Here is a 55,464-nt window from a genome sequence, read left to right as displayed (position 1 = left end):
GGATAGTTTTTCTCCACTCCCCTCATGAACTTCTCAAGCTCGCTTATCTCCTCCGAAACTGCCGAGATGTTGCCTGGATAGGTCGTCCTGAGGTCGTCAAGCCTCTTTCTGGCCTTCTCGTAGTCCATCCTCGTCTCAAAGACCTTTTCGAGGAACTTGGCAACTACCAGTTTCATCTGGCCCTCGTCGAGCGGGCCGAGGTCTATAACGTTCACCTTGCCTGGCTCTATGAGGGCAACTATGTCTTCGCTCGAGAGCAGATGGCCGTAGTTCCTCAGGAAGCGGGAGACCTTCATGGTAAGCCTCATTATCGTCTCCTTCTCCGCCGATTTTATCTCTCCGAGGTCTCTATACTGGCCGGCATGTGGATCCCAGTAGGTTCCGAATCCATCGCTTGCCCACTTTTGGAGTAAATCGTGGACGAGCTTGACCGCTTCCTTTCCGCCAATTCCCGGGTTCTCGTGAAGAACCGTGTCCCAGGCCCTAAGCAGGTAGGAGCGCTGTATGCTCGCGTTGCTCTGGATCTCCATCAAATCTGCCAGCTCCTCGCCGTCCATTGTTTCCGGCCTTATTTTGGCATCTATCCTCTTTACGTACTCCCTTCCCGTCCCAGGCAGGCTGAGCTTCGTGTAGTCACCGTGGGGGTCGAGGACTATCACTGTTCCGCCGAGCTCCTCAACGAGCTTCCAGAGCATTACCGAAACTGTGTTGCTCTTTCCTGCACCCGTCACAGCTAAAATTGCGAAGTGCCTTGACACAAGCTCGTTCACGTTGAGATAAACCGGGACGTCTTCCCTGATTATCAGTCTTCCAAGCTCTATGTAGCCGTTTCCGCCGTAGTATATTGCCCTCAGAAGGTCCGAGCTGGCTAAATAAACCCTGTTCCCGTTTGGGACGGGAACTCTGGTCGGGACTACTTCAGCCTTCTCGCCGTTGAGCTGAACCTTTCCGAGGACGTGGACGGTAACTATCAGCGCCTCATTCTCGCCTATGCTCTCTCCGTACTCCCTTATGTCGAGCTCAAGGGAGCTGTATGTGCTCTTACCCTCGCTCAGGAGCCAGTTTATGTTCTTAAGCCCTCTTATTGTGCCGATAACCCACTCAACGCCCTCTCCATTTTCTCCCCAGCGGCAGTTCCGATCTTTAGCTTCTTTGCAGAGCCTCGCAACCACGAAGTCTCCGAACTTCAGGTCCGTGTCGGGATGAGCGTAGAACTGGAACGAGCTAACCGTTGCCTCCCCAGTCACGATTCCAACGGGCTTGTTAATATCCTCGGCTATCCTCATAACTCCCACCTATCGAGTAACTTCCAGTTTCAGAGTTTTAAACTTTGCTGCTTGCCTATTCTTACCACAAAAGGAGAAAAATCAGCCAGGAATCCGGTCATCATCCTGCCCGTCAGGTTCGAGAGTGCTCATCACCTTGGGTGGCCACCCATCAAGGGCTCTCCTCAATCCTTTTAAGGCTTTGGAGGGAGTTTGTAATATGAGCACATCAGCTAGAGAGGTCAGCAGAAGGATTCCCCTCGCGATGGTCGTGATAAGGCCGGCGAAGCTCTTCGACATCCCTGAGGTTATGAGGATAGAGCGCGAATCTTTCCGCGAGGCCTACCCGAGAGGGATTTTCTTAATGTTTCTCGAGAACAATCCCGAAACCTTTCTCGTGGCGGAGTACAACGGGAAGGTTATTGGCTACGTGATGGGCTATCTTCGCCCGGACCTTGAAGGACACATAATGAGCATAGCCGTTGATAAAGAGTACCGCGGCAACGGAATAGGTTCTGCCCTCCTATCTGAAGCCATTGAAAGACTCATAAAGAGGGGCGCCCGCTACATCGGCCTGGAGGTCAGGGTGAGCAACGAAAAGGCGATAAGGCTCTACGAACGCTTCGGCTTCAGGAAGGTTAAGAGGATTATAGGCTACTACTCCGACGGCGAGGATGCCTACTACATGCTACTCCCAGCGGAGGAATGGAGGGGAAGCTGATGATAATCTTCTACCTGAGCGGCGACAGGGTCTTCTCAACCGATCAGAACGCGATAAACGGGCTCTACAACAAGCGATACTTTGGAAAGGTCGTTGAGGGTAAGCTGTTTCTATCTCTTCTAGAAGCGGCCTATCTAGTGGAGCGCGGCAAGATTGAGGTCAGGGACGGCAAGAGGAAGCTCTCGCTTGAGGAGATAATGAACCTCGGCAGGGCCAGGGATGAGCTCTTTGATGCAAAATATCTCGTCTACAAGGACCTGAGAGATAGGGGCTACACTGTGAAGTCCGGCCTGAAGTTCGGCTCCCACTTCAGGGTCTACCGGAGGGGAATGGAGGAGCACTCCGAGTGGCTCGTCTGGGTTGTCCCCGAGAACTCCAGGTTAAGTCCAAACGACATAACCGCTCGCGTCAGGGTGGCTCACGGCGTGAGGAAGAACATGATAATGGCGATAGTTGACGAAGACGCCGACGTGACCTACTACAAGGTCGAGTGGGTGAAGTTCTAATCTTCAGCTTTTTATCTCCCTGAGTTCTTTTACAACGTTTTGAACCCACCTTGGGAGTTCGTCGTAGGTGGCTCTCTGGGGGGTGGTGTTTTCTGCCTGACTTTTAATTAAATATTCTTCCCGTTAGGGGGAGAAAAACTAAAGGATTTTGCCTTTTTAGGGGCTACTTCCCAGGAGAAAGTCCAGATGACAAGATAGTACCACAGGACGAGGAACAGAGTCACCACGAGATAGCTCTTCGCCAGGGAAACAAATGGGGACAGGAGCATACCTATCACGCTCAGGGCCCACCCGTAGCGGTAGGGGGAAGGCTTGTCGCCCTTGGCATTCCTGACCACTGGGACTATGATTACCACGTTAAGATCTTAATAATCACAGGCAAGAAAAGAGTAAACGAAAAAGAAATCGAATGGTCTCATATGATCATCCCGCGCGCTTCAGGATTAACACTAGGATGAACTCTATAATGAGGCCAATGAGAGCAAAGTATTCTCTTTTTATATTGACAATAAAAGCTAGACCAAGCCAGAGGATCGTGAAGAGGCCTATTGCTGTGATTTCCATCTTTGAAACGCGTCTTTCAAGGTATCCACCCAGTATGACCATGAACACAATCCCGCCGACCTCAATCCATGTTAAGGGCCGGCTAACTTTCCTTGGAATATTAAGCAGTGCCAGCAGGAAAAGGAAGAGAAAGTAAAGGGTGGGAAGTACAAGGCTCCAACGTTTCATAGTTTCACCTCATGGGTCTGGTATGTGGTAATCATTTTTAAGGGTGCGGGGGCCAATCCTAAGATACTTGAGGACGGGCCCGTAGACGTACATGGGTGGTGTCCACTGCCAGTGCCATTCATTCTTCCAAGCCACCCACACCCAGAGGCAACTGTACTCATCAACAAATGAGGACATCCTTATAAGCTTTTCTCATCAAATAAGTAAAAATTCTTTATTTCTTTTTAAGTTTAAATTTAATTAATAGCTGCGTTTTGCTCTTAGAACCGATAAAAAGAAGCCTGAGTAAAAGAGTTGCATGGAGATACAATGGAACTTACTGAAAGCTAAGCCGAATTTTTATCCCTTTTCAAGACTTCAGAAGATAATAAAGAAAAGGGAACTTCACTTCAGGAACCCGGTCTTCTTTCCGAGGTCTTCGAAGGCATCTATGACGTACTGCAGGTCTTCCTTGCTGTGGGCGGCTGAGGGTTCGAGCCTAATCCTCGCAGTTCCGAGCGGAACTGTCGGATAGACGATCGCCTGCGCGAAGATGTTGTACTCGTCGTACAGCCTTCTCGAGAACTCCTGGGCGAGCTTCTCATCGTAGAGCATAACTGGGGTTATCGGGTGCTTGGTGTTGCCGAGGTCGTAGCCGAGGTCTCTGAGGCCCTTCTGGAGGAAGTTGGTGTTGTCCCAGAGCTTCCTAACGAGCTCGTCACTCCTCTGGAGTATCTCAACGGCCGCTATAGCCGCTGCAACATCAGGTGGGTTCGGGGCGCTCGAGAAGAGGAACGGCCTCGCCCTCTGGCGGAGGTATTCGATAGCCTCCTCCGGACCCGCTACGTAGCCTCCAATGACACCGAAGGCCTTGCTGAGGGTACCCATTTCGAAGTCAACCTTGTCGTGGAGCTTGAAGTGGTCAACGATACCCCTTCCGCTGTCACCGAGGACACCCTCACCGTGGGCGTCGTCGATGTAGAGTATGGCATCGTACTGTTCAGCCAGCTCGGCCATCTCCGGGAGCGGTGCTAAATCGCCGTCCATCGAGAAGACGCCGTCGCTGACGATGATTTTCTTCTTCTTGTCCTTGTTCTCTTCGAGGCGCTTCTTTAAGTCCTCCATATCTATGTGCTTGTAGATGACCTTAGGCGCACCGCTGAGGCGCATTCCATCTATGATGCTCGCGTGGTTGAGTTCTTCGCTGATGAACACACCGTCCTCGCCCTTCTTAAGGAGCGCGCTTATAGCTCCGAGGTTGGCGTTGTAACCGCTCTGGAAGAGTATGGCCGCTTCCCTCTTCTTGAACTTGGCCAGTTTCTCCTCAAGCTCCACGTGGAGCTCCATGGTTCCGGCGATAGTTCTAACAGCTCCAGCACCAACACCGTAGTCAAGGATAGCCCTTATGGCCGCGTATCTTATCTCCGGGTGGGCGGCTAGGCCGAGATAGTTGTTGGAGCACATGTTGAGAACCTTCTTCCCGTCAACTACAACCCACGGGCCCTGGGCGCTCTCAAGCTTTCTGATGGTTACATACAATCCCTTATCCTTGAGCTCCTGGAGCTCCTCCCTAATCCAGTCAAGCTTTCCCATGAGAATCACCGATGGTTCTTGGTCATTGAAGTATAAAAGTTTTGCAGTGGGCAGGTCAGTGCAGTTCCACGAGAAGACAATGGTTGGTTGGGTACAGCGTCCCAGTGAGACGGCAAAAGCCTTAAACTCTGGGGGCTCATAAAGGTTTAGGTGAAAATCCATGTCCGAGGAAGTGAAGGAAGTTAAAATTCTCGAAAAGCCGTGGGTCGAGAAGTACAGACCCCAGAGGCTCGAGGACATAGTAGGTCAGGATCACATAGTCAAGAGGCTGAAGCACTACGTTAAAACCGGCTCGATGCCGCACCTTCTATTCGCAGGGCCACCCGGCGTCGGGAAGTGCCTCACTGGGGATGCTAAGGTCATAGCCAACGGCAGGCTCTTTGAGCTGGGAGAACTCGTTGAAAAAGTTTCCAAGGGTAGGTTCGGCCCCACACCAGTTGAAGGTCTCAAAGTCCTTGGAATAGATGAGGACGGAAAGCTGAGGGAGTTCGAGGTTCAGTACGTCTACAAGGACAGGGCCGAGAGGCTGATAAAGGTAAGGACTCGCCTCGGTAGGGAGCTCAAGGTCACTCCCTATCACCCGCTACTCGTGAACAGGAAAAACGGGGAGATCATGTGGGTAAAGGCTGAGGAACTCAGACCAGGCGACAGGCTTGCCGTGCCGCGCTTCCTTCCGGCCATAGCTGAGGAAGACCCCCTGGCTGAGTGGCTTGGCTATTTTATTGGGGACGGCCACGCCGACTCGAAGAATAAAGTAATCACCTTTACAAACACAGACCCATCTTTAAGGCAGCGCTTTATGGAGCTGACCGAGAGGCTCTTCCCAGATGCGAAGATCAGGGAAAGAATCCACAAAAACAGGGCACCGGACGTTTACGTGAACTCACGGAGGGCCTGGGAGCTTGTAAGTTCGCTTGGTTTGGCCGGGAGAAAAGCGGATAAGGTTTACATACCTGAGAAAGGCTGGGAGGGGATTCGCTCCTTCCTCAGGGCATACTTTGACTGCGATGCTGGAGTTGATAAGAACGCCGTAGTACTGGCAACTGCCAGCAGGGAAATGGCGGAGCAGGTGACCTATGCCTTAGCTGGTTTTGGAATAACCTCAAAGATAAGGGAGAAAAAAGTCAGGGGTAAGACATACTACCATGTCACAATCTCAGGTTCAGAGAACTTGGAGAGGTTTCTGAGCGAGATCGGCTTCTCCCACAGGGAAAAATTGGAAAGAACCCTAAAGCTCGTCAAGAAGCCCAACCCGAACCTCGACAGCTTGAATGTCAACTATGAACTTATCTCCTACGTTAGGGACAGGCTTAAGCTAAACTTCTCCGACGATAAGAGGAGCTGGAGCCACAGAAAGGCTAGAAAGATCTCGTGGGAGCTGATGAAGGAAATTTACTACCGCCTCGATGAGCTTGAGAGACTGAAAGAATCCCTCTCAAGGAGCATCCTCATAGACTGGAACGAGATGGCGGAGCGGAGAAAGGAGATAGCGGAAAAGACGGGGATTAGGGCCGACAGACTCCTCGAGTACATTAAGGGCAAGAGGAAGCCGAGCCTGAGGAACTACATCAAGATAGCGAAGGCCCTTGGGATCGACCTTGAACCTACGATTAATGCCATGAGGGTCTTTGCAAGGAAGTACTCAAGCTATGCCGAAATCGGAAGGAAACTCGGCACCTGGAACTCCAGCGTGAGAATAATTCTTGAGAGCAACACGGAGAAGATCAAGGAACTTGAGGAAATAAGGAAAATCGAGCTCGAACTAATAGGGGAAATCCTCTCCGACGAGAAGCTTAAGGAAGGGGTAGCATACCTGATATTCCTCTCCCAGAATGAGCTCTACTGGGACGAGATAACCGAAGTGAAGGAGCTTAAGGGCGACTTCGTCATCTACGACCTCCACGTTCCAGGATACCACAACTTCATCGCCGGAAACATGCCGACGGTTGTTCACAACACAACCGCTGCACTGGCTTTAGCTAGAGAACTCTTCGGTGAGAACTGGAGGCACAACTTCCTAGAGCTGAACGCGAGCGATGAGAGGGGTATAAACGTCATCCGTGAAAAGGTAAAGGAGTTCGCGAGGACGAAGCCGATAGGCGGTGCGAGCTTTAAGATAATCTTCCTTGATGAGGCAGATGCCCTCACACAGGACGCTCAGCAGGCCCTCAGAAGGACGATGGAGATGTTCTCGAACAACGTCCGCTTTATCCTGAGCTGTAACTACTCCTCAAAGATCATCGAACCCATACAGTCGAGGTGTGCCATCTTCCGCTTCAGACCGCTCCGCGATGAGGACATAGCGAAGCGCATCAGGTACATAGCCGAAAATGAGGGTCTCGAGCTCACCGAGGAAGGCCTGCAGGCGATACTCTACGTCGCTGAGGGCGATCTCAGGAGGGCAATCAACGTCCTTCAGGCGGCAGCAGCCCTCGACACGAAGATAACCGACGAGAACGTCTTCCTCGTGGCCAGCAGGGCGAGGCCTGAAGACGTACGTGAAATGATGACCCTTGCTCTGGAAGGCAACTTCCTGAAGGCCAGAGAGAAGCTGAGGGATATCCTGTTAAGGCAGGGCCTCAGCGGTGAAGATGTCCTCATCCAGATGCACAAGGAGGTCTTCAACCTCCCGATTCCCGAGGACAAGAAGGTGGCCCTGGCGGACAAGATAGGAGAGTACAACTTCCGCCTGGTTGAAGGGGCTAACGAGATGATACAGCTCGAGGCACTCCTTGCCCAGTTCACGATTATGGGTAAGTGATCCCTATGACGGAAGTCCCATGGGTTGAAAAATACAGACCTAGGAAGCTCAGCGAGATAGTAAACCAGGAGAAAGCGTTAGAGCAGGTTAGGGCGTGGGTCGAAGCCTGGCTCCACGGAAATCCGCCGAAGAAGAAGGCCCTCCTTCTAGCAGGCCCCCCTGGAGTCGGCAAAACGACCACCGTCTATGCCCTGGCCAACGAGTACGGCTTCGAGGTCATCGAGCTCAACGCAAGCGACGAGAGGACGTATGAAAAGATAGAGCGCTACGTTCAAGCTGCATACACCATGGACATCCTCGGAAAGAGGAGGAAGCTGATATTCCTTGACGAGGCTGACAACATCGAGCCCTCTGGGGCGAGGGAGATAGCGAAGCTCATCGACAAGGCGAGAAACCCGATAATAATGAGCGCCAACCACTACTGGGAGGTTCCCAAGGAGATACGCAACAAAGCCCAGATAGTCGAGTACAAGAGGCTGACGCAGAGGGACATCATAAAGGCCCTCGTGAGAATCCTCAAGCGCGAGGGACTCGAAGTTCCCAAGGAGGTTCTCTACGAGATAGCGAAGAGGGCTAACGGCGACCTGAGGGCAGCTGTAAACGATCTTCAGACCGTTGTTACCGGTGGAGTCGAGGATGCCGTTGAAGTCCTGGCTTACCGCGACACTGAGAAGAGTGTTTTCCAGGCGCTTGCCCAGCTGTTCGCAACGGACAACGCCAAGAGGGCAAAGTTGGCTGTTCTTGGAGTTGACATGATGCCGAACGAGCTTCTCCAGTGGATAGAGGAGAACATCCCTTACGTCTACTACAAGCCGGAGGACATAGCCAGGGCGTATGAAGCAATCAGCAGGGCTGATATATACCTTGGCAGAGCCCAGAGGACTGGGAACTACGGCCTCTGGAAGTACGCAACCGACATGATGACGGCTGGGGTGGCGGTCGCTGGCATCAAGAAGAAGGGCTTCGTCAAAATCTATCCGCCGAAGACGATAAAGCTCCTCACCGAGAGCAAGGAGGAGCGCTCGCTCAGGGATTCAGTAATCAAGAAGATAATGAGCGAAATGCACATGGCAAAGCCCGAGGCTATAGAAACCCTCCGCTACCTCAGGGTTATCTTCGAGAACAACCCCGATTTGGCGGCCCACTTTGTCGTTTTCCTCGACCTCAGCGAGAAGGAGGTTGAGTTCATAGCCGGCGATAAGGAGAAGGCGAAGACGATATGGGCAAAGAGCATGAACATCGAGAAGAAACTCAAGAAAGAAGGTGAGCTTGAGGCGAGAGCAAAGGAAGCCGAAAGAAGGGTGGAAGCGGCTGAGGAAGAGGAAACTATGGAAGCTGGGGAACCTGAAGAAGAACTTGAAGAAGTCGAGGAGGAAGAGTTAACCGAGGAGGAGCTTGAGGAAGCGGAGGAAGAGATAGAGACCGTTGGGAAGAAGGAGAAGCCCGAGAAGGAGAAAACCAAGAAGGGCAAGCAGGCGACGCTGTTCGACTTCCTCAAGAAGTGAATTGTATTGCGAAAAATATAAAAACCCACTTTTCTTATATTTTCTGTGATATAAAATGCTGAGCCGGGAAGAGCTTATTGAGGTGCTTGCCCCCTACAACTTTTGGGGTAGAGAGCAGGATACAGGCATCACGAGAGGAGATTATCTTAAAGATATAAGACGGAAGCTCTCCACGGGGAACGCCCTGGCTCTCGTGGGGGTTAGGAGGGCGGGCAAGACCACGTTAGCCCGTCAGTACCTGAGATTCCTAATAGAGAAGGGTCTTCCGCCGGAGGAGACGCTCTACGTTAACCTTGAGGAGCCTAGGTTCTATCCAGACCTGAGCCTGGAGCTTCTGGAAGAGATCTTCTCGGCGTTTAAAACCTACATCTCAAGGGGAGCTAGACCCGTGGTGGTTCTCGACGAGGTCCAGAACGTCGAGGGCTGGGAGCGGTGGGTCAGGAAGGTTCTGGATTTGGGTGAAGCCGAGGTCATAGTAACCGGGTCGAGCTCCTCCCTCCTCCGCTCCGAGCTTGCGACCCTCTTAACCGGACGCGTTTTAGTAACAGAGGTTTACCCCCTCTCATTCAGAGAGTTTCTCTCCTTCAAGGGGCTCCCCATTGAACTTCCTGCCCTTCTCGGAAGGAGGGGGGAGGTTGAGAGGGCCTTAAGGGAGTACCTTGAGTTCGGCGGGTTCCCGCAGGTCGTCCTAACCGATGACGAGGGATTGAAGAGGGAGCTTTTGAGGGAACTGTTCGAGGGAATAATCCTTAGGGACGTTGCCTACCGCCACGGCTTCAGGGACGCGAGGCTCGTCAAACTCGTCGCCGAGCTGGCCTTAAGCCGGTTCTCCGCTCTAGTGAGCGCATCAAGGCTGAGGAACGAAGTCTCGGGGATAGTTGGGAGAAAGGTCTCGCCAAACCTTGTAGATTCCGTCCTCGACGCAATGGAGGAGGCTTACCTTATCCACAGGGTTCCGATCCTCTCGCCAAAGGTGAAGGACGTGAGGAGGTATCCGAAGAAGCTCTACGCGGTTGACACCGGGCTGGCCAACGTCATGATAACGCGGTTCACAGAGAACATAGGGAGATTGGCGGAAAATGCGGTGGCGAGGCACCTCGTGCAGAGGCACGGGAGGGAGAACGTCTTCTACTACAGGAACGGCCACGAGGTTGACTTCGTGGTGAGAGAGAATCTAAAGATATCGAGGCTCGTTCAGGTGAGCTGGGACGTTGACGAGAGCTGGGAGCGGGAGGTGGAGGGCCTTGTCGAAGCGGCGAAGCACTTCGGCTTAAGCGAAGGAACTGTGGTAACGGGCTGGAAGTCCTGCGAGGAGAGGGTGAAGGGGATAAACGTCAGATGCCTCCCCCTGTGGAGGTTCCTGCTCTCTTGATGTGGATCCTTTACTCCCCACTTCCCCTCTCGGTGAAAAAGGGCCATCTCAGGCCCTCATGGAACTGAGGGCTCAAGATGCTTCGCTCATACCCCATGACAACCCTGTCTACGAGCTGGCGATGGAAGAGGTTAGCATAGCCGAGGCCCTGAAGCTGGCGAGGGATATGCTCGAAAACCCTGAGAAGTACGGGATAAAAGAGAAGGATGAACGCAGAAGAGGGGAGAAAGCCGCCGAGATGCTGAGGAAGACGATGGAAGAGGGAAAGGTCGTCGGGTTCTTCCACAAGGAAAGGGCCTAAATACTCCTCTCCATCCCTTCTTTCGCAATCTCAACCAGATCCTCGGGCGTTAGGACTTCAACGCCCTCAGGCTTCCTTTCGAGAACGTTTTCATCTGGAACCACCAAAATCCTCCTGCAGTCAAAGCGGTTGAGCTTCTCCTCTATTCTCCTCACTTCCTCCCTCTTAACGCGCTCCTTCCACTTGACCTCTCCAACCACTTCGAGCTTCTTGAAGCCCTGAAGAGCTATGTCAAGCTCCAAATCGGGCATTTCAATCCTCACGGGTCTCAAACCAAAGCTCTTGGCCAAAAGTTCCTCTATGAAGGCTTCAACGTGCCTCGGTAGTTTCTTGTCTATCGCCCTCCTTATGAACTCCACAGGAGTCTCAAGCTCCGTGTAGGCGTATTTTGCCTCAAGGTAGAAGTGAAGGTCGAAGAGGGGTGACGCGTGCCTGTAAACGAACTTCTTCCTCCTCTTTCCAGTGACCTGGGTTCTCCTAAGTATCCCCATGTCCGTTAGGACTCCAAGGTACCTCTGCAAGACTCCAGGGTTGTCCTTGCTTATCAGGCTGAGGGAGTAGAGGAACGAAGAAAGCCTCGTGCTCGTTTCCTTTCCATCGGCGATGCCCTTCATTATCGCCCTGTAAACTTCCGTCAGCTCCCTCTCCTCCTCCGTGAAGGCCTCGCCAACGAGCTCGCCTATCAGCAGACCCGAAGAACTCAGATAGCCTGCCAAGAACTCCCTCAAAGGCGACCTGTAAAGGGGGACGAGGATAGGCTCCCTGAGGTAGGTAGATGCCTCAATTAGCTCCTTTCCCCTCACTTCTCTGCTCATCTCGGCTAAAATCTCCCTCTCGTCTATGGGATCTATCCTTATCGGCTGGACTATCCCGAGGAGCGGACTCCCGGTTCCAAGGAGTTTCCTCTTCGCTAGCCAGCGGGTTGAGGTTATGAGGATGAGCTCCCCGGTTCCAGAGTAGGCGTGGAGGAGGTCGAGGAACCTATCCGGTAGCCTGTGGAACTCGTCCACCACCACCTTACCGCCCTTCAGCAGGCGAGGGAAGAGCCTCATGAACTCGCCGTAAGTCATTGTGGAGCCCTCATTTAGGTCCCTAACTATTCCCTCCCGCTCAACGAAGAAGAACTCGTCGTAGTCGAGGAAATTCCTAACGAGGAAGGTCTTTCCCGTCTTCCGCCTACCGTAGAGCATCTTCCAGTCTTCGCCCTCGAGCCTCGACAGTTCTATTCTTCTGTGAATTATTCTCATGTGCATAATTACGGCGTGAATACTTATAAGAATTTTGTTAAATCAAGCCTCGCCCTTTAGGACAGGGTAGAGAATTCTAAGACTCAACACCAAATCTGGAAAGCAAAACTATTTTAAAGCCTAAAAAACATACCATACTTTGAAATGAAGAGGGCGATAAGGGTAAAACTCCAACCCTCAAAGGAGCAAGAAAGAGTTCTCTTTGAATTAGCCCAAGCTATCGCCGTAGTATGGAATAAAATAAACTACCAAAGGCTAAAGCAGTTCAAAACCTTTGGAAAGATAGACTTCGCTGGAACAGAAAAAGAAGCCTATCACAATTTTAAAGACTGGATAGGCGGTTCAACAGTACAGCAGTTGGCGAGAAAGAACGCAGAAAGCTGGAGGAGTTTCTTTGCCCTTTCAAGAAAGAAGAAAGCTGGCAAATTACCAGAGTGGTTCAAACCAAGACCGCCAGCGTTCATAAGAGAAAGGAACGACAAAAAGCTCTTTGTAATCCCTCTAAGGAACGACCAATACAAAATAGAAAACAACATCTTAGAGCTTAGGAGACTTGGGAAGTTCGGAAAGCTTAGAATCCAGTTCAAGGGGAGAATCTATCTAAAGGGAAAGCAGGGAAGATTAGAAATAACCTATGACCCAGTAAGGCGGAAATGGTATGCTCATATTAGCTACACAGTCGAGGAGAGGCTATACCGTGAGGGTTGGGTTGAAGTCCCGAGACAACCCATAGGTAATCTTTCGGCTGGAATAGACCTTGGGATTAATAACCTGATAGCCGTTTACGTTGAGAACGGTGAATCATTCTTGGTGAACGGAAGACCCCTGAAGAGCATAGCCTTCTACTTTAGAAGGGGAATAGCTAAAGTTCAGTCCAAGATTAACAAATCTGGGACTAAGAAGAGCAGGAAACTTCGAAAGATGCACCTAAATGCTAAGCTCCAGATGAAGCATTATATAGACACTATGGTGAGGAGAACTATTGAGAGACTTTATCGCTTAGGAGTTTCGAAAATCTACGTTGGCTATCCTAAAGGTATCAGTAGAAACTCTAACAAAAACAAAAAGCTGAATTATCTTTTATCTACTGTTTGGCACTTTAGTTACGTCATTAAACGCTTGAAAGAAGTCTCCGAAGAGTACGGTATTAAAGTTAAGCTTGTTGATGAGGCTTTCACTTCTCAGGTTTGCCCTCTCTGTGGCCAACGCCATGAGAACGCTCGCCTTGTTAGGGGTTTGTTTAAGTGCCACAGGGAGGGTGTCGTTATGAACTCCGACTTGGTTGGAGCGTTTAATATTTTGAAGAAAGCTGCGAGAACCATAACCCCAAGCCTTCCAGCTTTGGCTGGAGGTAGGGGTAATTGGGGTGTGGCCACCCCAGAGGGGTTCGAAGAACCCAATTCGAATTGGGTTCTGATGAAGACCCCTCAAACCTCTCCGCCCTTAGGGTAGGGGTTTTCCTGAGGAAACCCCGTCTTCAGGGCGGGAAGGAGGTCATCGATCAACCCAGAATCTCAACATCTGCACATACCTTGAACACATGCGGCTTGAAGTCGCTGACCTTCTTTATCTTGACCCTGCAATCTTTTCCCTGTTTTCTGCACTCTTCGAGAATTCTCTCCCCGAACTCTCCTATATTCTCCTCGTGCACGAAGTCGTAGTAGTGGAGCCACTTCTGGGCTTTGCTCAGCGTTAGAGTCAGGGCATCAACGCCCCTCGGTGTTGGACTTATCACCCTGTCAAAGGTCGGCAGTTCCGGCAGAACATCGAAAACATCCCCGTTTATGAACTCAATCTCTCCCTTAAGCCTCTTCCTGTTCAGCTCGATGTTCTCAAGCCCGAGCTTGTATGCCTCCTCGTTCAGCTCGATGGCAGTGATCTTGACTTTTCTATAACGTGCTATCACGAGCGCGTAGGGTAAGACTCCTGCAAAGGGTATCAGAACCCGCTCTCCGTCCTTCACGAGCTGGGCCAGTCTGTACCGCTCGCCCTTCATTCTCGGGTTGAAGAAAGCTTTGCTCAAATCGACTTTTATCTCGACGCCGTTCTCTTTGTGAACCGTTGTTAGCCTCTTCTCGCCCCAGATTATAGAGTAGTCCCTTATTCTGAAGGCACCCTCATGGAAGCCCTTCTTGGCAACGACCTTGATGAAGGGATGGACTTTTCTCAGGCCCCAGACAATATCCTCGGCTCTGTGCTCAAGCTCGGGAGGGATTTGGATAACAGCTATGTCGCCGATGACGTCGTAGCGCCTCAGATACTTCAGCTCCTCAGACGTCAGCCTCTCCGCTAGAACGCTCTCAAGGTTCTTGTATATCTGCCTTTCAGGCCTCAGAGGGAGTTCAACGGGCAGAACCTCGTGTCCCAGCTCGTAAACACGAGGATCATCTATAACCGGAAGCAGGACGAAGTCACCTTCACTCCTTGGCCTTCTCTTCCCGTCGTAGAGGTTCAGCTTCTTGAGCTTCCTCTTTAGTGGCTCGGCCTCCCTCTTCGGGACTTTTATCGCTGGCATCTTTGGCATCCCCACTCTTTGTTGCTGGGGGAAGGACACCAAACAGTGCTATTTCCTCGGCTCTTTCGGGGGACAAGGCCTGACTGAGCTTTTTAATGAGCTCCTCTTCATTTATTTCCTCGAACTCCCTGAGCAGTATAATCTCTTGTTTTTTGTCAAAGATGCCCTCCGGAAGGTGGATGAGCATGAGTGAGTTTTTAATCATTACCATGTCCTTGACTGCGAACAGGAACTTGGCCACCGCTGGGAAGTCGTTGTAGAGGGTCAGGTACTCCAGCCCATCAAAGTACACAACAACTGGCCCACGCTGCTCCATGAACTGGAGAATCTTTCCCTGGATGACGTGGAGTTTTGAGGGGTCGATAGAATTCTCGACGTCTGCCCTCGACAGCCAGAGGAACTCGTCCGGCTGAACTCCGAACTTCTCGACCCACTCTTCGCGGGGCTTTCTGCTGACGACTATCAGGCCACTGGAGACTTCTTTAAGAATGTGGAACAACTGAGCGGAGGGCTCTTTGCGCAGTGAATACCCTCCATGTAGGGGAAGTTCCTTTTCTCTAGTCTCATTTCTTTCTGGAGTTTTTTGAGCTGTGCTCCTTTCTTTAACCCCTTCCGGTTTCTCAATACTAGTTGCTACTGCCCTTAAACTCAGGAATATCGTGGACAAAATTGCAGCATATGAGAGGGTGTAGAATATCACCATCAAAAACCAGAGGGGCCTCGGGGTGAGTGAGTCTATAATTGCACTCACAGAGCCCAGACCAAAGAACAGAAGCGAGATAAGGGTTCTTTTGGCGAGGCTCTTCCCCGGCTCTGGGACTCTTTTGTAGTAGTACAACGCCCGGTATATACCAATGAGTGCCCCGAGAAGTAGCAACCATCCCGCAATGAAACCGTTGAAATTAATCGGGTTAACCATTGCTAGCCCCAAAATTTTGTTATCCACGTTATCCCTAAAAACCTTGCCCAACTTTGACTTTTTGTTCTGAATAAAGGCTCTATTAGGGCATCATTTCCAGTACGGCTCCCTCATAAGAACGGCCCTTTTGAAAATTTCAACTATCTCCTCGTCGCTCGCTCCGTTTCTCATAGCAGAAAGGAAGTCTATGAGGTCGTTGTTCCTCAACAAGCAAGTTTTAAACTTGCCATCAGAGGTCACCCTCAGTCTCGTGCAGTTGGCGCAGAAGACAGTGTTGTGCATCGCCCTAACGACTTCAACCTCTGCTATGCCATAGTCGGTCGGGATGAAGTACTTCTTCCTCCGGTGCATCCTCCTTTCCTTAGTTTCGACGGCGAGCTTCTCCAGCTTCTCTTCAACGGGCTTGAGCGGGTAGAAGTACTTCCTGAAAAAGGCCGTCTCGGCCATCTCCCTTGGCGCTTCAAGCTCTATAAGCTGAAGGATGGTTCCGGTCTTGGCGGCGAATTCAACCATATCCCAGATTTCGCCGTCGTTTAGTCCTTTCATGACGGTCATGTTGAGCTTCACCGGGGATAGGTATTTCACCGCTTCCTCGATGCCCACAAGAACAGCCTCAAGCCCATCAACGCCGGTTATCCTTTTGTAAACCTCTGGCTTTAAGCTGTGAAGCGATACGTTCACCCTGTCGAGGCCTGCTTTGGCCAGCGGCTTCGCCAGCTCCTTCAGCCTGCTCCCGTTGGTAGTCATGCTGAGGTCGATGACGTAGGGCTTTATTCTCTTCACGATTTCAAGTATATCCTCTCTGACTGTCGGTTCCCCGCCCGTGAGCTTGACCTTTCTTATTCCGAGCCTTGATGCGATTCTAACGAGGCGCTCTATCTCCTCTGGAGTGAGCTCGTTTTTCGCCAGAAACCTCTGGCCTTCCCGGTGACAGAAGAAGCAACGGTAATTGCACTCCTGCGTGAGCGAAATCCTGAGGTTCGTTACTGGCCTGCCGAAGCGGTCGTAGAGCACTCCGTCCACCCATTTGTATTATGAAGGGGCTTAAAAAAGGATTTCGGTTAAGCGTTTCTGTTTTCCCAAGGTTGCCTCCCCTCAATGGAAAAGTAAAAGTAGTGGTAGTTGCAACTTAGGATTAGGGGGTGCCGATGGACGTTGATGAACTGAAGGCCAGGCTCGGTGATTTTGAGGGGATGCATTCGTCCTTCGAGGAGGTCTTTTCACGGCTCTATGAACCGGAAGAGGAGCCCACGGAGGTTGTGAGGAAGCTTCACTCTTTGTCGGCAAAAAAGCTTGAGTTAGCTTCTCACCTCTACAAGGAGCTTTCCGCAATAGGTGGAAGGGTCGAAGATCTCACTAAGGAACTTTATAAGAACGAGCACCAAATGAAGTTCCGCCTTGAGGAGGTGATGTCCCTTCTCGGGAGGGACGACTATGAGGGCAGAGCGAGGCTTAAGGCCGCTTTGGACAGGCTGGTTCAGTTCCACAGGCTCTACGATTATGCCATCCGGAAGGCCCTGAGTGAGCTTTCTGCCGAGGTTGAAGGTCTGACGCTCCTAGGCGAAAACCAAAAAAAGGTTCCAGTCAGCATACTTGAGGAGCTTAGAAAAACTAAAGCAATTGAGAGCCAGCTTGAGACCCTCAAGAGGTTCCTTTACAGGCTTTACGTTCACCCCTCGGACGTTCACAGGGTCGAGCAGGCCCTAAGGGAGTGGCACGCAAAAGGCCTGCTCTGGGTCGAGGCGAGAAACGTTGAGAAGGCCAGCGGAGTGAGAGAGGCTGGCGAGATACTTGAGGGACTCGCGCTCATTGGAGTAATCGAGAAAAAGGATAGGGGTGGTGAAAGTGTCTACAGACACAAGGCCTACAGTCAGGATTAGGGGAATATACAGCACTGCCCTGACGAAACTCTTCCTCGACAGGGGGTTCGGCATCAGCCAGCCCAGCAACAAGATCGTCGAGCGCTTCGGCCTCGAGAAGACCTACGACGACTTCGACGTTGACATCTACGATAAGAAGGACAGACATGGGGTTGTGCTCGTTGGGGATGCCGTTGAAGAGGCCAAGAAGGTCCTTGAAGAGGAACTTATTGACGTCTTTTTTAGAAGGCTCCCGTACCAGCTCTACGGCATATACAAGGGACTTGTTGTGAAAATCGACGAAAAGTACGTTTACGTTGACCTGGGAAGTGCCATTGGTACAATCCCAAGGAAGGAGCTTCCGAAGGCCGTTGAAGGCGATGAGATACTCGTCCAGGTCAAGAAGCACAACCTCCTTCCACACCTCAGCACCACCCTCACGATACCTGGGGACTACGCTGTCCTCATACCGAAGCCCATAGGGGCACAGAGGCACGTTAAGATATCGAGGAAGATAAGGGACAACCAGGAGCGTGAGAGGCTCAGGATTCTGGGTCTCAGCATAGACCTCGGCAAGTGGGGAGTCCTCTGGAGGACTGCAGCCGCTTACAAGGACTGGAACATTCTCAGGGACGAGATAGTGAGGCTCTCCAAGCTCGCCGATAGGCTGGCAAAGGCCGACACGTACTTTGCACCTTCCCTGATAATCGAGGGCAGGAACATATATGAAGTGGAGTTCGGAGGAGGAGCGAAGAGAAAGCTCGACGAGATAAGGAACAAGGTCGTCCCAACCGTTGATGGCCACCACCAGCTCAAGGCCAAAGACCCGGAGCTTGGCTTTGCCGTCGAGATAGCCGAGGGAATACTCTCAAAGGTACCTGGCCAGAGGGTCAAGGTTAACCAGGGCTTCTGGGAGGCGCTCGTGGAGAACAAAGGGCCTAAGAAGGGCTGGCTCTTCACCCTTGAGCACGTCAAGCCCGATGGGCAGAGGATTAGGCTAGGGCCTGGAGAGGTCTTGGAGGTCTCCCACAACCCGCTTAGGGTCACAATAAAGAGACACCTCAAGCCGGGCAAGTTCTACGACGGCCTTGAGCTTCCGATTGAGTTTGGAGATTATGCCATAACCGAGCTCGAAGCTGGAAAGTGGTGGTTCGTGCACAGGTATTACGACAAGAACGGCAACCTGAAGGGAGAGTACTACAACATAAACACGCCCGTTGAGATATATCCTGACGGGGCTCGCTACGTTGACCTCGAAGTTGATATAGTTAAGTGGCCGGACGGCAAGAAGGAGATAATCGATCAGGAGGAGCTCAGGGAGCACTACGAAGAGGGCATCATCAGCGAGAAGCTCTACCGCGCCGTGCTCAGGATAACGCAGGAGGTATTTGAGAGGGTTTAAGGCAGGGTCTTGATTTCCAGCTTTTCAGCCTCTTTTTTCAGCCTTTTATCGTATGTTGCCAGTCTCTTGAAGTCCTCTGCCGTGGCGAGTATTACCATGTCATTGAACCGCTTTGGGTTTCTGGTGAGTTCTAGCGCGCGTTTCGTGTACTTCCCAGTGTCGCAGATAACCCGCGTCCTTGGGCTGTTTAGGATTGAGGAGATGACGTTATTTATTTCCTCGCTTTTGTACCCTACTTCCCTGAAAAACCAGTAGAGCTCGTAGAGGACAATGCTCGGAACTATCCATCTTTCCAGCCCTGCTAGCAGTTTCCTCGCCTCTGCGTTGAACTCTGAGTCCCGTAGGGTGGCGTATATGAAGACGTTGGTGTCTATTACCGTCACTCATCCTCACCCTGGCCCTTTCGTATGGCTTCCTCGATGTCCTCGATCTTCAGTCCCTTTCCGCCGGGTAGCAGGGGAAGTTCGAGGTCGCTCTTTTTTATCACGGCTTTCCCATCTTCGATCTCGATGACAAGAACGTCCCCCACCTTGATGCCCAGCTTCTTCCTAATATCGCTTGGGATAGTAATCTGATAGTTCCTAGTTACCTTCGTGATTCCCATATTCTCACCAATCATAGTAGAAATAAGGGACGTAAAAACGTTGCGGTGGAAACCTTAGCATCCCTTTGCGCTCTAAAGTCTGGAACTACACGATAGGCGGCTACCGCGTCGTCGAGAAGTACCTGAAGGGCAGGAAGGGAAGGAAGCTAAGCCTGGAAGAGCTTGAGCACATCTACAAGGTCGTCGAAATCCTCAAGCGGACGATAGAGCTCGTTAGGGAACTGGAGAAGATGGAGCCGAAGTTCTGAGCTTTCCTTTTTTCTTATCCTAAAAGAAACCAATCGGTGATATTACTGAATTGGTAATATACTCACCGAGTTAATATCTGCCAACAAGAAGAACTGTCATCATACCACTCACTCAACGTCCTCTATTCCCTTCTCCGTTATCCTGAAATATGCCATAAGCCCTTCGGGTCTGAAGCGGTGCCTCTCAAGAACTGCCACCCTTAGCCCTGGCTTCGGCAGCCTATCGAGTCTTAGAATGTCCTTACAGCGGTAGCCAAGGGTCTGCTCGGCGACGGGCTTTGTCATCTCGGTTCTGCTGTCGAAGTGGACCTGGTTGATGACTATTACCGGTATGTTATGCTTCCGGGCTATCCAGAGGAGAACCTGAAGCTGTCTGCTCAGTTCAGCTATCAGGCCGCTTCTGTTTTCCTCTGCTCTGTAGTGAGCGGTTATTGAGTCAACTACGACTAGTGCAAAGTTGCTGTCCACCGTCTTTTTCAGCGAACCTATAACGCGCCTCTGCTCCTTGAAATCTGAAGGTGTAAACAGAATGAACCTCGAGAGGGCCTCTTCGGGGTTTAGACCTCTCGTCTCAGCCATCTGGACAAGTCTTTCGGGAGAAAATCCCCCCTCGGTATCGACGTATGCTACCTTTTTCCCACTAAGCAGGCCGGTCTGCAGGGCCAGGGTCGTCTTACCGCTCGCATAAGGCCCGTAAACCTGGGTTAAGACCCCGGGAGCGAACCCGCCCCCGAGAAGACTGTCCAGGCTCTTAGTGCCCGTCGAGAGCATGAAGTTCCCTCAAACCTCGATCTCTCTGTACAGTTCTGGCCTTATGAAGCGAACCCATATCCTTCTCTTCCTCAGCTCGCTCTCAAGCTTTGAGGGGTCTTCGTCGTTGTAAACTCCGTAGTGCATGGGTATAACAACCTTGGGTCTGATATCTTCGATTATCTGTGCTGCCTCTCTCTCGTTCGCTGTGGAACGGCCGCTAATAGGAACCAGGAGAACGTCGATCTTCCCCCTCAGCCTCTGGAAGGCGGGTGTTGAGTACGTGTCCCCAGGGTGGAAAACCGTTTTGTCACCTTCGATTATATAACCGAGAGGGTACTGGCTTGAAGGATGCTCAACGTAGATTGCAGTAACCTTAACGCCGTTCTCGAGTTCTATAGTCTCCCCTGAGTCAATCTCCCTCGCCTTGGTGACACCGTCGGCTACCGCCATAAGGTACACCTGCTTCGGCCCGATGACCGTTGCATCCCTGAGCCTTGAGAGCAGTTCGACCTTTCCATAGTGGTCCGTGTGCTCGTGGGTTATCAGAATGTAGTCCACGTCACCTATCCTGTCGTCGTCAACCTCTGGATACGGGTCTATGAGGAGCTTCACTCCCTTCGTCTCTATCCAGAAGCAGGAATGACCGTACCATATGATCTTCATCGGCATGACCTCCTCGGGAAGTTTCGGTGGGGTTAACTTAAAGTTTTCTTGGCGTTGGCTTTATTAAGGGTTACGGGTAGTTTAGCACGATGCCGGAGAAAAAGAAGGGACTGATAGTTAGGGAGCCATACGCGACCCTCATCGTCGAGGGCGAGAAGGTGTGGGAGATACGCAAGTCCAGGACGAAGATAAGGGGAGAAGTGCTCATCATAAGCAACGGGAAGGCCATAGGAAAGGCAGAGCTCGTGGACGTTCTGGGGCCTTTTTCTCCGGAGGAGCTTGCGGAGCACTTTGACAAGCACCGCGCCGAGCCCGAGTTTCTGAAGGAATACTCAAACGGAAAGCCGCTCTACGCGTGGGTCTTTAAGAACGCCGAGAAGTTTGAGAAGCCTAAGGAAGTTGAAATGGCCAAGGGGGTTCAGATATGGGCCAACGTGGTTCTCAAAGATTAGCCCTCTTTTTCCCAGCCCTCCGCTGGCCTGTTCTCCTGCTCCTCGGCCTCTTTCTGGTAGTTGTGTTTGCTTTCTTCTCAGGGGCCGTTCTCGTTGCGTTCCGAAGGCTGGGACTCCCGCCAGGAGTGGCCCTTACGATGTTCGTCTTTGCCCTCGTTGGGAGCTTCATAAACATCCCAATAGCAGAGGAGAGAGCCTACGAGCCCGTCATCAAGCTGAGAGAAGTCAGCTTCTTTGGGTTCCTCTACCCAATTCCGTACTTTGAGGTGGAAGAGCGGAGAATGATAATCTCGATAAACGTCGGCGGCGCGCTTGTTCCTCTAAGCATAGTCCTCTACGAGCTTATCCGAATTGCAATGTTGGGACAGTACGGACTACTCTTTAACACACTCCTCGCAGTCCTGATAGCGGCGCTCATATGCAACGCTGTCTCTGTACCAGTCAGGGGCGTGGGTATAGCGATGCCCTCAATCGTCCCACCTCTCGTTGCGGTCCTCCTCGGGTGGTTGCTCGGGGACGGAAACCCAACGTTGGTTGCCTACGTCAGCGGAACCCTTGGCGCGCTTCTTGGTGCGGACATAATGAACTGGAAAAAACTGAAGCACCTTGATGCTCCCATGGTCAGCATTGGTGGGGCGGGTACCTTCGACGGTGTGTTCTTAGCGGGAGTTATTGCCGTCCTCTTGGTATGACGGTGAGTTTATAAGGGGTAAATTCGACAGGAATTCGGCAAAGGAGGTGGTTGGATGTTCCTTCTAGGCAGCGGTGGAAAGCACTTCGAGGATGAGCTCAGGAATGCAGGTGCGAAGATTCTTGAGGTTGAGATAAAGCGCTTCCCCGATGGTGAGAAGTACGTGAGGGTTATGGGCAACGGGGATGAAGCAACAGTCGTAAGCTCAACATTCTACCCGCAGGACGAGAAGATAGTCGAGCTGTTACTCCTTGGGGATGCTCTGAGAGAGAAAGGTTTTGGGAAGCTGAAGCTGGTTGTTCCGTACTTCGCCTACAGCAGGCAGGACAGGGTGACCAAGGATGGGGAGCCGATAAGCGTCAGGGCGGTCATGAGGGCGCTCGGCATCTACTACGAGGAGCTCTACATCTTTGACACCCACAACCCCGAGACTCTCAGGTTCTTCCCAGGGAAGGCAGTTAATGTTTCACCTGCCAGGGTTATTGGCGAGTACTTCCGTGAGAAGCTGGGGGACGGCCTTGTGCTCGCACCCGACAAAGGTGCGTTGGAGAGGGCCAGGGCCGTTGCGGAAGTCCTTGGTCTTGAGTACAGCCACTTTGAGAAGCGCAGGATATCCCCGACAGAGGTCGAGATGCATCCCGTTGACGTTGATGTGAAGGGCAAAAACGTCCTGATAGTGGACGACATAATCAGCACGGGCGGTACTATGGTGAGGGCCGCTGAACTGTTGAGGAAGCTCGGGGCCAAGAAAATTTACGTCTCCGCAACGCACGGCGTCTTTGCCGAGGGGGCAATAGCAAGGGTCAGCAGGGCTGTTGATGAGCTCGCCGTCACCAACACCATACCAACTCCTGTGTCGAGGATAAGCATAGTGCCAGAGTTGCTAAAGCTTTAGTGACCTTGCCAGGTTCTATCTCATGTTTTGACATTTTTATGCTAATTTTTCGCATTTTAGAACTCTTTTTTAACGCTTTCATTTTCAAAAACATGGCCTCTCAAGGGTTTTGCAAAAATTTTTCACTGCGGGGGTTCGTCCCTATAGGGTGGAGCGCCCGAACAGGGCGCGACGAAACCCGAGCGCCAAGACGGCGGCGTCGGGGGGAACGGGTGCAAAGCACCCAGGATGAACCCCGCCCTCCAGCTCGGGTCACAAAAAGGTGCGCTCCCGAGGAAACGCCGAAAGGCGGACCCCTCGGGGGTAAGGCAGGCCCGACATCCCGACCAAACCCCGGACGGGAATTATGGTACTTCCCGCTAAGGGAAGTCCCACCGGCCGTACTCCTTGCTCAATTCCGGTTGATCCTGCCGGAGGCCACTGCTATGGGGGTCCGACTAAGCCATGCGAGTCATGGGGCGCGCTCTGCGCGCACCGGCGGACGGCTCAGTAACACGTCGGTAACCTACCCTCGGGAGGGGGATAACCCCGGGAAACTGGGGCTAATCCCCCATAGGCCTGAGGTACTGGAAGGTCCTCAGGCCGAAAGGGGCTCTGCCCGCCCGAGGATGGGCCGGCGGCCGATTAGGTAGTTGGTGGGGTAACGGCCCACCAAGCCGAAGATCGGTACGGGCCATGAGAGTGGGAGCCCGGAGATGGACACTGAGACACGGGTCCAGGCCCTACGGGGCGCAGCAGGCGCGAAACCTCCGCAATGCGGGCAACCGCGACGGGGGGACCCCCAGTGCCGTGGCATAGCCACGGCTTTTCCGGAGTGTAAAAAGCTCCGGGAATAAGGGCTGGGCAAGGCCGGTGGCAGCCGCCGCGGTAATACCGGCGGCCCGAGTGGTGGCCGCTATTATTGGGCCTAAAGCGTCCGTAGCCGGGCCCGTAAGTCCCTGGCGAAATCCCACGGCTCAACCGTGGGGCTTGCTGGGGATACTGCGGGCCTTGGGACCGGGAGAGGCCGGGGGTACCCCTGGGGTAGGGGTGAAATCCTATAATCCCAGGGGGACCGCCAGTGGCGAAGGCGCCCGGCTGGAACGGGTCCGACGGTGAGGGACGAAGGCCAGGGGAGCGAACCGGATTAGATACCCGGGTAGTCCTGGCTGTAAAGGATGCGGGCTAGGTGTCGGGCGAGCTTCGAGCTCGCCCGGTGCCGGAGGGAAGCCGTTAAGCCCGCCGCCTGGGGAGTACGGCCGCAAGGCTGAAACTTAAAGGAATTGGCGGGGGAGCACTACAAGGGGTGGAGCGTGCGGTTTAATTGGATTCAACGCCGGGAACCTCACCGGGGGCGACGGCAGGATGAAGGCCAGGCTGAAGGTCTTGCCGGACACGCCGAGAGGAGGTGCATGGCCGCCGTCAGCTCGTACCGTGAGGCGTCCACTTAAGTGTGGTAACGAGCGAGACCCGCGCCCCCAGTTGCCAGTCCTCCCCGCTGGGGAGGAGGCACTCTGGGGGGACCGCCGGCGATAAGCCGGAGGAAGGAGCGGGCGACGGTAGGTCAGTATGCCCCGAAACCCCCGGGCTACACGCGCGCTACAATGGGCGGGACAATGGGATCCGACCCCGAAAGGGGAAGGGAATCCCCTAAACCCGCCCTCAGTTCGGATCGCGGGCTGCAACTCGCCCGCGTGAAGCTGGAATCCCTAGTACCCGCGTGTCATCATCGCGCGGCGAATACGTCCCTGCTCCTTGCACACACCGCCCGTCACTCCACCCGAGCGGGGTCCGGGTGAGGCCTGGTCTCCCTTCGGGGAGGCCGGGTCGAGCCTGGGCTCCGTGAGGGGGGAGAAGTCGTAACAAGGTAGCCGTAGGGGAACCTACGGCTCGATCACCTCCTATCGCCGGAAATCCCGTCCGGGGGGTTTAAGGGATGTCGGGCCTGCCATCAGTGGGCCGGTAGCTCAGCCTGGGAGAGCGTCGGCTTTGCAAGCCGAAGGCCCCGGGTTCGAATCCCGGCCGGTCCACCACGAAGAGGTGCACATCCCGAGCACGGCTCGGGGTGGAAGGGCCTGAGACCCCGAACAGGGGTCACGATGAGGGCCGTGCATAGGCGAGCTGGTCCAGAAAACGTCCCGCCCGGTGGCAACTAAGCCGCCTGGTGGATGGCTCGGCTCGGGGCGCCGACGAAGGGCGTGGCAAGCTGCGATAAGCCCCGGCGAGGCGCAGGCAGCCGTCGAACCGGGGATGCCCGAATGGGACCTCCCGCGGCTTTTGCCGCACTCCCAGTCGGGAGGGGGAACGCGGGGAATTGAAACATCTTAGTACCCGCAGGAAAAGAAAGCAAAAGCGATGCCGTGAGTAGGGGCGACCGAAAGCGGCACAGGGCAAACTGAACCCCGGGCCGAAAGGTTCGGGGGATGTGGTGTTGTAGGGCCCGCGGAGGAGCCCTGGGGGCGAAGCCGAAGTCCGCTGGAACGCGGCGCCGGAGAGGGTGAAAGCCCCGTAGGCGTAAGCCCCCGAGCTCCTGCGGTGTCCCTGAGTACCGTCGGTCGGATATCCGGCGGGAAGCTGGGAGGCATCGGCTCCCAACCCTAAATACGTCCCGAGACCGATAGCGAACTAGTACCGTGAGGGAAAGCTGAAAAGCACCCCGGGAGGGGGGTGAAAAGAGCCTGAAACCAGGCGGCGATAGGAGGGTGCGGCCCGAAAGGGTTGACCCTCCCCGAAGGAAACACGGGCGACCGTGGAGTACGAGGGGAGGTGACCGGGGTTGCACCGTCCGTCTTGGATCACGGGGCAGGGAGTTCACCCGAGCGGCGAGGTTAAGGGGGTCAACCCCGAAGCCGCAGGGAAACCGACAGGTCCGCAGCCCGTAAGGGCGAGGGACGGGGTGTGAAAGCGCCCGGAGTCGCTCGGGTGAGACCCGAAGCCGGTCGATCTAGCCCGGGGCAGGGTGAAGTCCCTCAACAGAGGGATGGAGGCCCGCTAGGGGTGCTGACGTGCAATTCGCTCCCGTGACCCCGGGCTAGGGGTGAAAGGCCAATCGAGGCCGGCGATAGCTGGTTCCCGCCGAATTATCCCCCAGGATAGCCCGGCCGGAGGTAGGCAGTGGGGTAGAGCACTGATTGGGGGTTTAGGGGGCGAAAGCCTCCGGCTCCCTGTCAAACTCCGAACCCACTGCCGCCGTAGATGGCCGGAGTAGGGGGGCGGTGTAAGCCGTCACCCGAGAGGGGAACAACCCAGACCGGGGTTAAGGCCCCAAAGTGCCGGCTAAGTGTTACTCCAAAGGGTGTCCCTGGCCTTAGACAGCGGGGAGGTAGGCTTAGAAGCAGCCATCCTTTAAAGAGTGCGTAACAGCTCACCCGTCGAGGTCAGGGGCCCCGAAAATGGACGGGGCTTAAGCCGGCCGCCGAGACCCCGGCGCACGGACCGATTGGTCCGTGATCGGGTAGGCGGGCGTGCCGATGGGGCGGAAGCCGGGCCGTAAGGTCCGGTGGACCCGTCGGTATTGCGGATCCTGCCGGGAGTAGCAGCATAGCCGGGTGAGAATCCCGGCCGCCGTAGGGGCCAGGGTTCCACGGCAATGTTCGTCAGCCGTGGGTTAGTCGGTCCTAACCCGACCCGTAACTCGGCGTCGGGGAAAGGGAAACGGGTTTATATTCCCGTACCGCGGTGGTAGGTGCGGCAACGCAAGCCCGAGGGGTGACGCCTCGGGGTAGGCGGACCGGTCCACAAGGCCGGCTAAGCGTATAAGCCCGGGGAGTGCCGTAATGGCGAGAACCGGGTGAAAGCGCGAATGGCCTCCCGTAAGGGGGGTTCCGCCGATCCCTGGGGCCCGTGAAAAGCCCCTCGGGAACGATCCACCGCGACCGTACCGAGAACCGACACTGGTGCCCCTGGGTGAGAAGCCTAAGGCGTGTCGGGGGAAACCCAGCCGAGGGAACTCGGCAAATTGGCCCCGTAACTTCGGGAGAAGGGGTGCCTGCGGGTGCGTAACCCGCAGGTCGCAGTGACTAGGGGGGCCCGACTGTTTAGTAAAAACACAGGTCCCAGCTAGCCCGAAAGGGTTTGTACTGGGGCCGACGCCTGCCCAGTGCCGGTATGTGAAGCCCGGGTACAACCGGGTGAAGCACCGGTAAACGGCGGGGGTAACTATAACCCTCTTAAGGTAGCGAAATTCCTTGTCGGTTAAATGCCGACCTGCATGAATGGCGTAACGAGGTCCCCACTGTCCCCGGCTGGGGCCCGGCGAAACCTCTGCCAGGCGCATATGCCTGGGACCTCCGGTGGGAAGCGAAGACCCCATGGAGCTTTACTGCAGCCTGCCGTTGCCGTACGGCGGGGGGTGCGCAGCGTAGGCGGGAGGCGTCGAAGCCCGCCCTCCGGGGCGGGTGGAGCCGCCCATGAGACACCGCCCACCCTCTGCCGTACGGCTAACCCGCGGAAGCGGGGACAGCGGTAGGTGGGCAGTTTGGCTGGGGCGGCACACCCTCGAAAAGGTATCGAGGGTGCCCTAAGGTCGGCTCAGGCGGGTCAGGAATCCGCCGTAGAGTGCAAGGGCAAAAGCCGGCCTGACTGGACCCGTAACAGAGGCGGGTCCAGCCGCGAAAGCGTGGCCTAGCGAACCCCTGTGCCTCCCCGGTGGGGGCCAGGGATGACAGAAAAGCTACCCTGGGGATAACAGAGTCGTCTCGGGCGAGAGCCCATATCGACCCCGAGGCTTGCTACCTCGCTGTCGGCTCTTCCCATCCTGGCCCTGCAGCAGGGGCCAAGGGTGGGGGTGTTCACCCATTAAAGGGGAACGTGAGCTGGGTTTAGACCGTCGTGAGACAGGTCGGATGCTATCTACCGGAGGTGTTGGCCGCCTGAGGGGAAGGCTCCCCCAGTACGAGAGGAACAGGGAGCCGCGGCCTCTGGTCTACCGGTTGTCCTACAGGGCATAGCCGGGCAGCTACGCCGCAGCCGATAAGGCCTGAAAGCATCTAAGGCCGAAGCGGCCCCCGAAAACAGGCGGCCACTCCTGGGCGTTGGGCCTGGGCGACCGGTCCGTTGCCCAGGACGAGGGCCCGGGAAGAAGACCCGGTTGATGGGGCGGGGATGTAAGCGGGAAGGGAAACCGACCCGTTCAGTCTGCCGCTCCCAACAGCCCGAGTGCTACCGGGCGGGACGTCTGAGAGACCAGCTCGCTTATGCACGGCCCTCATCGTGATAATTCTTCTGAAAATCTTAGTCTCGTTGTAATCGGTGTGTTCAACTGCAATATAAACTCTTGTGAATTCTGTTGTTCCGATAGTAACCGTTAAATTTTCTCCAGAGGAGCTTTTTCTGGTGGTTTGCATGAGGCTATTGATTCTTGACCTTGATGGAACTCTCTGGGATCATGAAGACGCTTCTCGCCTTACTCCACCCTACGAATTTTACGATGATTATCTCGTTGATGCCTACGGTGAAGAACTACACTTGTTCCCAGGTGTTAGAGACTTCCTCGACTGGGCCAGCGAACGCTTTCTCCTCTCAATAGCCAGCTGGAACGTGGAGGGGAAAGTGAGGCCCATCCTCGAAGGCTTTGGCCTCTGGGACTACTTCCTGTTCCCGAAAATCGAGGGACACCCCAACAAGGCGGACATGATACGAAGAACCATTGAGGAGCTCGAATCGATTGGTTACACAATCGACGACGTCATCTACGTTGACGATAGGGCAATCCACGTGGACAAGATTAAACAGGAACTGCCAGATGTTGACTTCATCCACATGTGGGTTGATGTAAAGTCTTTTGAGGAGCTTAAGCAACTCCTTGAAAAGCTGGATTGAGGTGATGGAAGTGGAACTGCTCATCGTTAAGGACAGACGGATAGACTACGATGGTTCGGCAATTCAGAGCCACTGGGCCTACAGAAACTTTGGAATCCTCGGCAACTCAATAGTGATCTTCCGCGGGAAATGCAACGTTAAAGTTGAGGAGATGATAGACATCGAAGACCTCCGCCAGAGCAAGGAGATAAAGAGCGACGACATGGTGCACTACATCATCGAGGTCTTTGACCTTGTAAACACACTCTTTGCTTCAACCCTTCAGAAGCTCTTCATAGCAAGGCTATGCGAGGTACTGGGTGAGTACGGAGTAAAGACTCAAAGGAAGGGCGACGACATCTATGTGAACGGAAAGAAGCTCAGCATCTCGATAGCCACCGTTTCTCCCGTCAGCGTGAAGATACACATTGGTATAAACGTCGAGGCCAGGGGAATTCCAGAGGGCGTCGATGCGATAGGCCTGAAAGAGCTTGGGGTAACCGACGTTGAGGAGTTCATGGAAAGAACTGGTAAGGCCCTCGTTGAGGAGTTCAACAAAGTAAAGAGGGACAGCCTCAAGGTAAGATGGGCTCAGTAGAAGAAATAGAGTAGAGACCCAACGAGGGGAACCGCGAGGTTGTCGTCCACCCACGGCTGGTATTCAGCCAGCATGAGCACGAATGCCCACCCTATTTTTCCTATTGTGCTCCCTTCGAGAAGGGCAATCGCGATTATAACTGCCGTTACTAGGTAGCCTAAACTCCCAGTCCAGTGCTTTTTGAGTTTCACGTTGAAGCCGTTTCGCTTGAAGTAGTAGTGTCTTATTATTCCTGTAACCCCGTCGCTTATTGCCATCGCCAAAAGCAGGGCCGTTGAATAGTTTCTTGGCATGAAGTAACTTATTCCAGCGGCGGAAAGAGCGAAGAACACTTCACCGTAGTTGTTCTGGAGCTGATACCACGAGAATTCGCTCCGTTTTAGGTGGGGCCACAGCTGTGTGAGGCCGAAGGCAAAAGCCGCTGGTGCGAATACCTCTTTCGGAATGAGCCCATAATAGAACATCAGTATTGCTGGAACAATGCTGAAGTGTATGAGCTTCCTGTTCACCCAGGCCCATTCCTGCCCTAGGTACTTTGTAAACCAGATCGTCCCGACTATGATTGAAGCTCCAATAACGGCATAGGGAACCCAGCTGAAGTCCACGTTATTTCACCAAAGATGAAAAGCGTGAGGAGGGTTATATACCTTGCTCATCCGAAGGCCTTATGCACTGCCTCTAGGGCGTTTATGAGGTCCCCAGCGTGCACAACGATATACCACTCTCTTGTTCTCGTCAGCTCTCCCCTCGACTTCCCAATAAGCTCTCCGTAAAGGCCCTGGATTCTTATCCTGGGCTCCGTGGTCGTTAGCTTCAGTGTTATCTCCGTTGGCTTTCCGTTTTCCCACACCATTCCGACTTTTAAGCCTGCTTTAGTTTCCTTCCTCTTCTTCAGCCCGAGCTTTAGGTAGCGGAGCCTCTCCTCCGGAACCTCGTTCTCCTCTGCTTTCTCCCGTAGGTACTCATCCGCTAGGGTTAATCCATGAAGTCCGAGGGCGTATCCGAAGACTGGTATCCCGAGGTCTTTCCTGCTTCTCCCCTTGTAGGCGTAGACCTCTATTCTGCTTCCAGAGCCCTTTGAAGCCAGCTGAATTCCCTTGGCCTCTTCGTCTTTGAAAGCCCCGAACTCCTCAACGATGTCCTCGTACGCTGAGAATGGGAGCGAAAAGCTTGCCCACGTCCCCCAGAGCCGCGGTGGCACGGAAAGAAAGCCCATCTCTTCAAGGTGGTACTCCATGGGCTTTGGCTTCAGCACGAGAAAGCCCTTCTCAGTTACGTCTAGTTCGATCACCGCCCGCTCTTCTGGGAGGAGGGCGAACTTTCCATCGCCCTTGTAGTCTCTTGCCTTCAGCAACTTTGATTCTCTAATTTTTCTGTGTTCTCTTGAGCTTACGACAACTGGAACGGGTGTTTTTCTTCCGCTCTCTTTATCGTACGGCACCTTGAATCCTGCCTTCAGGAGCTCTTCCTGTATCTCCAGTGATGCCGGAAAGAAAACTTGGCTCCTTAGAAGTTCAACTTCCACTTCGACCACCGTTTTATTTTTCTGTCGTCTTGTTTTTACCATTAAGCTTTATAACTTTTGCCCTCAATAACGTAGTTTTGAACCGGCCGTAACCTTAAAAGGGCTTTTCCCGAGCTAAGCGCGGTGGTGAAAATGGTTCACTGGGCTGACTACATGGCCGAGAAGATTATCAGGGAAAGGGGCGACAAGGAGGAGTACGTGGTAGAGAGCGGAATAACCCCGAGCGGTTACGTTCACATAGGCAACTTCCGCGAGTTCTTTACCGCTTACATCGTTGGACACGCCCTCAGGGACAGGGGCAAGAAGGTCAGGCACATCCACATGTGGGACGACTACGACCGCTTTAGGAAGGTTCCCAAGAACGTCCCACCCGAATGGAAAGAGCACCTCACGAAGCCGGTCCGCGAGGTTCCGGACCCCTGGGGCTGCCATGAGAGCTACGCGGACCACTTCATGAGCCTCTTCGAGGAGGAAATCTCAAAGCTTGGCATTGAGGCTGACTTTCTCCACGCGAGCGAGTTGTACAAGAGCGGCGAATATGCCAAGGAGATAAGGCTCGCCCTTGAGAAGAGGGACGAGATAAAGGCCATTCTCGACAAGTACCGCGAGAGGGCAAAGCAGCCGCCACTCGAAGACTCCTGGCAGCCGGTCATGATCTACTGCCCACACTGCAGGAAGGAAGCTGAGTTCGTCTCCTGGGACGGCGAGTGGAAGGTGTCTTATAAGTGCCCCCACTGCGGCGCTAAGGGCGAGACTGATATCAGAGAAGGCAACGTCAAGCTCCGCTGGCGCGTTGACTGGCCGATGAGATGGGCACATTTCAAGGTTGACTTCGAGCCCGCTGGTAAGGATCACCTTGCCGCGGGAGGCTCCTACGACACTGGGAGGGAGATAGTTGAGAAGATATTTGGCTGGCCCGCCCCGATAGACCTTATGTATGAGTTCGTCGGCATAAAGGGCCAGAAGGGCAAGATGAGTGGAAGCAAGGGTAACGTGATTTTACTTTCCGACCTCTACGAGGTTCTTGAGCCCGGAATAATCCGCTTCATCTACGCAAAGGCCAGACCGAACAAGGAGCTCAAGATAGACCTCGGCCTCGGTCTGCTCAACCTCTACGACGAGTTCGACAAGGTCGAGCGCATCTACTTCGGCCTTGAGCACGCCAAGAACCCAGAGGAAGAGGAGGAGCTGAAGAGGACGTACGAGCTTTCGATGCCGAAGCTCCCGGAGAGGCTGGTGGCTCAGGCACCCTTCCGATTCCTGGTTACCCTCGTCCAGATGCCGCACCTCGATGAGGACGGGATAATAAGGATTCTCCAGGAGCAGGGCCATGTCCCGGAGAACCTTACAGAGGAAGACATCGAGAGGATAAAGCTCCGCATACGCCTGGCCAAGAACTGGGTCGAAAAGTACGCACCAGACGACGTTAAGTTCTCGCTCCTCGAAAGGCCGCCCGAGATCGAACTCAAGCCCGAAATTAGGGAAGCCATGCTCGAAGTTGCAGAGTGGCTTGAGGGACACGAGAAGTTCAGCGTCGATGAGCTGAACAACGTTATTTTCGACGCGGCAAAGAAGCGCGGGATTCCAAGTAAGGAGTGGTTCAAGGCACTCTACAACATCTTCATAGGCAAGGACAGAGGGCCGAGGCTGGCACCGTTCCTGGCTTCCCTGAACAGGGAGTTCGTCATCAAGAGGCTGAGGCTAGAAGCTTAAGCCCCTTTCATTTCTTTGGTTCATAGACCTGTAAGTATGAGTGCTCGTTCAGCTTTTCTTCTCCCACTTTCCTGAAGTAGAGCTTCGCGAGCAGTTCAACGGCCATTTTGCCCCAAACGTTGAACTTCACCCTGAACGAGTCCTTTTCGCTCTGAAACTCTATGACGACGGTCTTTTCTTCTTGGTCTGGTAGAACCTTGTTTACCCAGTACTCGGCTCCGACTACCTGGCCGTTCATGAGAACTGGCAGGAGTGCCCTTAGGTCCGTGAACTGAAGGATAAACTTTCCTCCAGGCTTCAGAACTCTCGCAGTTTCTTTGAAAACCTTGGCTAAGTCCTGAGGTTCAAAGTGGACGAGGCTGTCTATAAAGAGCACGTAGTCAAAGCTGTCGTTTTCGAACGGGAGTTCTCTCGCGTCTCCTTCGATGAACTCTACACGAGACTCCTTCTCTTTCGCAAACTCCCTCGCTTTTTCCAGCATGAACCTGCTGTTGTCAAGTCCGACTACCTCAAATCCGAGGTCCTCTAGAAGGAACGAGAAGCCCCCAACACCGCAGGCGAGGTCAAGGACCCTACCTCTCGTTTTCATGAACTTCATAAGTAGCGGCTCCAGGTTCTCTATCCTTCTCCGGTACTCCTCGGAGTTTATGTCGCTGTAGGCTTTAAATGCTGAGTAGTACTCTACAAACCCCATGTTGGTAAGTTTGTTTTGAGACCTTATATACCTAACCCGCGCACTAGATTTTTAATGACTCCAATTGAGATTCCGTCGGGGTGAGGTTAATGGATTCGATCAGAATCAAAGCGCCGGCCCATCTTCACACTGGGAACCCCGACCTCAGCGGTGACATGGGCAGGCTCTACGGGACAGTTGGTTTTGCAATCGAGACCCCTTCTCTGGAGGTTGAAGTTAGGAAGTCTGATAGGGACCGTTCGAACGACAACGACGCTTTGAAGTTTTTAAGGCGGTTCAGGGAGTCCTACGACTTTCCGCCGGTTGAGGTTACAGTCCGCAGGTACATTCCTAAATGGGTCGGGATAGGTTTCCACACGACCCTTGCACTGACCATGGGCGCGGCAATATCCAAACTCTACGGTCTCGGCTTGTCCCTTGAGGACGTTGCTTTGGCCATGCGCAGGGGTTTGATAACCGCTCTGGGCTTCTACGCTGTTAAAGTAGGAGGCTTTATCTACGAGGGCGGCTTCCCGGTTGATAGGCGGGAAAAAGTAGTCCCACCGCTGATATTCAGGGGTGAGGTTCCAGATGACTGGCTCTTCGTGGTCGCCATTCCGGAGACGCCGAGGAAGGCCCTCGCTGAGGTTAGGAAGAGGGAGGACGAGATTCTCGGGAACCTGAAGAAGATGCCCCCTGAGCTGGCCGACAGGCTCTCAAGGATAGTCCTCATGAAGATCCTTCCAGCTTTCGTTGAGAGAGACATCAGAACCTTCGGAGAAGGTCTGTACCAGTTCAACCACCTCCTCGGCGAGTTCTGGAGCGATTACCAGGAGAACGTCTACTGCTGTGACATCGTGAACGAGGGAATCAAGCTGATGCTCGAAAGGGCCCACTGCGCCTGCCAGACGAGCTGGGGGCCGACCTTCTATGGCCTCGTTGATGGTATTGAACATGCTGAAAGGCTCAGGGCCGAGGTTGAGGCCTTCCTCAGGGAGAACGGAGACGGTGGTGAGGTCTTCGTCACGAAGGCCGACAACAGGGGAATGGTGGTGCTGGATGGTTAAGGCGGTTGGTATAGACTCCGGGACGAAGAGCATGGATATCTTCGGCTTCGACGACGAGAATGGGGAGGTTATAGTTGACGCATCCGTGGACAGGAACCGCGTTACCGAGAACCCAGGGATAATAATCGAACTTCTCAGGGATGTTCAGGAGGAGCACGGGAAGATAGACGCCATAGTCGGCCCCTGCGGCTACGGAATTCCCTTAAAACCTGCCAGGGAAGCCACCGATGCCGAGATAGCTCTGGCGACTTTCATAACGGAGGCCGACGTGAGGAGAAGGCTAAAGATAGTTGGCCTAAGGGAACTGATGCTCATGATGCGAGAAGCTGACGATCTCAACATATACTTCACCCCAGGGGTTATACACCTTCCAACGGTTCCAGAGTGGAGGAAGGCCAACAGGATTGACCTTGGTACAGCGGACAAGGTGTTCACCGCGGCCCTCTCCATCGTCAGGGAGGCTGAGAGGAAGGGAGTGCCCTATTCCGAGACCAACCTCATAGCAGTTGAGATAGGCTTTGCCTACACTTCCGCAATGGCAGTTAAGAACGGCCAGATCGTTGATGGAATGGCGGGCACCGCCGGATTCTCCGGCTACCTTGGGATGGGGTTCATGGACGGCGAGCTGGCCTATGCCCTGGCGAACGCCCTGGAGGACTTCGGGAAGATGGTGCTCTTCCAGGGTGGGGCGGCCTACGTGGCTGGAATAGACCCCTTCAGCGTTTCTCCAGAAGAGTTCGTTAGGCTGGCAAAGGAAGACGAGGAAGTGAGGAAAGGCTACGAAGCGATGATAGAGGCCATAGTCAAGGACGTCTTTGCCCTGCTCCCCTCGGTAACGCCCGATTCGATCTACCTGAGCGGTCGCTTCTCAAGGATTCCGGAGTTCTTCAGGGACGTTAAGGAGGCGCTTGAAAACGCCTTTGAAACCTATGGCTTCTCCGTTGATGTTCTCAAACTCGAGAGCCGGGCGAGGGCGAAGGAGGCAGCGGAGGGAAGCGCAATAATAGCGAACGGCATTGCAGGCGGAAAATACAGGGAGCTCGTTGAGACACTCAGGCTGGGGGAGAGCTCCGGTTCGATCTTTGACTGGGTCAAGCTGAAGGAGAGGGAAAGGCTCAGAATCTTCGAGAAACTGATAGTTTGACCGAACCTTTTTGAGCTTAGGTTTTTATGTTTCTTCTCAAACTTTTTCTGGTGGTGGGAATGGAGTTCAACCTCATCATAACCGGTGTCGGCGGCCAGGGCGGTTTGACCCTCTCAAGAATAGTCGGGAACGCCGCAATGGTAGAAGGTTACAACGTCAGGATCGGTGAGACCCTTGGGATGAGCCAGCGTTATGGGAGCGTTCTGAGTTACCTCCGCTTCGGTGAGGAAGTGTATTCCCCTCTCATTGAGGAGGGTGAAGCGGATTTGATGCTGGCCCTCGAGCCAGCGGAAGCCCTGAGGAACGCCCGCTTCCTGAGCAGGAAGAGCCACGCGATAATCAACGCCTACCCTATCCACACCGCTACGACCCTTGTCGGAAAGGAGCGCTATCCTGAGCTTAATGAAATAAAGGAGGCAATAGGCCAGATTTGCTCGGTGGATATGCTTGATTTCCAGAAAGAGGCCGATAAAATAAATCCGAGAACCCTGGGAGTACTCATGCTCGGGTACGCTTATGGGAAGGGACTGATTCCGCTCAGGAAGGAGAGCATCCTCGAGGGCATCAAGCTGACGCTCAGGGAGAAGCTCTGGGAGATGAACTTCAGGGCCTTTGAGAGGGGAGTTGAGCTGTCGAAAGAATGAACCCCTCAATGTTCTCCACAACCTTTATATCTTCTCTCTTCTTCTTGTAGTTGCTATATAGATGGGGTGAGTTAATATGGAGTTCAGAAAGATTCAGTTTACTGGGAGGAGCTCCTACATAATCTCGCTCCCAAAAAAATGGGTCAAGATGAACAACCTCAAGCAGGGTGATGCCGTTCCCCTCGTTGTGAACCCCGATGGCAGCATAACGATATTCCCGAAGGAGGTCAAAGAAGTTAGCGAAAAGAAAATTTTGACAATTTCAAAGAAATACTCGCCTGACATGGCAATAAGGCTCGTCATCTCTGCTTATATCCAGGGCTACGACGTTCTTGAGATAAACCTCACGGAGGAGATGCCCATATACAAGGTTAAGCTGAGGAAAACTCTTCAGAGCCTCCCTGGAGTTGAGATAATCCTGGACGAGCCGACCAGGATAGTCGCCAAGAGCCTTCTCGATGAGGATGAGGTGAACCTGGCGGAGCTCCTGAACAGGATACGCTCCCTAATACTCTCAATGCTCGGTGACATCGAGCTCCTGATACAGTCCCCTGGAAACGAGGAGATCCTGAGGGATATTAACGACCTTGAAAGCGAGCTTGACAGGTTCTACTTCCTGATAATCCGGACCGTCAGCAGGCTCCTGACAAAACGCGGCATCACGGAGGAGAGCGGCATAATAAGGAGAACCTTTGACCTAATCGGCATACTCTTCATAGTGCGCAACATCGAGAGGATTGGGGACCACCTCATAAGAATCGCGGAGAATCCCGACAGAATAAACGTTCCCTATCTCAAGGAGAAGTTCAGCCAGATGCTTGACCAGATTGAGGAACGTGACCTTATGAAGGTGGACAAGCTCATGCTGGAGCTTAAGGAGGAGATAAAGTCCATAGACTACCACAGGTCAATAGCTATGGAGAGCTACCGCAGAATCCTCGAGTACCTTGAGAACATCGGCGAGACCATAATAAACATGGCCTTGAGTTAGCTTCGTTTCCATAATTCTTTTAACCTTTCGAGGAAACTCTTCTCGGTGATTCTCATGGCCGCTATCATAGTCCACGGTGGGGCTGGAACAATAAGGAAAGAGGAGAGAATACCCAAGGTCATTGAGGGCGTTAGAGAAGCTGTTCTCGCCGGCTGGAGAGAGTTGAGGAGGGGTTCCGCGCTGGATGCAGTTGAGGAGGCCGTTAAAGCCCTCGAGGACAACCCGATTTTCAACGCTGGAACTGGAAGCGTTCTTACCCTTGATGGGAAGGTCGAGATGGACGCCGCTATAATGCGCGGTAAAACGCTCGACGCTGGCGCCGTTGCTGGAATCTGGGGCGTCAAGAACCCAATAAGCGTTGCCAGAAAGGTCATGGAGAAAACCGACCACGTTCTCCTGATAGGTGAGGGAGCTGTAAAGTTCGCCAGACTGCTCGGCTTCGAGGAGTACGACCCGATAACGGAGGAGAGGCTCAAGCAGTGGGAGGAGCTCAGAAAGAAGCTCATAGAGAAGGGCGAAACAAAGCACTGGAAGAAGCTCAACGAGCTGATCAAGGAGTATCCAGAAGTCCTGAGGAGCACTGTTGGCGCTGTGGCCTTCGACGGTGAGGAAGTTGTTGCAGGAACTTCCACTGGTGGGGTTTTCCTCAAGATGTTCGGCCGCGTTGGAGACACTCCAATAATCGGCGGCGGAACTTACGCGAACGAAGTTGCGGGAGCTTCCTGTACCGGCCTCGGCGAGGTCGCGATAAAGCTCGCACTGGCAAAGAGTGCTGCCGACTTCGTCAGGCTTGGCATGGACGCTCAGACGGCAAGCGAAGCCGCTATAAGCCTCGCCACGAAGTACTTCGGCCCAGATACGATGGGCATTATCATGGTCGATGCAAAGGGCAACGTCGGCTTCGCCAAGAACACCAAGCACATGAGCTACGCCTTCATGAAGGACGGAATGGACGAGCCGGAGGCTGGTGTTTAGTGGAAAAAACGCTCAGAAACATCTGGCTCCTCAACCTCTCGACGTTTTTCTTCTTCCTCGGCGTCAGCTTAACCAACCCCATAGTTTCCCCCTTTGCGATAACGCTCGGGGCAAGCCCTTTTCTTGTTGGTTTGGTGGCTGGTGTTACATCATTCGTCTCCCTCGTTTCAAAGCCAGTTGGTGGGCTCATCGGAGACAGAGGCTACCGCCTTGAGATGATGATAGCCGGAAACGTGCTCTCTCTCATAAGCGGCCTTCTCTACGTCGTTTCCGCCTACACATCCAACATTGTACTTTTCGCGTTTTCAAGGGCACTCCACGGCTTTTCAATGGGGATATTCTTCCCCTCAAGCCTCTCCACAGCCGTTGATCTGGCACCGCCCGGCAGGGTGGGTGAGACCCTCGGATGGCGTGGCATGATGTTCTCGCTCGGCAACATCATCGGCCCGGCCCTGGGAGGTTATCTGTCCGACTACCTCGGCTTCGCCGGAGCTTTTTCCTTCGTGTCGCTCTTCTCTCTCCTCGGCGCGGGCTTTGTGATACCCGTGTGGAAAGAGGTCGGGAGAATAACTGGTGACGAAGAATCCTCCGGAGGGAGCGTCAGCTATCGGGCACTTCTTAAAGTCTCGTTCGTTTTCACTTCACTGGCACTCCTCTTTTTCTCTGCCTCTTATTCGGGTATAACGACCTACCTTCCGGCCTTCTACAAATACTTCGGCTTCCCTCAGAGGACTTTCGGCCTCTACATGATGGTTGTTGGCGCCTCGAGCTTCGCAACCAGATTAGTTGGGGGTAAGACTGCAGACAGGATTGGCCCGGTTCCCGTTTCCTTTGGTGGCATCCTGGTCGTCATAACTGGATACGTCTTCCTCAACTACAGAATTCTTCCGCCAGAGTCCTACATAAGTGCCGTTCTCATCGGTGCGGGCTTTGGTCTTTCAGTCCCCGCGATGCAGATGATGGCCCTCGCTCCCCTTCCCGGAAAAATCCGCGCAATGGGCTCGAGCATATACACGATGTTCTTTGACCTTGGTACACTGGGTGGTCAGGTCGCCCTAGGCTACGTTGCGGACCTTAGAGGATACGAGGCTGTTTTCCCGCTGCTCCCCTTCATCGCAGGAGTGGCACTTATAAGCATCCTGATCACGAAGGTTAAGGGTGAAGGGAATGCCTGAAATGGTAAGGGTCTCCTATGGAACCGCAATAGCGATGGGCCTAATCAGGGCGAAGCTGTTGGCGAGGCCAACTACCGCTTATCTCATGACCTATTGGCCAGGAAGGTGCTCCAACGACTGCGCCTTCTGCGCTCAGGCCCGCTCAAGCAGGGCAGACCTTGAGAAGCTGTCGAGGGTTGTGTGGCCCGCCTTCATGCTGGGGGATGTACTCGAAGGTTTGAAGAAGGGAAACTTTGCAAGAATCTGCCTCCAGACCATTGATTATCCGGGAATGGTTGAGGACGTTTTTGACCTCCTTGAAGCCTTCTCCGACCTTAGTCTTCCGATTTCAGTCTCGATAACACCTGTTGATTCGGAGACCCTCGAAGGCTTCAAGGAGCTCGGCGTGGACTACATAGGTGTCGGCCTTGACGTTGCCAGCGAGAGGCTCTTTAGGGAGATAAAGCCAGACCTGTCATGGGAAGAAGTGTGGGACTTTGCGGGCAGAGTGATTGATGTTTTTGGCCGTGGAAAGGCCCTACTTCATGTTATAGTTGGCCTTGGAGAGACTGACGGGGAGCTTGTGAATACCTTCATACGCGCGAGGGAAATCGGCGCTGATGTTTCCATATTTGCCTTCACGCCTATAAAGGGAACCCGCCTTGAAAATAGGGAACCGCCGAGCCTCGAACATTACCGAAAAATCCAGCTCGCTAAATACCTCGTGAGCATCGGGAAGGAAGATGCCATAGTCTTCGAAGGGGACTCCATCAAGGGCTTTGCACTCTCCAAGGACGAAGTTGCAAAGATTCCCACGACGGTTTTCATGACCCACGGCTGTCCGGGCTGCAACCGGCCTTACTACAACGAGAGACCTGGAAAGGAACCCTACAACTACCCGTTAGCACCAAAAAGGGAAGATTTTGAGAGAACATTGAGGCTCATCCTTTGAGTGCTTCCAGCGCTTCGTTCATCTCCTTGACCGGGAACTCCACGCTGACTTCTTCCCCTTTTGCCGCTTTTATTAGGGCTTCGAGGAACTTGCTGAGGAGTTTGTCCTCTTTGAGGAGAACTCTGAGTGAATCCATGTTCTCCGTGAGCTCCAGTTCTTTTCCGGCATCTCTGATTATCGTTAGTATGTCCCCGAGCCTCTTGAAGCCGAGGCGGAAGAGATCGTCGTTCGGCGCGTTGTAAATAGCTCTAAGCGCGCACTTGACCGCTCCCCTGTAGTTGTCTTCCTGAAGGAAGATATCAGCGAGGCGGAAGCAGGCCTCGAAGTACAGCTCGGGCTCTTCCTCCATGCTCTCGTGAAGTATCTCATCGAGCTTTTTCTTGGCAGTTTCGAGGTCTTTTTGATTCTCTGCCTCTATGGCTTCCCTGAAGAGCCTTGCTATCCTCTCCTTCCTGTTGAGGGGCTCGTACTTAATTACCACCTTCCTCACCCCTGCTCTCCTTCCAGGCTGATTCAAACTCGGGCCAGACCTTTTCAAACTCCTTTTTTACTCCCCACCTTCTCCTGAAGGCGTTCAAAAGGACGGTTATGTCCCTCTTAAGCAGTTCGTAGCTCTCCGGATGGGCCGTGCTGATGTACTGTGCCCAGTCTATTATCAGGATGTCTCCATCTTTAGTCAGGACTATGTTGAACTCGCTCATGTCCGAGTGGACTATACCAAACCTAACGATCTTGAGGTACTCCTCAAGGACTCTATCGAGTATCCTCTCGGCCTCTTCCCTGGTCAGGTCGGTGTCCCTGAGTTCGGCCAGCTCAGTTCCTTCCACAAACTCCATTACGACTACGTGCCTGTTCCAGGCTACCGGCCGCGGAACCCTCGCTATCGGGCTGAGCAGGACGAGGGCCTCGTGCTCCTTCTTGGCTATCAGCCTTGAAACGTAGAGCCAGCTGGTGTGGTGCTTGTCCTGGAAGACGTGGCCGTGGTAGCCGGCCCTTCTGGAAGCTGTCCTCCCTCCTATCCTGTTGAACTTTACCGCGACCTTCTCCCCAGAAGGAGTTATGCCTACGTAAACATCAGCGTCCTTCCCAACACCTATCTGCGTCGTGCTTATGGCCTCTATTACTCCCTTTTTGGCGAGCGCCCTGATTGCCAGCGCGTCGTAGCCGTGTATCGTGAGCTGGTAGCCTATGTAGCCGATGTCGCTCCTCCTGACGACTAGTCCCCAGTCGTCGAGCTTTCCAAGGCGGAAGGATGCAGTCTCAACGTCCACCCTGGCAAAGCGGGCTATGTCCTCTAAGGGAACCCACCTGTGGTGGCGCATGTTGAGCTCTACTCCCCTAAGTATCCTGAAGTCCAGGTCCCTGAGTGATGGGTAAGCCTCGAGTGCGAGCAGTTTGCTGACCATATTCTCTCCCGTAACTGGTTGCCCGCGCCTTTTATAAACTTACTTTGCTATCCAACAAACTTTTAAACGTTTCATCTTCTCTCGAACCCATGCGGAAGAAACTCCTGTTGCTGCTCTCCCTCGGCTGGATATTCAACTACGCCCACAGGATGGCGATACCACCCCTTATCCCCATCATCAAGTCTGAACTGGGCGTAACCAACGCCGAGGCCGGTCTGCTGATGACTGCGTTGCTACTTCCCTATGCACTCGTCCAGGTACCCGCGGGATATCTTGGAGACAGGCTCGGGAGAAAGCGTCTTTTGGTGGTGAGCATCGTTGGATACTCCCTCTCTTCTGCGCTCATAGTTTTCGCACGCCAATACTGGGAGCTTCTGGCGGTTAGGGCTCTCTATGGAGTTTTCTCGGGCCTTTACTATGCTCCAGCGACGGCCCTCATAAGCGAGGTCTATCGGGAGAGGAAGGGCTCCGCTATGGGAATCTTCATGGTCGGGCCGCCAGTGGGGAGTGGAATTGCTCCTCTGATAGTCGTACCCATAGCGCTCTCCCTCCAGTGGAGGTACGCCTTTGCTGTGCTCTCTTCCATGAGCCTCCTTGTTGGGGCCGCCCTTGCCCTCGCCGTCAAGGGGGAAGTCTCGAAGCCTTTTAGGGCCTCACTGTCGATTCCGATGAACGTTCTCCCCTTGAGCGCTGCGAATTTCCTTGCACTCGCGGCCTTCTTCGGCCTTCTAACGTTTCTGGTATCCTTCATGGTGCACTCAGGAGTCTCCCTCGGGATTGCCTCGGGTCTTTTCTCTCTGCTCTCGATGGTTGGTGTAGCAGGATCTTTCCTCGGCGGCTTGGTCTACGATAGAACGGGAAGGAGAAGCGTCTCGTTGATATTCGTTCTCAACGCACTGCTAACGTTCCTCCTTGCGGTAACGGCATCCCCCTGGATTATAATCCCCCTCGGGCTTACGTTCTACTCTGTGGGTCCAATAGTTACTGCCTACACCTCCGAGAAAGCAAGTCCAGAAAACCTGGGTTCGGTCATGGGTTTCGTCAACATGGTTGGATTCTTCGGCGCGACGGTCGGGCCTTATCTCGTCGGCCTGCTTATAGATATCTTTGGATACAGGCCTGCTTTCTTGTCTATTCCCGTAATGTATCTGCTTGCGTGGGCAATACTGTGGGTTGAGGGTCTTGTGGAAAGGAAAAAACTTGAAACAAGCCCGAAAAGAATGTAGTATTGTAAATACTCGCTTTAAATCAGGGGTAGAAGAAAAAAGAGAATGGCTTCAGCCGTACATTACCTCGTGCATCGCTATCTGCTGGGCAAGCCTCTTCTCAGAGCCAATGACTTTATCCACGGCCTTGAGGAAGTCGTCCTGCGTAACGTACGTCCTCCTGTCCCTGATGGCGAACATGCCTGCCTCGGTAGCTATGGCCTTGAGATCTGCTCCGCTCGCCCCCTCGGTTATCTCCGCTATAACGCGCAGGTCAACGCCCTTGAGGTTCATCTTTCTCGTGTGAACCTTGAGTATCTCGAGCCTGCCCTGGTAGTCCGGGAGCGGAACCTCTATGAGCCTGTCGAACCTGCCCGGCCTGAGTAATGCTGGATCGAGTATATCGGGCCTGTTGGTTGCCGCTATGACCTTCACGTTGCCCCTCGGGTCGAAGCCGTCCATCTCAGCGAGGAGCTGCATGAGGGTTCTGTTGACTTCCCTCTCGCCGCCGGTGGTTTCGTCCATCCTCTTTGCGCCTATGGCGTCTATTTCGTCTATGAATATTATCGTGGGTGCCTTCTCCTTGGCAAGCTCAAAGAGTTCGTGAACCAGTCTGGCACCCTCTCCGATGAACTTCCTTACCAGCTCGCTTCCGACGACGCGGATGAAAGTGGCGTTGACGTGATTGGCAACTGCCTTTGCCATCAGGGTCTTTCCACAGCCCGGCGGGCCGTAGAGGAGAACTCCCTTCGGCGGCTCGATGCCGACCTGTTCAAACAGCTCAGGGTGCTTGAGCGGGAGCTCTATTGCCTCCCTGAGTTCCTGGAGCTGCTTCTCAAGTCCGCCTATGTCGTTGTAGGTGACCTTGGGCCTTTCAATGACTTCGAAACCGAGGACACTCGGGTCTTTCTCGCTCGGCAGGAGCTCGACTATCGCCATCGTCCTCTGGTCGAGTGCCACCCTGGCTCCTGGCTTGAGCTTGTCCCTCTCTATCCAAGGCGCTATCCTGACAACGAAGCGCGGCCCGTTGTAGTTCTGAACGATAGCCCTTTCGTCGTCGAGCACCTCTATGACGTTCCCCGCAAAGGCCGGCGGCTGTCTGAGCCTTGACATTTCCATTCTCAGCCTTGAAAGCTCCCTCTCAAGTCTCTCCTTGTCTGCCTCCAGCGTTCTCACCTGTAACTCCAGCTGCCTGATTCTCCTTTTGAGGAAAGTGACGTAGTCATCGTAACCCTCCGGGTGAACGTCAGTGTTCTCAATACTCATGGTATCTCACCTCTAACTTCTCTCCTGATGTATGTCTCGTTGGGACTCTTTTTAACTCTATCCATCCCAGCAGAAACAGGTTTGGGTTTTGGACAATTTCTATCTAATGCACAAGTTTATCATCCGTTGATTCACAATGGTCTTCAAACTCAACTTCGAAACACTTATTAACCTTTTTGACGTTGGATATATTGGCACTACAATGGAGGGGTCAATAATGAGGATTGAAATAAAACTCCGACCCGCTGAGGTGGGCACAATTCTTCCGTTTAACTACAACTACGAGGTCTATTCTCAGCTGCTTGAGAAGGTCTATCTGGTTTCTCCCGAACTTGGAAAGGAGGTTGAATCTAGTGGTGTTGACTACTTCACGTTCTCAAGGATAATGGTCAGGAAGAGGGAGCTCATTCCCGAGGCTGGCATTAGAGTTCTCTCCGATGACGTTTCTCTCTACGTCTCCTCCCATTCCGCCGATGTCATCCATGCCATCGCCGAGGGCTTTCTCGATGACCCCCTCCTGAAGATTAAGGATGCCACTTTTATTGCGGATGACGTTAAGGTTCTGAAGGAGCCCGAACTTAAAGGTCCCGTTCTCTTCTCAACGCTCAGTCCGATCCTCGTTAGGACGGTTAAGTTCGTCAACGGCAGGATGAAGGTGTGGGACCTCTATCCCGACGATGAAATGTTCTTTGACAAGCTCAGAAAGATAATGCTCATGCGCTATTCGAGCATTTACGGCAGAATGCCCGAAAACAAGGAGTTCAAAATTGAGGTTCTCAAGTTTAAGCCCGTCCGGATTCTCGTTAGGGATACCTACTACAGGAGCTCCCTTATGGTCTTCAAGTACTCTGGCTCACCCGAGCTGGCCTGGCTGGGATATGAAACGGGGTTTGGTGAAAAGACTCGCTACGGCTTTGGCATGGTTAAAGTAATTGACTCAGAGCAAGGGCAAGAAGGCCAAGAATGAACTCTATGGCCCACACTATTGCGACCAGCTTTGGTTCGTTCACGCGCACTTTTCTCATTATCATCCCAAGAAAGCTTGGATAGGGCGGTGCCTTCAGCGTTCCGTCAGGCAAGACTTCGGTTCTTCCATGCTTTCTGACTCCAAACCTCACCCCAACTGCTTTTATAACGAAGTCAAGAAAGTGTGGTATCAGGAGAACCGCCCCGTAGGCTTCAACCTTTCCCACAACGGCAACGAGTCCAATAAGTGCTCCGAGGCTCAGGGTTCCAGTATCGCCAGGAAATACCCTGGCTGGATATCTGTTCCACCAGAGAAAGCCTAGAGCTGCAGCAGTTCCGATAAGGGCCAGCTCTCTGGCCGTTCCGTCGGTAAGCACTCCCAGGAAAGCCAGTGCTATCGCGCTCGTCCCGACTTCCAGTCCGTTGAAGCCCGCTAGCATGTTCACCAGGTTTGCTGAGCCCACCACGTACAGAAGTGCCACTATGGGATAGATAACTCCGAGATTAAGGGGGAATCCGAATACGTCAACGTATCGGGGAATGTCAAAAAACATTACAGGTGAAGCGACTATCAGGGACAGAGCGACCTTATGGGACTGCTTTAAAGCGGTAAGGTCATCAATAATTCCCACTATTCCAAACAGGAGAAAAACGAGACCGATCTCTGGTTTGATTAAAGATGACACGACACCAATAGATATGAGCAGTGCTAATCCACCCATTTCGGGGACTTCGGGTTTGGTCAGCTTGTGTATGTCCTTTCCAACTATCCCCGCTTTTTTCATGAGTCCGGCGATGTAGGGGGTTAGTACCGCCGAGAGAGTTAAGGCTATAAGGGGAGCCGCCGCTTCCATTATTGACACCGCATTCCGTTGGAACCCGCAAAAATAAACCCTTCGGTGGTAGTATGGACATCAGACTGGTGGTCTTTGACCTCGACGGCACGCTGATCGGTGCCCCAAAGGCGTTCTCAGAAGTCAAGGAAGAGCTTAGAAAAAGGCTCCTGGAGAGGGGCATAAGCGAAGAGCTTATTGGAGACCTAACGCCCATGTACGAGACTCTGATCGAGATCTCTGAGAAAACGGGTATCCCCTTTGATGAACTCCATTCAATCCAGGTCGAGCTTGAGACCGAGAGGATGAAGGACGCCTTTCTCTTCAAAGGTGTTCGTGAGTCCCTAGAGTTCTTAAGAGGGAAGGGAATCAGGATGGCGGTTGTAACCAGGAGTTCAAGGGATGCCGCCCTATTTGCCCTCCAGAAAACTGGCATTGCTGACTACTTTGACGTTATTGTGGCAAGAGAAGATGTTCCCCCAGACCAGTTGAAGCCAAATGGGGGGCAAATAAAGCGGGTTCTGGATGCCCTTGGAGTTCCCCCCGAGAAGACCTTGGTTGTGGGTGATCACGGCTACGACGTCATAGCCGCGAAAAACGCGGGTGCACTCAGCCTCTTGGTGACGTCCCACGATGCAGGAAGGATGAGTTTCTCGGTTGAGGCTACTCCCAATTTCGAAATTCCTACCATGGAACACTTTATTCCGTTAATGGGGCGGTTGCTGTCGAGCTACGTCGTTGTTCCCGCTTACAACGAGGAGAAAACAATAGGCTCGGTTCTCACCGACCTCCTGCGTTATTTCAGGCGTGAAGAAATAGTCGTTGTCAACGATGGTTCGAAGGACAGAACTGAAGAGATAGCGAGGTCTTTTGGTGTCCACGTTCTCACCCACCTCGTGAACAGAGGCCTTGGTGGGGCGCTCGGTACGGGACTCGCTTACGCAGTAAGGAAGGGCGCTAAAATGGTTCTTACCTTCGATGCCGACGGTCAGCATCTAATAAGCGACGCACTGAAGGTCATGAGGCCCGTTGCGGAGGGAAAAGCGGACTTTGCAGTCGGTTCCCGCCTTAAAGGAGACACCAGTCAGATGCCCTTTATCAAAAAGTTTGGAAACTTCGTCCTCGATTTCATAACTGCACTGTTTGCGCGTAAGTACGTCAGCGACAGCCAGAGCGGGCTCAGATGCTTCAGCGGTGAGTGTGCAGCAAAGATCAAGATTACCTGCGACAGGTATGCTGTTTCAAGCGAGATTATAATTGAAGCAGTTAAAAACGGCTGCAGGATTGCTGAAGTTCCAATAACGGCGGTCTATACTGAATATTCCATGAAAAAAGGAACGAACGTCCTTGAGGGTGTTAAGATAGCTCTCAATCTGCTGTTTGACAAACTGAGGTGATGTATCATGTACGCGGCCCAGATTATAGCACTGTTAGTCCTCGCGTACCTCCTCCTTAGAATATATCGCTACTACTCAAAAGGGCGGCTGGACTGGCAGAGCGTAATATCATGGGCTCTGCTTGTACTGGTGTTTGTAGTCGTTGCGATCTTCCCAATTCAGGTATCCCAGACGATAAAGGATCTGCTGGGTCTTGGGAGGGGACTCGATGCTCTCTTCGTGGTCTCAATAGGCTTGCTGTTCTTTATCGTCTTTGACCTCTACCTGAAAATCGACAAGACTGAGAGGGAGATAACCGAGCTGACGAGGAAAGTTGCCATAGAACTTGAGGAGATCAACGAGCGGCTCAAGGTGCTGGAAGAAAAAGTTGGGGAGCGCTAAAAGTCCTCCCCAAACAGTTCCTCCAGGAAGAGCCTCACCCTTTCCTTTTTGAGCTTGAACTGTCTGATCTTCACTATTCCCTTTTCCTGTGCCTCTCTCAGGAGTATCTCGGTGGCCTCGTTGGGGTACATTTCTTCGTAGACTATCTCCCTGATGCCCGCGTTTATCAGAAGCTTGAAGCAGGTGTCGCAGGGGAAGTGAGTGACGTAAAGCGTTGCCCCTTCTAGGCTTATGCCCTTCCTTGCCGCCATCGCTATGACGTTCTGCTCGGCGTGGACTGCCCTGTGACAGTGGCCGTCAACTATGAGACACCCCACATCAATGCAGTGATCCATACCCCTCGGTGCGCCGTTGTATCCTGTCGCGAGGATGTAGCCGTCTTTCACTGCGACCGCTCCAACTCTAAGCCGCGGACAGGTCGCTCGAAGGGATACCAGCTTCGCTATCAGCATGAAGTACTCGTCCTTGGTCGGTCTGATCTTTTTTATTCTCTCTGCCTTTTCATGATCGAGGATTATCTCTATCTTCGACATACCGCATCACTGGAGGCGTTTGTTGAGGTTTGTAATATACATCGTGATTCTCGTTATCCTCTCCTCATAGGAGGGATGGGTCTCGACAAAGGATACCCACTTAGGCCCTTGGTCTCTCTCTATACTGGGTTCAATACTCGGCAGGGCGTTGATCTTTACATCGGCTCTTAGGTCTTCGTAGTACTTCATCTCTTCGAGCGCCCTTTTGAGGCTCATTGGAGTAGGTAGCAGCCTCAGTGCAGTGTCGTCGGCCATAAACTCTCTCTTTTTCATGAGGCTTATTCTTGAGGCCTCGTAAGAAATGTACAGCAAGGGAGCGATTATCCTGACCGCAAGGTTTCCGCCGATCATCAGCAGAATAGTCGTTATGAGCATTAGATACCGTCCGTACGTGACCATTGGGAACAGCTTTGTGTCCCCGTTTTTTATGTGGCCGAGCTCGTGTGCGGCTACTGCCAGGATTTCATCCTCATCCAGAACCTCAAAGAGCCCCAACGAGAGGACGATATTTCCACCGAAGGAGTATGCGTTGGGGATGTAGTCATCCTGAAGGTACACAGCTGGGACTTTTGTTCCAGCCTTTTTTGACATCTCCACTATGCCCTCGTGGAGCCACTTCATTTCGCTTTCATCCAGCGGTATGAGCCCGCTATTAGCCCCACCTCTGTTCGCCATTAGGTACATGGTCACAAGGGCTAGTGCGGCGAGAAGTGTAGCCGCTATTCCCACCGCTCCTAGAGATAGGTACAGCAACAGCACCTCGAGGGCTACTATGAGGGGTATCATACATCATCACTTTTTCATCCTTGAGAGGTAGGCATAGGTCGCCTCCCTGAAGTTGTTCATTAGGGCATCCAGTATGCTCTTGACGACTTTCTGCTCAAACTCCTCCCTGGTCGTTGTTATTGAGTAAACATACCTCATTCCACCCCTTCCGCGCTCCACCGTTCTCTTCAGCAGTCCTTTCTCGCATAGTCTGTTCATCAGTATGCTGACGGTTGATCTTCTGATTTCGGGGTGTTTCCTCTTCAGCTCTTCATACACCTGCCCAGCAGTCGCGACTTTGAAGCGCCACATAAGCTCCATTATCTCCGCTTCCATCGGTGGAAGAACGGCCTTTATGCCCTCTTCGGTGAGCTTGAATTCGTGGGGTTCCATGATGATCCCTCCTCCTATTGGGGAATAGTAAAGAATACGATAAAAACTTTTCTAGCAAGCTTTTGGGAAAAGCTTCACTAAAAAGTTTGAACGTCTTTGTTAGATTGGCTGAGAAATGAGAAATTCTCCTAGTTCACAGGTGGAGTAATGTGGGTTTTCTTCTTTTTAACGCCTTTCGGGCGTTATGCTACGAGCAAACCCCTGAAAATTGCTAATTGATGAGAAGAATCACTAAAAAACAGGGCGCTTAAAAGGACATTCCACCTTTGATGAAACTTTTCGCCAGCAAGCTTGACCAAAAGCTTATAGCTTTTCTTTGAGGTGGTTTTATTCAGGATTTTCCACTGCTAGCGTGCCTGTTCTTGTAGTGAGAACATGTTTAGGGGGGGAGTTTCCTGGAAAGGTGTTTTCTTTCTTTGACGCCCGAGGGACGTTGATTTAGAGTTAAACACGCGTTAACAGGATGAGTTTGAGAGTTCTCACATTCGAGACCAGCTGTTTGGTGGGAAAATCACGATGAATTGGGATTCTAAAAAAGAGCTATGAACCTTGATCAAACTTCGCCAGCAAGCTTTTGGAAAAAGCTTGACTAAAAGGGTTCCCTTCTCCTCAATCTCGCCTGTTAGGGGTGTATGCTCTTATAGAAGGCAAGCTCGCGCGGGTTTAATTCCAAATCTTCCCGCTAATTGTGATTTTGGCTTTCTTTTTAGTGCTCTTTGGGCACTATACAGTGAGAGAATCCTTTGAATCAGGCCAATTGAAAGTAAACCCCTTATAAAATGAGCCTGCTTAAAAACGCATACTATTTTTCCGCCAGCGCTGAAGCTTTTGGGAAAAGCTTCACCAAAAGTTTGAATGTCTTTGTGAGATTGACTGAGTAAGTAGATTCTCGTGATAAATTTGCAGGGAATTTTGGTTTTTTCTTCTTTTTAACGCCCTTCGGGCGTTATACTGTGAGTAAACCCCCTTAAAACCGCTAGTTGAGCATTGAGAATCACTGAAAACTCGGTAGTATAAAAAAGGACATTCCATCTTTGATGAAACTTTGCCCAGCAAAGTTTCTATGGCGGGCCGGGCGGGATTCGAACCCGCGGCCACGGGGTTAAAAGCCCCGCGCTCTAACCAGGCTGAGCTACCGGCCCATACCCGAATCTTTAACCCGATGAAGCTTTTATAAGCTTTGCCCTCTGAAGACCAAGGGTTTTATATTGGTGCTCATTAAGCAGTGACGGTGGTGACAGTGGCGAAGCTCTCGATAAACCTCTTGGGTCTTGAGTTTAAGAACCCTCTCATCCTTGCGTCGGGGATAAACGATAAGGTCCCGGAGCAATGGATAAGGGCCCACGAAGAGGGAGCCGGCGGCGTAGTTACAAAATCAATTGGAATCGAGCCGAGGAAGGGCTACGACAACCCCACAATCGTCGAACTCCCATATGGGTTAATAAACGCTATGGGCCTCCCAAACCCTGGATGGAAGGGCTTTCTTGAGATGGTTGAGGGATACAGCTTTGACTTCCCCCTCATCGTGTCCATTTTCGGCGGAACGCCGGAGGAGTTCGCCTTTCTAGCGGAAAAGCTGAGCGAAGTTGCCGATGCTTTTGAGCTTAATCTGTCCTGCCCTCACGCCAAGGGCTATGGTATGGAGATAGGTCAAAAGCCAGAGAACGTCTATGCTGTGGTAAAAGCCGTTAAAGACGCCACCGATAAACCAGTCATAGCGAAGCTCACACCCAACATTGACGACATAACCAAGCTCGGACTTGCCGCCGAGAAAGCTGGAGCCGATGCCGTCTCTGCTATAAACACACTGAAGGCAATCGCGATAGATATCTACGCCAGAAAACCCATACTGAGCAATAAGGTCGGTGGCTACTCTGGACCTGGCGTTAAGCCCGTTGCCCTGAGGGCTGTCTATGACCTCGCGAGGACTCTTGACATCCCAGTGATTGGTATCGGAGGAATAACTACATGGCAGGACGCCGTGGAGTTTCTCCTGGCTGGGGCATCGGCACTTCAGATTGGAACCGCTGTTTACCTTCGCGGCTGGAAAGTGTTCAGAGAGATAAATGAGGGAATCGAGCGCTACCTTGGTGGGGAGGGGTTTTCGAGCGTGGAGGAGATAGTCGGCTTGGCTCTGGAATAATCGAAAGAATTATCTAGTAGGAAAGTCTACTATACTATGGTGAGCTACTATGCCTTTGACGAAGGTCACCCGCAACTACCAGATAACGATTCCGGCCGAGATAAGAAAGGCCCTTGGGATAAAGGAGGGGGAATACCTTGACGTTGAGCTCAGGGGGGACGAAATAGTGATTAAAAGGGCCAAAAGGAAGTGGAAAACCTTCAAGCTCGGCAGGAAGGTAACCGAAGAGGAGCTTGAGAAGCTCGAAGAGGAGGCCATGAAGGAGGAAATGGCATGGAGGCCGTGATAGACACCAACGTTTTCCTATACGCGGCGGTTGAGGAGATGCCCCGCCACAGGAAGGCCTTTGAACTCCTGCACTCCCCCTCTCTGGAGAAATGGATCGTGCCAACCATTGTCATTTATGAGGTCGTTTGGAACTTTAGGAAGCTTGGCTTCTCAAGTGAAGAGGCCAGGGAACTCGTAGAGCAGATAGTTGAAGACGAGAGAACAAAACTCGTAGACGACAGGAGGTACCTGATAAAGGCGTTTGAGACCCTCCAAAGCCTTTCCTTAACACACTACAATGACTCGGTGTTGCTGACAATAGCTACGGAAGTTGGGGTCCTTGCAACCTACGACAAGAAGCTTAGGAAAAGAGCTAAGAAACTGGGCATTAAACTGCTTCCAGAGGTGGTAGAATGAAGCGCGCGGTCGTCCTCTTCAGCGGTGGGCTTGACAGTACCGCCTGCCTCTACTGGGCAAAGAAGAACTACGACGAGGTCATAATGCTGACAGTTAACTACGGCAGCAACGAGGAGAAGGTCACTAACAGGGTGGCAGAGTTCTTCTCGAAGGAGCTGGATGTCCCGCTCAAGATAGTTAGGTTAGACTTCCTCGAGGAGTTCTCGAAGCTCCGCGGGACGACGCTCGTCGGCGGGGAGACGCCGAAGGTTACCAGGGAAGAGCTTGAAAACATTGAGGTTGCTCAAGAAACTGCCAAAAGCGTCTGGGTTCCCGCTAGGAACGTCGTTCTGATAGCAGTTGCAGCTTCTCTCCTTGATGCTCTCGGCGGCGGGGACATAGTGGTTGGCTTCAACGCCGAGGAAGGGGCCACGTTTCCGGACAACACACCAGAGTTCGTTGAGAAAATGAACGAGATGCTCAAGTATGGGACAATGGCTGAGGTAAGGGTGGTTGCACCTCTAATAAATCTGGACAAAAGGGGGATAGCAAAGCTCTTGAAGGAGCTCGGAGCGAAGTACGAGTACTCCAACTCCTGCTACATGCCGAAGGGCTTCACCGAGGACGGGAAGCCGATCCACTGTGGCGAGTGTGAGAGCTGCGTGAGAAGGCACAGGGGCTTGATAGAGGGCATCGGTGAGGACAAAACCGTCTATGCTGTGGAGCCAAAGATTTAGAGTTTTGTTTCTGTTGTCTTTAGTTTTCTGGATTTCGCAGACAGCGTTAGAAGTCTGGATTAGGTATTTAGACAAAAATAAGCAAAAGGAAGAACTAACTCGCAATCTCCATGACTAGAAGGATTTTCGGCACTGTTATCGTTGTCATTCCGTCGGATACGGTTGTTGGTACGTAGTCAATCAAAAGGTAGAATCTGTCGCATTGCTGTATGACTTCTGCCCAGTTTTCACTGGAGAATGCTGCCATTATCGAGTAATCAACGAGCTTCTGGGCAGTAATGGGGGAGTAGTATAACCAGAAGTATTCGTCGGATAGGTACAACCCCCATCCCCTACTAAATCCTGGAGGCAAGTATGCATTGGAAGGTTCTCCAGTGGATTTCGTGGATTCCATGTCCTGCTCTGCGAGAGATTTTAACCGGGGATCTTCTTTGTACTGGGGGTACAGGAGTAGGAATTTTTCTTTTGCTATTTCCATAATCTGCCTTATGGCCTCTTCGTTTAAGATGTATGCTTTTTCCTTTAGCTCCTCCCCGCTCCATGTCCAAGTATCTGTAACTTCTGGTTCTCCTCTTGTGTTGAGCCTCACCTCGTAGAAGGTTATGTTAGCTATTATCTTTGAATTATTTTTGATAGCCCATGTCCAATAGTAATTACCTATAGGAATTGGGGGCAAATGCTGGTCAAGAACGAATAGTTCCCCCTCTATTTTGACTGCTACTGCAGCATGGCCAACTTTGGAGTTTTCGAAACTGATATCCAACAGGTAAACCGGAGACACTCCTGAGTCCAAGAGCATTGCCGCTGTTAATATTGCATAATCTCCGCAGATACCTTTTTTATAAACAATAATATCGTTTGGGGCGTAAAGTCTCGTTAGGTTATCATAGAGCTCCCTCTGCTCTGATGTTAGCTTTGACCAGTTGTACACAAGAGCATCAACGTAATCTGCTTTAGTGTACTCATACTCGATATTCTCATCAATCCATTCCAGAATTGCCCAGGCTTTATCCAAAGTTGTGCTGTACTTCGTGAAATCCTTTGTAACTGTTCTGAGCTTTTCCCTGAAATACTTGCTTAATCCTGCCTTAAACGCTTCTTCATTATAGGTGTGCCTCCAATCGTATAATGGGTCAGTACCCAATTGCCCCTCATATCCATCGGGTAGGTAATCCCCGTCCGTGTCGGGATCTAAGGGGTCAGTCCCGTATAATATTACCTCCTGCCCATCGTCTAAGCCATCATTATCGCTATCTGGTTTCAATGGATTTGTTTTGTATGTATTGATTTCTTCCCCATCTACAAGCCCATCTTGGTCGCTATCTTTATTAAGTGGATCCGTTCCCAACGGTAGCTCCTCAGGATCGGATAGTCCGTCTCCGTCGGTATCTAAAGTCAATGGGCTCGTTTTGTACGTTTTAACTTCATCAAAGTCGGAAAGTCCATCTTCGTCTGTATCTTTTGAGAGGGGGTTTGTGCTGAATTCGAGTATTTCTTCTGGGTCTGTTAAGCCATCGTTGTCTGTATCCGTCTTGTGAGGATCAGAACCCTTCTTTACCTCAAGTGAATCAGAAACCCCATCTCCATCGGTGTCAGGATTTAGGGGATCCGTCATATAAGCGGTTACTTCTTGCCCATCAAGGAGACCATCTCCGTCGCTATCTGGATTCAGCGGATCCGTAGAATATCTATTGATTTCGTCTCCATCATTGACTTCATCTTTGTCGGTATCCGGATTCGTTGGATTTGTTTTGTATATCTGTATCTCTTTAGTGTCCATTAGCCCGTCCTTATCAGTATCGGTTGCTGTTGGATTAGTTTTGTGCACCACGACCTCGCTTTTATCGTCAAGTCCGTCCTCATCACTATCTCCAGAGAGAGGGTTGGTTCCGTATGTTTTGACCTCTTCGCCATCTGAAAGACCGTCATCATCGGTGTCTTGGCTTAGGGGATCCGTTTTGTACTCTGAGATTTCATCTCCATCGGTGAGCCCATCAGTGTCGCTGTCTATTCGGGTGGGGCTCGTTGCATACAACTTAACTTCTGCTCCATCAGTCAGCCCATCCCCGTCCGTGTCAGGATTAAACGGATCAGTGTGGTACTTTGTCAGTTCCTCCACAATACTGAGGGAGTCATGGTCGTCGTTTTTTATGGCTGCCCCCGCGACAAAAACAAGCATTATAACGGCCATTTCAACTAGATACCTCGCCAATTTACTTCCTCGAGAATATCCATCCTTTGTCACAGAATCACCGATTGTTAATACCTAATTTCAAATTTAAATTTTTTGTAAATGTTAAACGTTATCTTCTGATTGTTAGCAGTGCCATGTTCAATTTTGGATGGGCCAAACCTACCGCAAGATTTATAAATCCCCTTTGTCTCCCTATTTTTGGAGCGTGGGGCGGTAGCTCAGCCTGGGAGAGCGCCGGACTGAAGATCCGGGTGTCGGGGGTTCAAATCCCCCTCGCCCCACCACTTTCTTGCAGTGCGGTGGTAGTCTAGCCTGGTCTAGGACACCGGCCTTCCAAGCCGGTGACCCGGGTTCAAATCCCGGCCACCGCACCATTCCAGTTTTA

54 protein-coding genes, 4 tRNA genes and 2 rRNA genes (1 of these 60 running past the window's edge) are annotated in these 55,464 nt (G+C 52.6%); 36 read left to right on the top strand and 24 right to left on the bottom strand.

The features are described from left to right. Positions 1-1,286, bottom strand: partial view of a DNA double-strand break repair helicase HerA gene (gene herA / locus ACZ5TN_RS06500; RefSeq protein ID WP_464917548.1) — the 5' portion only. The gene continues 493 nt to the left of window position 1, outside the view; 1,286 of the gene's 1,779 nt are visible here — the first part of the coding sequence; the start codon lies at positions 1,284-1,286; its stop codon lies beyond the left edge, outside the window. Between the two features lie 199 nt (positions 1,287-1,485). Between herA and rimI the strand changes: the two genes are divergently transcribed. Then, positions 1,486-1,986 (top strand): ribosomal protein S18-alanine N-acetyltransferase, encoded by a 501-nt coding sequence (gene rimI / locus ACZ5TN_RS06495; protein ID WP_464916284.1) that lies wholly within the window; start codon positions 1,486-1,488, stop codon positions 1,984-1,986. Next, positions 1,986-2,492 (top strand): tRNA-intron lyase, encoded by a 507-nt coding sequence (gene endA / locus ACZ5TN_RS06490; protein ID WP_011251165.1) that lies wholly within the window; start codon positions 1,986-1,988, stop codon positions 2,490-2,492. The genes rimI and endA overlap by 1 nt, the downstream gene beginning before the upstream one ends. Positions 2,493-2,599: 107 nt before the next feature. On the opposite strand, the gene ACZ5TN_RS06485 is transcribed toward endA, so the two are convergent. The 3 genes from ACZ5TN_RS06485 to ACZ5TN_RS06475 form a co-directional block, all read right to left on the bottom strand. After that, complete coding sequence (locus ACZ5TN_RS06485) at positions 2,600-2,848, bottom strand: hypothetical protein (protein ID WP_464916283.1); 249 nt, start codon at positions 2,846-2,848, stop codon at positions 2,600-2,602. A 67-nt stretch (positions 2,849-2,915) separates the two neighbouring features. Next, positions 2,916-3,224, bottom strand: a complete 309-nt coding sequence (locus ACZ5TN_RS06480; protein ID WP_464916282.1) for a hypothetical protein — start codon at positions 3,222-3,224, stop codon at positions 2,916-2,918. 384 nt (positions 3,225-3,608) lie between these two features. Continuing rightward, positions 3,609-4,796 carry a glycine C-acetyltransferase gene (locus ACZ5TN_RS06475; RefSeq protein ID WP_011251167.1) on the bottom strand — a complete coding sequence of 396 codons (1,188 nt, stop codon included), beginning with the start codon at positions 4,794-4,796 and terminating at the stop codon, positions 3,609-3,611. Positions 4,797-4,956: 160 nt separating this feature from the next. Between ACZ5TN_RS06475 and ACZ5TN_RS06470 the strand changes: the two genes are divergently transcribed. The 4 genes from ACZ5TN_RS06470 to ACZ5TN_RS06455 are packed head-to-tail and all read left to right on the top strand — an operon-like array spanning position 4,957 to position 10,735. After that, the gene (locus ACZ5TN_RS06470) at positions 4,957-7,557 is read left to right on the top strand and encodes a replication factor C small subunit (RefSeq protein ID WP_011251168.1); all 2,601 of its coding nucleotides are present in this window, start codon (positions 4,957-4,959) and stop codon (positions 7,555-7,557) included. Positions 7,558-7,562: 5 nt separating this feature from the next. Beyond that, positions 7,563-9,062 carry a replication factor C large subunit gene (locus ACZ5TN_RS06465; RefSeq protein ID WP_464916281.1) on the top strand — a complete coding sequence of 500 codons (1,500 nt, stop codon included), beginning with the start codon at positions 7,563-7,565 and terminating at the stop codon, positions 9,060-9,062. Between the two features lie 55 nt (positions 9,063-9,117). Beyond that, entirely contained in the window at positions 9,118-10,434 is a 1,317-nt protein-coding gene (locus tag ACZ5TN_RS06460; protein WP_464916280.1) for an ATP-binding protein, read from the top strand. Position 10,435: 1 nt separating this feature from the next. Next, positions 10,436-10,735: a hypothetical protein gene (locus ACZ5TN_RS06455; protein ID WP_048053785.1), complete on the top strand. Its 300-nt coding sequence runs from the start codon at positions 10,436-10,438 to the stop codon at positions 10,733-10,735. Here the strand turns inward: ACZ5TN_RS06455 and ACZ5TN_RS06450 are convergent. After that, complete coding sequence (locus ACZ5TN_RS06450; protein WP_464916279.1) at positions 10,732-11,982, bottom strand: ATP-binding protein; 1,251 nt, start codon at positions 11,980-11,982, stop codon at positions 10,732-10,734. The genes ACZ5TN_RS06455 and ACZ5TN_RS06450 overlap by 4 nt on opposite strands. A gap of 144 nt (positions 11,983-12,126) precedes the next feature. Between ACZ5TN_RS06450 and ACZ5TN_RS06445 the strand changes: the two genes are divergently transcribed. Next, on the top strand, positions 12,127-13,434 hold the full coding sequence (locus tag ACZ5TN_RS06445; RefSeq protein ID WP_464916278.1) for an RNA-guided endonuclease InsQ/TnpB family protein: 1,308 nt from the start codon (positions 12,127-12,129) through the stop codon (positions 13,432-13,434). A 49-nt stretch (positions 13,435-13,483) separates the two neighbouring features. Here ACZ5TN_RS06445 and taw22 read toward each other — a convergent pair whose 3' ends face one another. The 3 genes from taw22 to moaA all read right to left on the bottom strand — a co-directional run bounded on the left by taw22 (position 13,484) and on the right by moaA (position 16,430). Next, entirely contained in the window at positions 13,484-14,497 is a 1,014-nt protein-coding gene (gene taw22, locus ACZ5TN_RS06440) for a tRNA (guanine(37)-N1)/4-demethylwyosine(37)-methyltransferase Taw22 (protein WP_464917547.1), read from the bottom strand. Beyond that, on the bottom strand, positions 14,400-15,428 hold the full coding sequence (locus tag ACZ5TN_RS06435) for a DUF835 domain-containing protein (protein WP_464916277.1): 1,029 nt from the start codon (positions 15,426-15,428) through the stop codon (positions 14,400-14,402). The genes taw22 and ACZ5TN_RS06435 overlap by 98 nt, the downstream gene beginning before the upstream one ends. Before the next feature lie 78 nt (positions 15,429-15,506). After that, positions 15,507-16,430, bottom strand: coding sequence for a GTP 3',8-cyclase MoaA (gene moaA, locus ACZ5TN_RS06430; protein ID WP_464917546.1), 924 nt, complete (start codon positions 16,428-16,430; stop codon positions 15,507-15,509). A 134-nt stretch (positions 16,431-16,564) separates the two neighbouring features. Here moaA and ACZ5TN_RS06425 point away from each other — a divergent pair, with 134 nt between their 5' ends. Beyond that, entirely contained in the window at positions 16,565-17,296 is a 732-nt protein-coding gene (locus tag ACZ5TN_RS06425; protein WP_464916276.1) for a hypothetical protein, read from the top strand. After that, on the top strand, positions 17,262-18,677 hold the full coding sequence (locus tag ACZ5TN_RS06420; RefSeq protein ID WP_464916275.1) for a ribonuclease FAU-1 family protein: 1,416 nt from the start codon (positions 17,262-17,264) through the stop codon (positions 18,675-18,677). Before ACZ5TN_RS06425 ends, ACZ5TN_RS06420 begins: the two co-directional genes overlap by 35 nt. On the opposite strand, the gene ACZ5TN_RS06415 is transcribed toward ACZ5TN_RS06420, so the two are convergent. Both ACZ5TN_RS06415 and ACZ5TN_RS06410 read right to left on the bottom strand, forming a co-directional pair. Further along, positions 18,674-19,060, bottom strand: a complete 387-nt coding sequence (locus tag ACZ5TN_RS06415) for a PIN domain-containing protein (RefSeq protein ID WP_054840175.1) — start codon at positions 19,058-19,060, stop codon at positions 18,674-18,676. The two genes, ACZ5TN_RS06420 and ACZ5TN_RS06415, sit on opposite strands and share 4 nt — an antisense overlap. Continuing rightward, complete coding sequence (locus ACZ5TN_RS06410) at positions 19,057-19,281, bottom strand: AbrB/MazE/SpoVT family DNA-binding domain-containing protein (protein ID WP_011251179.1); 225 nt, start codon at positions 19,279-19,281, stop codon at positions 19,057-19,059. The genes ACZ5TN_RS06415 and ACZ5TN_RS06410 overlap by 4 nt, the downstream gene beginning before the upstream one ends. Before the next feature lie 65 nt (positions 19,282-19,346). On the opposite strand from ACZ5TN_RS06410, the gene ACZ5TN_RS06405 reads away from it, so the two are divergent. Next, entirely contained in the window at positions 19,347-19,529 is a 183-nt protein-coding gene (locus ACZ5TN_RS06405) for a hypothetical protein (RefSeq protein ID WP_054840173.1), read from the top strand. Between the two features lie 108 nt (positions 19,530-19,637). Here ACZ5TN_RS06405 and radB read toward each other — a convergent pair whose 3' ends face one another. Together radB and ACZ5TN_RS06395 are read right to left on the bottom strand one after the other, a co-directional pair. After that, entirely contained in the window at positions 19,638-20,300 is a 663-nt protein-coding gene (radB, locus tag ACZ5TN_RS06400; RefSeq protein WP_464916274.1) for a DNA repair and recombination protein RadB, read from the bottom strand. Between the two features lie 9 nt (positions 20,301-20,309). After that, positions 20,310-20,945 carry an MBL fold metallo-hydrolase gene (locus ACZ5TN_RS06395; protein ID WP_464916273.1) on the bottom strand — a complete coding sequence of 212 codons (636 nt, stop codon included), beginning with the start codon at positions 20,943-20,945 and terminating at the stop codon, positions 20,310-20,312. Between the two features lie 89 nt (positions 20,946-21,034). Here ACZ5TN_RS06395 and ACZ5TN_RS06390 point away from each other — a divergent pair, with 89 nt between their 5' ends. The 8 genes from ACZ5TN_RS06390 to ACZ5TN_RS06355 all read left to right on the top strand — a co-directional run bounded on the left by ACZ5TN_RS06390 (position 21,035) and on the right by ACZ5TN_RS06355 (position 29,359). After that, on the top strand, positions 21,035-21,397 hold the full coding sequence (locus tag ACZ5TN_RS06390; protein WP_464916272.1) for an ASCH domain-containing protein: 363 nt from the start codon (positions 21,035-21,037) through the stop codon (positions 21,395-21,397). Beyond that, positions 21,370-22,089, top strand: coding sequence for a DUF1614 domain-containing protein (locus ACZ5TN_RS06385; protein ID WP_464916271.1), 720 nt, complete (start codon positions 21,370-21,372; stop codon positions 22,087-22,089). Before ACZ5TN_RS06390 ends, ACZ5TN_RS06385 begins: the two co-directional genes overlap by 28 nt. 54 nt (positions 22,090-22,143) lie before the next feature. Beyond that, on the top strand, positions 22,144-22,983 hold the full coding sequence (locus ACZ5TN_RS06380) for a ribose-phosphate diphosphokinase (RefSeq protein ID WP_464916270.1): 840 nt from the start codon (positions 22,144-22,146) through the stop codon (positions 22,981-22,983). Positions 22,984-23,377: 394 nt separating this feature from the next. After that, positions 23,378-24,865, top strand: a 16S ribosomal RNA gene (locus ACZ5TN_RS06375). A gap of 53 nt (positions 24,866-24,918) precedes the next feature. Then, positions 24,919-24,995, top strand: a tRNA-Ala gene (locus ACZ5TN_RS06370). 107 nt (positions 24,996-25,102) lie between these two features. After that, positions 25,103-28,131, top strand: a 23S ribosomal RNA gene (locus ACZ5TN_RS06365). The 16S and 23S rRNA genes sit together here with 1 tRNA gene alongside, the layout of an rRNA operon. Before the next feature lie 174 nt (positions 28,132-28,305). Then, positions 28,306-28,782, top strand: coding sequence for a magnesium-dependent phosphatase-1 (locus tag ACZ5TN_RS06360; RefSeq protein WP_464917545.1), 477 nt, complete (start codon positions 28,306-28,308; stop codon positions 28,780-28,782). A gap of 10 nt (positions 28,783-28,792) precedes the next feature. Then, complete coding sequence (locus ACZ5TN_RS06355; RefSeq protein ID WP_054840533.1) at positions 28,793-29,359, top strand: DUF366 family protein; 567 nt, start codon at positions 28,793-28,795, stop codon at positions 29,357-29,359. Here ACZ5TN_RS06355 and ACZ5TN_RS06350 read toward each other — a convergent pair. Both ACZ5TN_RS06350 and ACZ5TN_RS06345 read right to left on the bottom strand, forming a co-directional pair. Next, on the bottom strand, positions 29,353-29,964 hold the full coding sequence (locus tag ACZ5TN_RS06350; protein WP_464916269.1) for a hypothetical protein: 612 nt from the start codon (positions 29,962-29,964) through the stop codon (positions 29,353-29,355). The genes ACZ5TN_RS06355 and ACZ5TN_RS06350 overlap by 7 nt on opposite strands. A 47-nt stretch (positions 29,965-30,011) precedes the next feature. Next, positions 30,012-30,884 carry a PhoI gene (locus ACZ5TN_RS06345; RefSeq protein ID WP_464917544.1) on the bottom strand — a complete coding sequence of 291 codons (873 nt, stop codon included), beginning with the start codon at positions 30,882-30,884 and terminating at the stop codon, positions 30,012-30,014. 132 nt (positions 30,885-31,016) lie between these two features. On the opposite strand from ACZ5TN_RS06345, the gene lysS reads away from it, so the two are divergent. After that, positions 31,017-32,597 carry a lysine--tRNA ligase gene (gene lysS, locus ACZ5TN_RS06340; RefSeq protein ID WP_464917543.1) on the top strand — a complete coding sequence of 527 codons (1,581 nt, stop codon included), beginning with the start codon at positions 31,017-31,019 and terminating at the stop codon, positions 32,595-32,597. A 7-nt stretch (positions 32,598-32,604) separates the two neighbouring features. Here lysS and ACZ5TN_RS06335 read toward each other — a convergent pair whose 3' ends face one another. Then, positions 32,605-33,291 (bottom strand): class I SAM-dependent methyltransferase, encoded by a 687-nt coding sequence (locus ACZ5TN_RS06335; RefSeq protein WP_464916268.1) that lies wholly within the window; start codon positions 33,289-33,291, stop codon positions 32,605-32,607. A gap of 89 nt (positions 33,292-33,380) precedes the next feature. Here ACZ5TN_RS06335 and ACZ5TN_RS06330 point away from each other — a divergent pair, with 89 nt between their 5' ends. The 7 genes from ACZ5TN_RS06330 (at position 33,381) to ACZ5TN_RS06300 (ending at position 40,197) form a co-directional block, all read left to right on the top strand. Further along, a complete protein-coding gene (locus ACZ5TN_RS06330) occupies positions 33,381-34,337 on the top strand; it encodes a beta-ribofuranosylaminobenzene 5'-phosphate synthase family protein (RefSeq protein WP_464916267.1) in 957 nt (318 codons plus the stop codon). After that, the gene (locus ACZ5TN_RS06325; protein WP_464916266.1) at positions 34,330-35,481 is read left to right on the top strand and encodes a DUF1464 family protein; all 1,152 of its coding nucleotides are present in this window, start codon (positions 34,330-34,332) and stop codon (positions 35,479-35,481) included. The genes ACZ5TN_RS06330 and ACZ5TN_RS06325 overlap by 8 nt, the downstream gene beginning before the upstream one ends. 59 nt (positions 35,482-35,540) lie before the next feature. Beyond that, on the top strand, positions 35,541-36,125 hold the full coding sequence (locus ACZ5TN_RS06320; protein ID WP_464917542.1) for an indolepyruvate oxidoreductase subunit beta: 585 nt from the start codon (positions 35,541-35,543) through the stop codon (positions 36,123-36,125). Between the two features lie 76 nt (positions 36,126-36,201). Beyond that, entirely contained in the window at positions 36,202-37,116 is a 915-nt protein-coding gene (locus ACZ5TN_RS06315) for a phosphate signaling complex PhoU family protein (RefSeq protein ID WP_011251195.1), read from the top strand. Positions 37,117-37,170: 54 nt separating this feature from the next. Beyond that, a complete protein-coding gene (locus ACZ5TN_RS06310) occupies positions 37,171-38,091 on the top strand; it encodes an isoaspartyl peptidase/L-asparaginase family protein (protein WP_464917541.1) in 921 nt (306 codons plus the stop codon). Beyond that, positions 38,091-39,266, top strand: a complete 1,176-nt coding sequence (locus ACZ5TN_RS06305) for an MFS transporter (protein ID WP_464916265.1) — start codon at positions 38,091-38,093, stop codon at positions 39,264-39,266. Before ACZ5TN_RS06310 ends, ACZ5TN_RS06305 begins: the two co-directional genes overlap by 1 nt. After that, on the top strand, positions 39,259-40,197 hold the full coding sequence (locus tag ACZ5TN_RS06300; RefSeq protein ID WP_464916264.1) for a radical SAM protein: 939 nt from the start codon (positions 39,259-39,261) through the stop codon (positions 40,195-40,197). Before ACZ5TN_RS06305 ends, ACZ5TN_RS06300 begins: the two co-directional genes overlap by 8 nt. Here the strand turns inward: ACZ5TN_RS06300 and ACZ5TN_RS06295 are convergent. Together ACZ5TN_RS06295 and ACZ5TN_RS06290 are read right to left on the bottom strand one after the other, a co-directional pair. Further along, positions 40,187-40,678 (bottom strand): hypothetical protein, encoded by a 492-nt coding sequence (locus tag ACZ5TN_RS06295; protein WP_048053787.1) that lies wholly within the window; start codon positions 40,676-40,678, stop codon positions 40,187-40,189. The two genes, ACZ5TN_RS06300 and ACZ5TN_RS06295, sit on opposite strands and share 11 nt — an antisense overlap. After that, entirely contained in the window at positions 40,668-41,603 is a 936-nt protein-coding gene (locus ACZ5TN_RS06290; protein WP_011251200.1) for a serine/threonine-protein kinase RIO2, read from the bottom strand. The genes ACZ5TN_RS06295 and ACZ5TN_RS06290 overlap by 11 nt, the downstream gene beginning before the upstream one ends. Before the next feature lie 89 nt (positions 41,604-41,692). Here ACZ5TN_RS06290 and ACZ5TN_RS06285 point away from each other — a divergent pair, with 89 nt between their 5' ends. Further along, positions 41,693-42,829 carry an MFS transporter gene (locus tag ACZ5TN_RS06285; protein ID WP_464916263.1) on the top strand — a complete coding sequence of 379 codons (1,137 nt, stop codon included), beginning with the start codon at positions 41,693-41,695 and terminating at the stop codon, positions 42,827-42,829. A 51-nt stretch (positions 42,830-42,880) separates the two neighbouring features. On the opposite strand, the gene ACZ5TN_RS06280 is transcribed toward ACZ5TN_RS06285, so the two are convergent. Beyond that, positions 42,881-44,074: a proteasome-activating nucleotidase gene (locus ACZ5TN_RS06280; protein ID WP_011251202.1), complete on the bottom strand. Its 1,194-nt coding sequence runs from the start codon at positions 44,072-44,074 to the stop codon at positions 42,881-42,883. 217 nt (positions 44,075-44,291) lie between these two features. Between ACZ5TN_RS06280 and cas6 the strand changes: the two genes are divergently transcribed. Beyond that, positions 44,292-45,041, top strand: coding sequence for a CRISPR-associated endoribonuclease Cas6 (gene cas6 / locus ACZ5TN_RS06275; protein ID WP_011251203.1), 750 nt, complete (start codon positions 44,292-44,294; stop codon positions 45,039-45,041). Here cas6 and ACZ5TN_RS06270 read toward each other — a convergent pair. Continuing rightward, positions 44,998-45,894: an MraY family glycosyltransferase gene (locus tag ACZ5TN_RS06270; protein WP_464917540.1), complete on the bottom strand. Its 897-nt coding sequence runs from the start codon at positions 45,892-45,894 to the stop codon at positions 44,998-45,000. The genes cas6 and ACZ5TN_RS06270 overlap by 44 nt on opposite strands. A 53-nt stretch (positions 45,895-45,947) precedes the next feature. Here ACZ5TN_RS06270 and ACZ5TN_RS06265 point away from each other — a divergent pair, with 53 nt between their 5' ends. After that, positions 45,948-47,270 (top strand): HAD-IA family hydrolase, encoded by a 1,323-nt coding sequence (locus ACZ5TN_RS06265; RefSeq protein ID WP_464916262.1) that lies wholly within the window; start codon positions 45,948-45,950, stop codon positions 47,268-47,270. 6 nt (positions 47,271-47,276) lie between these two features. After that, positions 47,277-47,651: a DUF2304 family protein gene (locus tag ACZ5TN_RS06260; RefSeq protein ID WP_464916261.1), complete on the top strand. Its 375-nt coding sequence runs from the start codon at positions 47,277-47,279 to the stop codon at positions 47,649-47,651. Here ACZ5TN_RS06260 and ACZ5TN_RS06255 read toward each other — a convergent pair. From ACZ5TN_RS06255 to ACZ5TN_RS06240, 4 genes are all read right to left on the bottom strand, one after another. Further along, positions 47,648-48,184, bottom strand: a complete 537-nt coding sequence (locus ACZ5TN_RS06255; protein ID WP_011251207.1) for a deoxycytidylate deaminase — start codon at positions 48,182-48,184, stop codon at positions 47,648-47,650. The genes ACZ5TN_RS06260 and ACZ5TN_RS06255 overlap by 4 nt on opposite strands. 6 nt (positions 48,185-48,190) lie before the next feature. Then, on the bottom strand, positions 48,191-48,970 hold the full coding sequence (locus tag ACZ5TN_RS06250) for a M48 family metallopeptidase (protein WP_011251208.1): 780 nt from the start codon (positions 48,968-48,970) through the stop codon (positions 48,191-48,193). Positions 48,971-48,976: 6 nt separating this feature from the next. Then, positions 48,977-49,342 (bottom strand): BlaI/MecI/CopY family transcriptional regulator, encoded by a 366-nt coding sequence (locus ACZ5TN_RS06245; protein WP_011251209.1) that lies wholly within the window; start codon positions 49,340-49,342, stop codon positions 48,977-48,979. A gap of 1,064 nt (positions 49,343-50,406) precedes the next feature. After that, positions 50,407-50,484, bottom strand: a tRNA-Lys gene (locus ACZ5TN_RS06240). Between the two features lie 92 nt (positions 50,485-50,576). Between ACZ5TN_RS06240 and ACZ5TN_RS06235 the strand changes: the two genes are divergently transcribed. The 4 genes from ACZ5TN_RS06235 to queC are packed head-to-tail and all read left to right on the top strand — an operon-like array spanning position 50,577 to position 52,885. Beyond that, positions 50,577-51,485 (top strand): dihydroorotate dehydrogenase, encoded by a 909-nt coding sequence (locus tag ACZ5TN_RS06235; protein ID WP_464917539.1) that lies wholly within the window; start codon positions 50,577-50,579, stop codon positions 51,483-51,485. 49 nt (positions 51,486-51,534) lie between these two features. Next, complete coding sequence (locus tag ACZ5TN_RS06230) at positions 51,535-51,771, top strand: AbrB/MazE/SpoVT family DNA-binding domain-containing protein (RefSeq protein ID WP_464916260.1); 237 nt, start codon at positions 51,535-51,537, stop codon at positions 51,769-51,771. Next, positions 51,759-52,169, top strand: coding sequence for a PIN domain-containing protein (locus tag ACZ5TN_RS06225; protein ID WP_464916259.1), 411 nt, complete (start codon positions 51,759-51,761; stop codon positions 52,167-52,169). The genes ACZ5TN_RS06230 and ACZ5TN_RS06225 overlap by 13 nt, the downstream gene beginning before the upstream one ends. Continuing rightward, complete coding sequence (gene queC / locus ACZ5TN_RS06220) at positions 52,166-52,885, top strand: 7-cyano-7-deazaguanine synthase QueC (protein ID WP_464916258.1); 720 nt, start codon at positions 52,166-52,168, stop codon at positions 52,883-52,885. Before ACZ5TN_RS06225 ends, queC begins: the two co-directional genes overlap by 4 nt. Before the next feature lie 94 nt (positions 52,886-52,979). Here queC and ACZ5TN_RS06215 read toward each other — a convergent pair whose 3' ends face one another. Continuing rightward, positions 52,980-55,130 carry a transglutaminase-like domain-containing protein gene (locus ACZ5TN_RS06215; protein ID WP_464916257.1) on the bottom strand — a complete coding sequence of 717 codons (2,151 nt, stop codon included), beginning with the start codon at positions 55,128-55,130 and terminating at the stop codon, positions 52,980-52,982. Between the two features lie 156 nt (positions 55,131-55,286). On the opposite strand from ACZ5TN_RS06215, the gene ACZ5TN_RS06210 reads away from it, so the two are divergent. Together ACZ5TN_RS06210 and ACZ5TN_RS06205 are read left to right on the top strand one after the other, a co-directional pair. Next, positions 55,287-55,363: transfer RNA gene (locus tag ACZ5TN_RS06210), tRNA-Phe, on the top strand. A gap of 12 nt (positions 55,364-55,375) precedes the next feature. Further along, positions 55,376-55,453, top strand: a tRNA-Gly gene (locus ACZ5TN_RS06205). Positions 55,454-55,464: the final 11 nt, after the last annotated feature.

The sequence above is a fragment of the Thermococcus sp. JCM 11816 genome, assembly GCF_055396515.1.
Note: the sequence above shows the minus strand (reverse complement) of the source record. Positions and strands in the feature narration are given on the sequence as shown.

Coding starts and splice junctions, on each gene's coding strand:
- rimI (WP_464916284.1), top strand. CDS start 1,486: ATGAGCACATCAGCTAGAGAGGTCAGCAGAAGGATTCCCCTCGCGATG.
- endA (WP_011251165.1), top strand. CDS start 1,986: ATGATAATCTTCTACCTGAGCGGCGACAGGGTCTTCTCAACCGATCAG.
- ACZ5TN_RS06480 (WP_464916282.1), bottom strand. CDS start 3,224: ATGAAACGTTGGAGCCTTGTACTTCCCACCCTTTACTTTCTCTTCCTT.
- ACZ5TN_RS06475 (WP_011251167.1), bottom strand. CDS start 4,796: ATGGGAAAGCTTGACTGGATTAGGGAGGAGCTCCAGGAGCTCAAGGAT.
- ACZ5TN_RS06470 (WP_011251168.1), top strand. CDS start 4,957: ATGTCCGAGGAAGTGAAGGAAGTTAAAATTCTCGAAAAGCCGTGGGTC.
- ACZ5TN_RS06465 (WP_464916281.1), top strand. CDS start 7,563: ATGACGGAAGTCCCATGGGTTGAAAAATACAGACCTAGGAAGCTCAGC.
- ACZ5TN_RS06460 (WP_464916280.1), top strand. CDS start 9,118: ATGCTGAGCCGGGAAGAGCTTATTGAGGTGCTTGCCCCCTACAACTTT.
- ACZ5TN_RS06450 (WP_464916279.1), bottom strand. CDS start 11,982: ATGAGAATAATTCACAGAAGAATAGAACTGTCGAGGCTCGAGGGCGAA.
- ACZ5TN_RS06445 (WP_464916278.1), top strand. CDS start 12,127: ATGAAGAGGGCGATAAGGGTAAAACTCCAACCCTCAAAGGAGCAAGAA.
- taw22 (WP_464917547.1), bottom strand. CDS start 14,497: ATGCCAGCGATAAAAGTCCCGAAGAGGGAGGCCGAGCCACTAAAGAGG.
- ACZ5TN_RS06425 (WP_464916276.1), top strand. CDS start 16,565: ATGGACGTTGATGAACTGAAGGCCAGGCTCGGTGATTTTGAGGGGATG.
- ACZ5TN_RS06410 (WP_011251179.1), bottom strand. CDS start 19,281: ATGGGAATCACGAAGGTAACTAGGAACTATCAGATTACTATCCCAAGC.
- radB (WP_464916274.1), bottom strand. CDS start 20,300: ATGCTCTCGACGGGCACTAAGAGCCTGGACAGTCTTCTCGGGGGCGGG.
- ACZ5TN_RS06395 (WP_464916273.1), bottom strand. CDS start 20,945: ATGAAGATCATATGGTACGGTCATTCCTGCTTCTGGATAGAGACGAAG.
- ACZ5TN_RS06390 (WP_464916272.1), top strand. CDS start 21,035: ATGCCGGAGAAAAAGAAGGGACTGATAGTTAGGGAGCCATACGCGACC.
- ACZ5TN_RS06385 (WP_464916271.1), top strand. CDS start 21,370: ATGGGCCAACGTGGTTCTCAAAGATTAGCCCTCTTTTTCCCAGCCCTC.
- ACZ5TN_RS06380 (WP_464916270.1), top strand. CDS start 22,144: ATGTTCCTTCTAGGCAGCGGTGGAAAGCACTTCGAGGATGAGCTCAGG.
- ACZ5TN_RS06360 (WP_464917545.1), top strand. CDS start 28,306: ATGAGGCTATTGATTCTTGACCTTGATGGAACTCTCTGGGATCATGAA.
- lysS (WP_464917543.1), top strand. CDS start 31,017: ATGGTTCACTGGGCTGACTACATGGCCGAGAAGATTATCAGGGAAAGG.
- ACZ5TN_RS06335 (WP_464916268.1), bottom strand. CDS start 33,291: ATGGGGTTTGTAGAGTACTACTCAGCATTTAAAGCCTACAGCGACATA.
- ACZ5TN_RS06330 (WP_464916267.1), top strand. CDS start 33,381: ATGGATTCGATCAGAATCAAAGCGCCGGCCCATCTTCACACTGGGAAC.
- ACZ5TN_RS06325 (WP_464916266.1), top strand. CDS start 34,330: ATGGTTAAGGCGGTTGGTATAGACTCCGGGACGAAGAGCATGGATATC.
- ACZ5TN_RS06320 (WP_464917542.1), top strand. CDS start 35,541: ATGGAGTTCAACCTCATCATAACCGGTGTCGGCGGCCAGGGCGGTTTG.
- ACZ5TN_RS06315 (WP_011251195.1), top strand. CDS start 36,202: ATGGAGTTCAGAAAGATTCAGTTTACTGGGAGGAGCTCCTACATAATC.
- ACZ5TN_RS06310 (WP_464917541.1), top strand. CDS start 37,171: ATGGCCGCTATCATAGTCCACGGTGGGGCTGGAACAATAAGGAAAGAG.
- ACZ5TN_RS06300 (WP_464916264.1), top strand. CDS start 39,259: ATGCCTGAAATGGTAAGGGTCTCCTATGGAACCGCAATAGCGATGGGC.
- ACZ5TN_RS06290 (WP_011251200.1), bottom strand. CDS start 41,603: ATGGTCAGCAAACTGCTCGCACTCGAGGCTTACCCATCACTCAGGGAC.
- ACZ5TN_RS06285 (WP_464916263.1), top strand. CDS start 41,693: ATGCGGAAGAAACTCCTGTTGCTGCTCTCCCTCGGCTGGATATTCAAC.
- ACZ5TN_RS06280 (WP_011251202.1), bottom strand. CDS start 44,074: ATGAGTATTGAGAACACTGACGTTCACCCGGAGGGTTACGATGACTAC.
- cas6 (WP_011251203.1), top strand. CDS start 44,292: ATGAGGATTGAAATAAAACTCCGACCCGCTGAGGTGGGCACAATTCTT.
- ACZ5TN_RS06270 (WP_464917540.1), bottom strand. CDS start 45,894: ATGGAAGCGGCGGCTCCCCTTATAGCCTTAACTCTCTCGGCGGTACTA.
- ACZ5TN_RS06265 (WP_464916262.1), top strand. CDS start 45,948: ATGGACATCAGACTGGTGGTCTTTGACCTCGACGGCACGCTGATCGGT.
- ACZ5TN_RS06260 (WP_464916261.1), top strand. CDS start 47,277: ATGTACGCGGCCCAGATTATAGCACTGTTAGTCCTCGCGTACCTCCTC.
- ACZ5TN_RS06255 (WP_011251207.1), bottom strand. CDS start 48,184: ATGTCGAAGATAGAGATAATCCTCGATCATGAAAAGGCAGAGAGAATA.
- ACZ5TN_RS06250 (WP_011251208.1), bottom strand. CDS start 48,970: ATGATACCCCTCATAGTAGCCCTCGAGGTGCTGTTGCTGTACCTATCT.
- ACZ5TN_RS06245 (WP_011251209.1), bottom strand. CDS start 49,342: ATGGAACCCCACGAATTCAAGCTCACCGAAGAGGGCATAAAGGCCGTT.
- ACZ5TN_RS06230 (WP_464916260.1), top strand. CDS start 51,535: ATGCCTTTGACGAAGGTCACCCGCAACTACCAGATAACGATTCCGGCC.
- ACZ5TN_RS06225 (WP_464916259.1), top strand. CDS start 51,759: ATGGAGGCCGTGATAGACACCAACGTTTTCCTATACGCGGCGGTTGAG.
- queC (WP_464916258.1), top strand. CDS start 52,166: ATGAAGCGCGCGGTCGTCCTCTTCAGCGGTGGGCTTGACAGTACCGCC.